Raw genomic sequence first — 56480 nt, forward strand, 5'->3', positions numbered from 1 at the left:
GGCATAGGGCGCGCGGACTTCGCGAACCAGCGTATCCGCATCGGGTCGCAGGTACTGGCCCGACAGGCGCAGCGGCGTCTTCAGCAGTTTCGATCCGCGTACTTCCACGAACGGCGTGCTCGCCGGCACCGGCCGCGCAATGGCCTTGAGGATCCAGGCCGGATCGACCGCCGTGACGGTTTCAACCAGGTTCGCCCCAGCCGGGGCCGCGCACAGTGTCGCGCTTACCAGCATCCACATCGGCGCCAGGCGCCGCGCCCACGCGCCCAGCTTGTTGCGCTTGCCTGTCGTCCGCCGCGTCATCGCCATCCCAGAAATCGTAGAAGTTGAACCAGTTGTAAGGGGCGCCGAGCACCTGTTCCTGCAATCGCGCCGCGTATCGCCGCACCACCGTCGCCACGGCCTCGCGCCGGTCGCGGCGCGACACCTGCTGGCGCAGCGTATCCGGCCCGTTGCTGAACTCCTCGAAACGCAGGTCGTAGCGGTTGCCACCACGGTACAGGCCGAAGGCGAGCACGACCGGCACCTGCAGCGTCGCCGCGATCAGCCAGGGCGCATTCGGGAAGGCGGCATCGTTGCCGAGGAACGGCACGCGGGTCACGGCCTCGCCTGGCGCCGCGCGGTCGACCAGCAGCGCCACCAGTTCGCCGCCGGCCAGCGCCTGCTGGATCGCCAGCACGATGGCGACGCCATCCTGCCCGGCATCGATGACATCGGCGGCCAGGCGCGGATTGAGCGCATCAAGCAGTTGCGTCAGCGCGGGATTGTGCGAGATGTCGAGGACGATCCGCACGCGCAGCGCGGGCCGCGTCGTCACCAGCACGCGCAGTGCGTCGAAACTGCCCAGGTGCGAGCCGAAGACGAGCACGCCTTCGCCGCGATCGACGCGCTGCGCCAGCGCTTCCAGGCCCTCGACACGGATGTCGAAGCGAGAAAGCTGGCCACTGAGCAGGAACACGCGATCGAGGATCGTGGCGGCGAAGGTATGGATGTGGCGTGCGACGTCCAGCCACCCCGGCGACCGTCCGAGCACGCGCGCCAGGTACTCGCGCGAGGCGCGCCGTTCCGGCCCGCGCACGAGCAGGAAGTACGCGGTGATCGGATACAGGCACAGCCGCGCCACGGAACGACCGCCATGGCGGGCGATGCTGCGGATCAACCAGATCGCGAACCGGCCGCCGCCTTCGGGACGCTGCTTCCAGTGCGCGTTCAAGGCCTGCTCGCGTCGGGCGTGCGCGCTTCGGCGGCGGCCACGTCGCCGCTGGCCAGCAGCGTGTCGCCGCGCAGCACCCGGAAGCGCCAACGCGGCGCGGCGCCTTCCAGCTCGATGTGCGCCTCCTCGCCCGGCAGCAGCGGCTGCACGAACTTGACCTGCGGCAGACGCAGCGGCGGCAATGGCCCGTATACCGCCTCGATCGCCTCGACCACGCGGTCCAGCAGCACCACGCCAGGCACCAGCGGTCGACCCGGGAAGTGCCCGGGCAGGCTGGGATGGTCGGCGGGGATAACGAAACGCATGCTGTGGCGTTGGCTGGACCGGGCGAGACAGACAGGATAAGGCACCGGCGGGGCGCGACCCGCATCGCGTCACCGGTCTGATTGCATCGCCGCTTGGCGCCTGCCGGCTATGCCTCCCCGGTCGCCACCACGCCGTAGCCCAGACCGTGGAAGGTCCGGATCATCGGCATCTTGAAGGGGCGGTCGATGGCGTTGCGCAGCTGGCACACGTGGGTCCGCAACAAGGTTTCCTGGGAATGGTCCAGCTCCCGACCCCACAGGTCACGGACCAGCTCGCGATAGCCGGCCGGCTCCGGCGCGACTTCCAGCAACGCCCGCAGCAGCCGCCTGGACGACGGCCGCAAGCGCAGCGTCCTGCCCTGCCGACGCACCTCCTCGTTCTTCAGGTCGTACTCCAGGTCGCCGGCGCGAAGCACCGGGCCCGCCTGACGTCGTCGATAACGGCGATGCATGCCGACGAGCCGCGCGTTGACCTCCGCGAACGCGAGCGGTGCGTACAGATAATCGTCTGCGCCGCTTTGCAACGCCGCCAGGCACGGCGCCAGCGTCGCGCACTGTGCCAGCACCAGTAGTGGCGTAGTCAGCCGCAGGACCTCGCGCAGGCTGCGACATACATCCGCACCGTCGCGGCCCGGCGATCTGGCCAGCACGATCGCGTCGAAGCGACAGTCGGCGGCAAGGTTCAGGCCGTGGCGATGGCTGCCGGCGCAGTCCACCTCGTGACCGCACTGCTCGAGATAGTGGCAAAGCTCCGCGGCGTGAAGTGCGTCATGGTCGATCAGCAGGATCCGCATGACCGGTTGAGGGCTGAAGACTGATCCGCCACCGGTGGATGATGGCGTCATCGACCGACGTGATCCCGTGGCCCGACTTCGCTGCCAGACCGCTGGTTGGTATGCATGATGTTGAACGCGCGACTGCAGGGAGGCGGCAGACTACGTGCCGAGTGGTTGCCTCTGAATAGGATTTGGCCCAATTTGCACGCGAGGCGGCTCGAAGCACGCCCCGCCCCCGTGAGGGCCTTGACGGATACTTAACCTGAAATCTGGCTCGCCACCCGCCCCCGCATCCGCTGGACCGGTCCCATCACCTGTCGTTTCCGAATGAGGAACGAGGCCGTCACAACCATTTCGACTAAAATGCTCCCGCACTCCCGCCGCACACTCGCAGCCCGCAAGGAGCAAGCCGTCATGCCAGCACGAGTCATTCTGGCCGATGACCACCCCATCGTTGCCGCCGGTGTCCGCCAGCTGCTGGAGCAAGACAGCACCACGAGCGTCGTCCACGTCGCGTCCTCGACGGAGGACTTGATGCGCACTCTGGCAAGCACACCGTGCGACCTGCTGATCACCGACTTCAGCATGCCCGGCAACGCAGTGCCTGACGGCCTGTCGATGCTCGGCACGATCCGGCGCAAATGGCCCGATCTGGCCGTCGTCGTGCTCACCCGCATCTCCAATCCTGCGGTGCTTCGCAGCATTCGCGACACGGGCGTGCGCGGTTTGATCAACAAGTCCGACGCCCTTTCCGAGCTGCCGCAAGCGGTACTGTCGGTGCTCAACGGGCGCACCTACATCGCCAAGGCCGCGATGAGCCTGCTCGAGAGCGCCGAGACCACGCTCGCCACGTCTGCCGAGGCAGCGCTGTCGCCGAAGGAGACCGAGGTGCTGCGGATGTTCGCCTCGGGCATGAGCGTCAAGGACATTTCGCAGCAGCTCAACCGCAGCTCCAAGACCATCAGCAACCAGAAGCTGTCGGCCATGGAGAAGCTCGGCATCAAGTCGGATGTGGAGATCTTCGCCTACGCCTCCAGCCACGGGATGCTCTCCTGAGCCAGGCCGCGGATCGACCGGAAGTATCCGCTAGCTGTTTTTGCAAGGCACCCCGACTCAGCTCGCAAATGCATGTAGCAGCTGCTGCTATGACGTGTCGTATGCCGCGTCAGACCGCGTAACCTAGGCTCGAAACTCGCCCGAAGCTGACCTGCTGGATCCACATGCATCGCCTGTGTTGCGCCAGCTCACGCCCTCACTGGCAACGGCTGAGGGCCTTGCTGCTGCTCGCCCTGCTGCCGTTCGCGGCATTCCAGGCCGCGCTGGGCCAATCACGCCCGCTCCCTCCGCTCGATCCGGAGGAGGAGGCATGGCGACGCGCGAACAGTGTGGTTCAGGTGGGAGTTTTCGCCGGCGACCACATGCCGGCCGAAGCCTGGGTCGGAGGACAACCACAAGGGCTCGGCATCGATTACGTAAGCCTGTTGGCGGCGCGTGCCGGCTTGCGTCTGGAGTTCCACCCCTACACCGATTGGGGTGCGGTCGCGTTCGATGGTTCCGCGGGCAAGGCATTCGACCTGCTGCCTGCACAGGGCGTAACACCAGCACGGCGCGACCATTTCGATTTCCTCAAGTCCTATGCGACGGTCGGTCCGGTGTTGGTCGTTCGCAAGGGCGACGCGCGCATCCGCGGCGATGCCGACCTGGTGCGAGCGCGCATCGTCATCGAGCGGCGTTTCCGCACGGCCGCGCATGATGTCGCCCAACGCTATCCGCAAGCCACCGTGTTGTATTGCAACGACGGCCGCGAAGCATTGGACATGCTCGCCCGCGGCGAGGCCGACGCCTACGTCGGCACGGGCGCCGCGCGGACGCGGGCGCTGCTGGACCGGCGGCCGACCGACGACCTGGTCCTGCTGGCAGCGCTGCCGTTGCCCACCTTCGATATCGCCCCGGTGGTTCGCCGCGGCAATACGGCGCTGCTGCGGATCCTTCGCAAGGCCGAGACCACCGTCACCGAGCGGGAACTGACGCAGTTGCGCCTGCGCTGGGGCATGGTCGAGGACGCGGCGGTGCAGGCGCGAAGCGCACGCGAACCCAGCGCCGACGAGCGCGCGTGGTTGCTGGGGCTGCCGACCTTGCGCGTCGGCTACGAAATGGATCGCCATCCCTATTCCTTCGTCGACGGCGAAGGCGAGTTCACCGGACTGTCGGCCGACTACCTGCGCATCGTCCAGCGTGAGCTTGGACTGCGGCTGGAGATGGTGCCGGCGGAAGACTGGGACAGCTTGCAGCGCATGGTCCGCTCTCACGAGATAGACCTCATCGCGGCCGGCACGGCGCGCGATTTCGACCCGCTGGAGATGTCGTTCGCGCAGCCTTACGAGTACTTCCCGCAGGTGATCGTGGCGCGTAATGGCGGGCCGCCCATTACCCGCCTGCAGGACCTGATTGGTAAGCAGGTGGCGTTTCGCAAGGAGACGGCGCTGCTCTCGCTGCTCCGTGCCAATCTGCCGGGAACGCAGCTTCTGCCGATGGCCAGCAACGAGGCCGGGCTGTCCAGGGTGGCCAGGGGGCAGGCCGATGCCTTCATCGGCACGCTGCCGGCCATCGACAGCCTGATCCGCAGCCGCTACGCCGCGCAGCTTCGGGTGGTCGGTCCGGCCGGGATGGACCAGGAACTGGCGATCGGCGCGCGCCCGGAGTTCAGCGCGCTGCTGCAGCTGATCGACCGCAGGCTCTCGCATCTGGACGAGGGCACCAGGGCCGGCATTCGCAGCCGCTGGATATCCAGCGAATACAACTATGGCGTGCCATGGAAATGGGTGATTGGCACCGCACTCGCCGGGCTGCTCGTGCTGGGCCTGGTCCTGGCGGCGTACGCGAGGTTGCGGCGCGCAGCCAATGCGCAACGCGCTGCCGAACAGCAACTGGCGGCACAGTTGGGATTCCGGGAGGCACTGCTGGAGATCATCCCCTACCCGGTATTCGTCAAGGACGCCGAAGGGCGCTACCTCGGCGTCAATCGCGCCTACGAAGAGCAGATGAACTGCCAGCGCCAGGAGCTGCTGGGCAGGGCGTTGCCGCAGACCCGCCATCTTTCCGGAATCGATGCCGAACAGCTGCAGGCGGAGGACCTCGCCGTGGTCGCTTCCGGTCGAGGTTCGCGGCGCGAGTTGCAACAACGGGGAGCGGACGGGTCGGTCCAGAGCACGATCGTCTGGCGGTTGCCCTTCAGCGATCCGAGCAACGGGCGGACCATCCTCCTTGGCACGTTCGTCGACATCAGCGAAGCGCGCGCGGCCGAAGCGAGGGCGCGCAGTTCGGAACAGCGGCTTTCCGAGTTTGCGCAGGCCATACCGGGTGTCGTGTTCCGGCTGTGCATCGGCCCGGACGGTAGCCGGCGCTTCACCTACGTCGCCGGCGATTCGGCCAGCCTGCTGGGCATGACGGCCGAGCAGCTGACCTCGGATGAGCCGGCACTGTTCGCCCGCGTCCATCCCGACGACCAGGGCATCGTCGCGGCCAACGTTGGCGAGGCGGCGGCGACGCTGCGGCCGATGCGGGCGTTCGACTTCCGCGTGCGAGTGATTGGCCAGTGGCGCTGGCTGCGCACGGAAGGCGGTCAGCCGCGGCGGCTGCCCGATGGCGGCGTCGAATGGAGCGGCTACTGGATCGAAACGACGCTGCTGCACGAGCAGGCGGCCGACCTGATCGCTGCCAAGTCGCAGGCCGAGGCGGCCACCGCGGCCAAGAGTGCGTTCCTGGCGGCGATGAGCCACGAGATCCGCACGCCGATGGCCGACGTGCTGGGCCTGGTCGAGCTGATCGAGCGCACGCCGCTGGATCGCGACCAGGCCGCGATGACCGGCATGGTGCAGGACTCAGCGCGTTCGCTGCTGCAGATCCTCGACGACATCCTCGATTTCTCGCGCATCGAATCGGGCCATCTGCGCATCGAGAGCGCGCCGTTCGACCTGCGTGAACTGCTGGACGGCGTCGTCGGCCTGTTTCGTGCACGCGCGCATGGCAAGGGCCTTGGCCTTCATTGCATCGTCGACTGGCGCCTGTCGGGCACCTACGAGGGCGATTGCGTCCGCATCCGCCAGATCGTCACCAACCTGCTGAGCAATGCAATCAAGTTCACCGCGCGCGGCACGGTCACCGTGCATGCCGAACTGGCTGCAGTCGGTGCCGGCGCGCAGGACGTCAGGTTCAGCATCATCGACACCGGCATCGGCATCGAACCCGGTAATCTGGCGCGGCTGTTCCAGCCCTTCACCCAGGCGGAGGACTCCACCGCGCGGCGCTACGGCGGCACCGGCCTGGGCTTGAGCATCAGCCGCCGGCTGGCGCGAATGATGGACGGCGACGTCACCTTGCACAGCATCGCCGGCGAGGGCACCCGCGCGGTGCTGGAGCTGCCGCTGCGCGCGATCGCCCCGGTGGCGGTGCGGCAGGAACTGGTGGGCAAGGTCGCGGTACTGGTCGGCCAGCAAGCGCTGTGCGTGCGCGAACTGGCCAACAGTCTGTCCGCGCTCGGATTGCAGGTAGTGGAGATCGATCACTCGGAGTGGGCGCAGGTGTCCGGTGTCGACATCGACCTGCTGGTGACGGCAGCCGGTGATGCGGACCATGCGGATTTCCCGACCGACGTGCCACGCCTGCTGGTCGTCTCCGGCGAACACGGCAGCTGGCGACCGATTCCGAACGGCATACGCATGCCCGGCAGTCCGCTGCTGTGGCGCAACGTCGTCGATGCGTGCTGCCGGATCTTCGGTGCGCCCGCACCGCAGGCGCTGCCGCCGCTCACCATCGCGACTGCGCCGTCCTGCGCCAGGATCCTGGTCGCCGACGACCATCCCACTAACCGCGCCCTCGTGGCGCGCCAGCTCGACATGCTGGGCCACCACGCCACCGTCGTCGCCGACGGCAACCTCGCGCTGGAAGCCCTGGCGAAAGACCATTACGACCTGTTGATCAGCGACTGCCACATGCCGAACCTGGACGGTTACGCGTTGGCTCGGCGGATACGCGCGACCGCGCGCAAGGGCGAACACCTGGTGATCGTCGGCATCTCCGCCAGCGCATTGCCCGAGCAGATCCAGCGCTGCCGCGATGCCGGCATGGACGATTTCCTGACCAAGCCCATCCAGTTGCAGGCACTGGCGACCATGCTCGCCAGCCACCTTGGTGGTTCGCCCTATGCGGTGCCACCGCCGGCCGGACTGCCGGCAGAACAGCCGGCCGAACCGCGAGTCGACGTGCGCGGGGAGATGCAATGGCTGGCCACGCTGATCCAGGCCTTCGGCAGCCGCGAACGCGTTCGCGAGTTCATGCTCGAGCTGCTGGCCACGTGCCGGGCCGACGAGGCCGAGTACGACGGCCTGGACACGCAGGACGACCGGGTGCGCTAGGAGCTGCTGCATCGCATGGAAGGCGGTCTGGACATCATCGAGCCGCTGCGCACGACCGCCGCCGAGGATTCAACCGGACCTGGACTGATGGCGCGACGCGCCGCCGTGCACGAGCAACTGCGGCGACTGGAAGGATTGATCGCAGGACTTGGTACGAAAGGACCGGACTCGTCGCCGTGATTCAGGCGAACAGATCGCGCCAGAACTTCGGGCCGAGCGCGGCCATCTGCCGCAGGAAATCCAGCAGGTTGCGGTACGGGCGGTGCGGGAACAGGCGTCGCCGCAGTGCGTACTCGCCCAGGAAGAAGCCGCCGACGATGCCGTAGTTGGCCAGGTTGGCGAACAACGACCACTGCGATTGCGTGATCGATACCGCCGGGATGTGGCCCAGCCGCGCCAGCACTCCACCGGGCACCGCGATCGTGGCCAGCACGCCATTGGCCAGCGCAAGCAGCGCCAGCACGGCAGCCCAGGCGGCGGTGAGCCGGCGCGAATAGCGGTAAAGATCCGGTGCCAGCGCGGCCGGCACGGTGCGTTCCATCGCTGCAACTATCTTCGTGATCAGCGCCTCGCGCGGCGCGACCAGGCTGCGGCCGAACAGCCATGCGACCAGCCCGACGAACAGCATCGGTGGCGCCAGCAGCAATAGTTGCGGGTATGGCGTGCCGGCCAGCCAGACCAGTCCGGCGCCCAGCAGCAGCGCCAGCGCCCAGGCCCAGGCGCGGCGTTCGAGCATCGGCACGGCCAGCACCAGCACCACCAGGTCGGCCAGTGCGATCGCCGCCGACGCGCCGCCACCGTCTTCGCTGGCCCAGTGGGCGAGCAACGGGTAGGCGACCGCCAGGATCAGCGGCAGCAGTGCGGCGGGGTTCAAAGGATGGGGCTCAGGCGGTCTTGTGCTGCTCGATGTGCGCGGCCAGCGCGCGCAGCGAAGCGAAGATGCGCCGGTTCTCGTCGCTGTCCGAGCGCAGCTGGAAGCCGTAGCGCTTGGAGATCGCCAGCGCCAGTTCCAGGGCATCGATCGAATCCAGGCCCAGGCCTTCGCCGAACAGCGCCGCTTCCGGCTCGATCTGCTCCGGTGCCACGTCCTCGAGGTTCAGGCTTTCGACCAGCAGCTGCGCCAGCTCGCGTTCGACGGGGCTTTGTTCAGACATCGGGTAGTTCCAAAGGGCGATGGGGCAAAGGACGATCAAGGGGCGCAACGATCCGGCATCGCGGCGCTGTGCGCAACCGGCCCCCCTCTCCCGGCCGCCCATGGCGCCCGGGAGAGGGGGGCCGGCCATCCCGTATCATTCGCACATGACCGAAACCGCACCTGCCCCCGCACCGGCCGACGCCACCGCGGCCGCGGACCTGAATGCGCAGCGCCCCCATCCGGATCCGATCGACACCGACGTACTGGTGATCGGCGGCGGCCCGGCCGGCACCACCGCCGCCACCCTGCTGGCCCGTCGCGGCTGTCGCGTGCTGCTGCTGGAGAAGGACCGCCACCCGCGCTTCCACATCGGCGAGTCGCTGCTGCCGATGAACCTGCCAATCCTCGAGCGCCTGGGCGTGCTCGACCAGGTCAAGGCGATCGGCACCTTCAAGCCGGGCGCCGAGTTCCCGATCGACGCCGACAACTACAACACCTTCCGCTTCGAGCGTGCGCTGAACCCGCAGTTCGGCTACGCCTACCAGGTCAAGCGCGAGGAGTTCGACGAGGTGCTGTTCCGGCACTCGCAGGCCAATGGCGTGGATGCGCGCGAGCGGCACCGCGTCGAGCGCGTCGAGTTCGCCGCCGATGGCCGCCCGCAGCTGGTGCACGCGCGCGATGCCGATGGCAACGCGATCACGATCAAGCCGCGCTACATCGTTGACGGCAGCGGCCGCGATGCCTTCTTCGGCAGCCAGCTCAAACTCAAGAGGAAGAACCTGCTGCACCAGTCGGCGGCGATCTTCAGCCATTTCAGCGATGTCGAGCGCCGCCCCGGCGATGACGCCGGCAACATCACCGTGCAGCGCTTCGCCCACGGCTGGATGTGGCTGATCCCGCTGCGCGAGGGCGTGATGAGCGTCGGCGCGGTCTGCTTCCCCGAGTTCCTCAAGCAGCGCCGCGGCGAGACCGAAGCGTTCCTGATGAAGGCGCTGGAGTCCGAACCGTCGGTGTGGAAGCGCATGCGCAATGCAAAGCGCATCGCGCCGGTGCACGTCACCGGCAACTACTCCTACACCTGCACGCAGATGCACGGCCCGGGCTGGGTCATGGTCGGCGATGCCTACGCCTTCGTCGATCCGGTGTTCTCCTCCGGCGTCTACCTGGGCATGAACAGCGCCGAGCAGGCCGCTCAGGTGGTCGATGGCGCCCTGCGCGATCCGTCCCGCGAGGCGTCGCTGCAGCGCGCGATGAGCAAGCGACTCAAGCGCGGTCTCAAGCATTTCCAGTGGTTCATCTATCGCTTCACCACGCCGGTGATGCGCCACCTGTTCAACCACCCGCGCAATCACTGGCAGGTCGAACAGGCGGTGATCTCGATGCTGGCCGGCGACGTGTTCGACAACCCGGCGGTGCTGCGCCGGTTGCGCGTGTTCCGCTTCATCTATGCGATGACGGCACTGAGCATGGCGCCCGAAGCGCTGCGCGGCTGGCTGCGACGACGTCGCCAGGTCGGCGTCGACGTCGGCCTCGGCGGCGGTCGCGACACGCTGCAGCCCGGTAGCGGAGACCTGCAGCCGTGAGCGCCGTACGCCCCATGTTGCAGCCGCCGCACCTGGCGGTGGACTACGTCGACGCATCCGACCCGCAGGCGTTGCTGGACGACAACAACACCCTGGCGGTGATCGGCTTCGGCACCCATGCCGCGCACCATGACGACCCGCGCTACCTGCGCGTCGCGCTGCAGCCGCACGGTCCGGCACCTTTTGAAGTCTGGCGCGGCAGTGGCCCGGTCATCCGCGGCCGCGACGGCGATGTCGCCTGGGCCGAGGACGGCGCGCTGCAGTTCGGCGCGATCGAGCTGGACGAAGCGGCCGGTCCCGATGGCATGAGCGACATCGAGGCGACGTCCGACCGACTGTACGCGCGACTGTCCGAGTTCCTGCTGCAACGCGGCTACCCGCACCTGCTGCGGGTGTGGAACTACCTTGACGGCATCACCCACGGCGAGGGCGACGAAGAGCGCTACCGCCAGTTCTGCGTCGGTCGCGCCCGGGGCCTTGGCCCGGTCGACCCTGCGTCGCTGCCGGCGGCAACCGCCATCGGACGCGTCGACAGCGAGCGTCGCCTGCAGGTGTACTGGCTGGCCGCGCGCGTGCCGGGCACGCCGCTGGAGAACCCGCGCCAGATCAGTGCCTACCGCTACCCGCGTCAATACGGCCCGCAGCCGCCGAGTTTCGCCCGCGCGATGCTGCCGCCGGCCGACGGCGCGATGCCGCTGCTGCTGTCGGGCACCGCTGCCATCGTCGGCCACGAGTCGCGCCACATCGATTCGGTGGTGACCCAGCTCGACGAAACCCTGGCCAACTTCGACAGCCTGCTGAGCGCCGCACGCGCGCAACGATCGACGCTGCCGGCGCAGTTCGGCCCGCACTCGCGGCTGAAGGTGTACGTGCGCCAGCTCGACGAGATGGACGCCGTGGCAGCCGAGCTGGACGCGCGCCTGGGTCCGGATGTTCCGCGCATCCTGCTGCACGCGGCGGTGTGCCGGCGCGAACTGCGCGTGGAGATCGACGGCGTACACGCCTGACGGGACTACGTCCGTCACTTGCGTTGTGCCCCGGCCCGGCTATCGTGCGAGCAAGACAGTCACTACCTGACTGGGGAGACACCGCAATGGGTTTGATCAGCGTGATCTGGGGCATCGTCGCCATGATCTGGATGGTGATCGCCCTCATTCCGTTCCTTGGATGGGGCAACTGGTTCTCGATTCCCTTCGCCGCGGTCGGCGCGATCATTGCCGCGATCGGCATCCTGTTCACCAGCCCCGGCAATCGCGGTCGCGCCAAGACCGGCCTGGTCCTCAACGGCATCGTGATCATCGTCGGCATCGTCCGCCTCGGCATGGGCGGCGGAATCATCTGAAGTTGAAGCAGGCAAGGGCCGCGCACAGGCGCGGCCCTTGTTCTTTTTCAGTCTTGCCGATCGCTTACAGGTCGATGCCGAAGCCAATGCCTGCCGACTGGTCGCCGCTGCTGAAGGCACCGCCGATGCTGATCGAGGCGCGGTCGTTGATCTCCTTGGAGTAACCGAGCGACAGCGCGCTCTCACCGTTCTGCCAGCCGGCGCCGACGCCGATGCGTCCACGCGGGCTGCGGCTGTGGGCGGCGTTGATCGCCATGTTCATCATCGCCGAGTTCATTGCGCCCTGGCGGTCGATGCGATCGTCGAGCTTGCCCAGGCGATAGCCCACGTCGTCACGCAGCCCGGAGAACTCGTCGCTCAACCCCTGGAAGCGACTGTCGGTGTAGGCATTGGCCGACGACAGCGTCTGCGCGTTGCCGGCCTTCAGCTGCTGAACGTTGACGGCATCGGTTGCATTCACGCCGGCGGCGACGTTGGTCACCTGGCGCTCATGGCCGGCCGAACCCACCGACACGGCGTTGGCGCGATCGGCCACCGAGTTGTTGCCCAGTGCCACCGAATTGCTGGCCGCGGCGCTGGCCTTGTTGCCGATCGCCACGGCATCGCTGCCGGCGGCCTTGGCGCTGTCGCCGATGGCCGAAGCACCTGCTCCGCTGGCGTCGGTGTTGTAACCCAGGGCCACGCCCGGCGTGCTGCCGGCGTTGGCCGGGACCGCCGCTGGCGTCGGCGTGCCGTTGGCGGCAACGAAGTCCGGTGCACCCTTGCCACCGCCATTGGCTTCGATCGTGGTGACACGGTTGTCGATGTTGCTGATGGCGCCGTTGAGGCTGTCGCGCAGCGCCGCGATCTGGCCACCGTTGACCGCATCGCGGCTGCCGCTGGCGATCGCGCCGTCGCGGACGTTGGTCACCAGCGTGCCGGCGACCCCGCCGCCCAGCGTGACCTGGCCCTTGGCGGAACCGGCGTCGTACACCACCGCGTCGAGACTCGTGCCGGTGCCATCGACCAGTCCCGCCTGCTTGAGTTGGGCGACGTTGACCGCGTCGGTGTCTTCGCTGCCGGCGGCGACGTTGGTGATCTGGCGCTCGGCGCCAGCCGCGCCTACCGAGACCGTGTTGGCGCGATCGGCCACGGACTGCAGACCCAAGGCCACGCTGTTGTCGGCCAGCGCATGGCTGTCGGCACCGACTGCAACGCTGCCTTCGGTGGCAGCCTCGCTATAGGAACCAACGGCCACGCTGCTTTCGCCCGCGGCCAAGCTGGCTGCACCGGCGGCCACGCTTGCCTGGCTGCTCATCGAACCGGCGCCGACTGCGACCGCGAGATTGTCCGCACCGATGGCATTGGCACCGATCGCCACGGACTGCACACCGCTTACCGCTGCGTCATCGGAACCATCGTTCACGCCGCCGGCCTTGAAGTAGCGCGAGTTGTCGTCGACGCTGGCCTGCAAGTCGTTGAGCTGGGAGAGGTTGACCGCATCGGTGGCCTGCGTGCCGGCGGCGACGTTGGTGATCTGGCGCTCGGCGCCAGCCGCGCCCACCGAGACCGAGTTGGCGCGGTCGGCGATGGAATGGTCGCCCAATGCCACGCTCGAATCTGCCGTCGCCTGGCTGTACATGCCGATGGCAATGCTGGCTTCGCCACTGGCCGTGCTCACAGGTCCCAGTGCAATGCTGAAATCGCCTGTAGCCTCGCTGCTGACTCCCAAGGCCATGCTGGAATCGTTCGAAGCTTCGGCCAGAGTGCCGATGGCAATGGTGTCGGTACCGAGCGATTTCGAATCGTAGCCAATCGCGATGGCGGCGTCGATCGGCGCTTGGCTACCGGTGCCTATCGCAATGCTGTCTGCCGCGAACGCCGCCGGCGACAGCAGCGCCAGCCCCACCGACAGTGCAATCGAATTGAGCGCCGGCCAGTTGTTCCGACGGCTGTTGATCTTGCTCATGTACACAACTCCCAGGTGAGGTCACGAATGAGGCGAAGCCTAGGGTTGTGCCTGCAGCATCGTCACGCTCAGGCAATCACGAGTTCTCACCAATACTCACTGCACGTCGATGAAGACGTAGCCCTGCCCGTGCACTGCGTTGAGCGGCATCGACTGGCCACAGGCCCTCGCCACCTTGCGGCGCAGGCGATAGATCAGCGAATCCAGTCGATGCGTATCGAAGTCGTACACGTTGCTGGTCAGTACCGAGATAAGTTCCTCGCGTGTGACCACCTGCCCCGGCGTCGCCGCCAACCGGACCACCACGCGTCGCTCCGCCTCGGTCAGTGCCACGACCTCGCCCGACGGCGATACCAGGCAACATGCGTCCTCGTTGACGAGCCATCGCTTCGACTCCAGTGGCGATGCAGGGATGAGCCTGCGCGCGAGGCTGCGCAGGCTGGCCGCAAGCAGTTCGATCTCGACCGGCTCGGCAAGGCAGGCATCGGCACCATGGTGCAGGCCCCGCAGTTTTTCCGCGCTTCCACGAGCAACGAGAAGCACGATGCCCATGCGCGGAAAACCATTGCGAATCTCGCCGACGAGCCGCGGTCCATCGCCGTCGACGGCCTGGCTGCCGATCAGCGCAATCTGAAATGTTTCCAGCTGCAACTGCGCGCGTAGCGATGCCGCCGTTGCGAATGTGCTCACGGCGAAGCCGAAGGCCGCCAGGCCCGGTCGCAGGACACGTTCCCGCGACACGGAGTCGCCTTCGAGCAAAGCAATGCGCAACGCACTTGCGGTATCGGCCGTTCCCTTCATTGATCCTGCTTCCCCATCCGGCCGCGAAAGCCGCGGGCGATGCTAGGAAGCGCCCCCGGTCACCGTCTATGGGAACAATCTGACGCCCGGATGCCGGCAAGGAATCGGTACAGCCAGCGGGCGCCCGGACACGGAACCGGGTCCGCCCATATGCCTCTTCGGCATGAGCAGGTGACGCAAAACCTTTTCCCTCTCTGCTGCGGCCCGGCGACAGTCGCCCCATGGGTGCCTGCCGGACGCGGCATCCTTAAGCTGCCCCTTCCCCATACCTGAATAGGAGCCGGCGATGCCGACCCCGCACCGAACGTCGTCCCCCGTGGCCTGGCTGAGCGGCGCGCTGGCCTGCGCGCTGGTCGCGCCCGCGCAGGCGCAGAGCGCGCCGCCGACCGTCGAAGAACTCGCCCGCCGTCTGCAGGCCATCGAGCAGCGCCTGGGTACCGCCCCGGCCGCGACGGCGACCGCCGACAATGCCGCCGGACTGAGCGACCTCGACCAGCGCCTGCGCGTGATCGAACGCAAGCTCGAGCTGCAGTCGGAAGAGGCCGCCACCCGCGCCGCCAGCACCCCGACTGTCAGCCTCAGTGCCAGCAAGGGCCTGTCGGTGAAATCGCCGCCGCCGGGCGATATCGAAGTGAAGTTCAAGGGCCTGGTGCAGGGCGATGGCCGCTTCTACTTCGACGACGACCAGTACCCGCAGAACGACACCTTCCTGATGCGCCGGATCGAACCGACCATCGAGGGCACGTGGGGCTCGCTGATCGGATTCCGCGTCACCGCGCAGCTGGCCGGTGACAGCGCGACCACCAGCGATGTCTACCTCGACCTCAAGTTCGATCCGCGCGCGACGGTGCGCATCGGCAAGACCAAGGCCCCGGTCGGGCTCGAGCGCTTGCAGTCCAGTGGTTCCACCGCGCAAGTCGAGCTTGGCCTGCCCGGCGAGCTGGCACCCGGCCGCGATATCGGCGTGCAACTGCAGGGCGAGCTGGCGAAGTCCACGGTCAGCTACGCACTGGGTGTCTACAACGGCGCGGTGGATGGCCGCGACGGCTCCACCACCAACCCGGACAACGACTTCGAAGTGGCCGCACGCGTGTTCGTCGAGCCGTGGAAGAACGATGGCAATGCACTGGCTGGCCTTGGCTTCGGCATCGCCGGCAGCACCGGCGACAAGGAAGGTGTCGGCAGCAACTTCCTGCCGCGCTACCGCTCCTCGGGGCAGGTGCAGTTCTTCAACTACCGTGCCGCCGTTGCCGCCGATGGCGAGAACACCCGCTGGTCGCCGCAGGCCTACTACTACCGCAACGCCTTCGGCCTGCTCGGTGAGTACATCAACTCGAGCCAGGACATTCGACTGCCGGCCACCGGCGCGCGCGAGACGATCGACAACAGCGCCTGGCAGCTCAGCGCCGGCTATGTCCTCACCGGAGAGGACGCCGGATACAAGGGCGTAACACGGCCTAACCATCCTTTTACAGTCGGCAGTGCAGGCTGGGGTGCCTGGGAGCTGGTGGCGCGTTACGGCGAACTGGACATCGACGACGATGCGTTCCCGGTGTTCGCCGACCCCGCCGTCGCCGCGCGCAACGCCAAGGCGTGGGGCGTGGGCGTCAACTGGTACCTCAACAGCAACTTCAAGCTGGTAGCCAACTACACGCAGACCAACTTCGAGGGTGGTGCGCCTGCCGGCGCCGACCGCGAAGACGAAAAAGCCTTCTTCACTCGCGCGCAGTTCTCGTTCTGACCTTCCCCAGGAAAGTGCCATGACCCGTACTCCACGCAGCACACTTCTTCGCAGCCTCGCCCTTGGTTTCGCACTCGCACTGGCCGGCGGAACCGCCGCGGCGAAGGACGTGGAACTGCTCAACGTCTCCTACGATCCGACCCGCGAGTTCTACGCCGAGGTCAACCAGAGCTTCGCCGCGCAGTGGAAGCAGCAGACCGGCGAGACGCTGAAGATCCGCGCCTCGCACGGCGGTTCCGGCAAGCAGGCGCGCTCGGTGATCGACGGACTGGAGGCCGACGTGGTCACCCTCGCGCTGGCCGCCGACATCGATGCGATCGCCACCAATGGCAAGCTGCTGCCGGCGAACTGGCAGACGCGCCTGCCGCACAACAGCGCGCCGTACACCTCGACGATCGTGTTCCTGGTGCGCAAGGGCAACCCCAAGCAGATCCGCGACTGGAGCGACCTGGTCAAGCCGGGCGTGGCCGTGATCACGCCCAACCCGAAGACTTCCGGCGGTGCGCGCTGGAACTACCTGGCGGCGTGGGCCTGGGCATCGCAGGAGTATCGCGACGGCGGCAAGGTGGTCGATTTCCTGACGCGCCTGTTCAAGAACGTGCCGGTGCTGGACACCGGTGCGCGCGGCGCGACCACCACCTTCGTCGAGCGCGGCATCGGCGATGTGCTGCTGGCGTGGGAGAACGAGGCCCTGCTGACGCTGTCTGAGGCCGACACCCGCGACAAGTTCGAGGTCGTCATCCCGAGCCTGAGCATCAAGGCCGAACCGCCGGTGGCATGGGTCGACAAGAACATCGACCGCCACGGCACGCGCAAGCAGGCCGAAGCGTACCTGCGCTATTTGTACACGCCGGAAGGGCAGCGCCTGGCGGCCAAGCACGGCTATCGCCCGGCCGAGCCGGACAAGGTGCCGGCGGCCGAGCTGGCGCGGTTCCCGCAGGTGAAGCAGGTCACGATCGACGGTGCGTTCGGCGGCTGGAAGAAGGCGCAGGCGGAGCATTTCGCCGACGGTGGCTTCTTCGACAAGATCTATCAGCCGAAGTGATGCGGTGAATGTCTAGTCACGCCCTCTCGCTGCCACGCCTGAAGATCCCGCGCTTTCGCCAGCCGTTGCCCGGCTTTGGCCTGAGCCTGGGACTGGGGCTGGCGTGGCTGAGCGTGGTGGTGCTGCTGCCGCTGGCGGCGCTGGCGATCCGCGCGGCCGGGCTCGGTCTCGACGGCTGGCTGCGCGCGATCCAGGACCCGCGCGTGCAGGCCTCGCTGAAGCTGAGCTTCGGCGCGGCATTCGTCGCCGCGGTGGCGGCTTCGTTCGCCGGCGCGCTGGTGGCCTGGGTGATCGTGCGCTACCGCTTCCCCGGCCGGCGCCTGCTCGATGCGCTGGTCGATCTGCCGTTCGCGCTGCCGACCGCCGTGGCCGGCATCTCGCTGACGGCGATCTACTCGGCCAACGGCTGGGTCGGCCGCTGGCTCGAACCGCTGGGCGTGAAGATCGCCTACACCCCGATCGGCATCGTGATCGCGCTGGTGTTCATCGGCCTGCCGTTCGCAGTGCGCACGGTGCAGCCGGTGCTCGAAGCCCTCGGGCACGAGCAGGAAGAAGCAGCCGCATCGCTGGGCGCCTCACGCGTGACCACGCTGCGCCGCGTGGTGCTGCCGGAGTTGCTGCCGGCACTGCTGACCGGCTTCTCGCTGGCGTTCGCGCGCGCACTGGGCGAGTACGGCTCGGTGATCTTCATCGCCGGCAACCTGCCCTACAAGACCGAGATCGCACCGCTGCTGATCACCATCCGTCTGGAGGAGTACGACTATCCGGGCGCGGTTGCGATCGCAGCGCTGCTGCTGGCGGCGTCGTTCGTGTGCCTGCTGGCGATCAATGCGATCCCGTCGTTGTTCGCACATGAGAAGAGGAGCCGGCGTCGTGAGTAGCAGCCGCCCCCGCAACGATCTCCAGGAACCGGCATGGCTGCGCTGGACGCTGATCGTCCTGGCCGTGCTGGTGATGGCCGCGCTGGTGGTGATGCCGCTGCTGATGGTGCTGGGCGCCGCGTTCGCCAAGGGCATCGGCGTCTGGTTCGCTTCATTGACCGAACCCGATGCGTTGTCCGCGTTGAAGCTGACCTTGTTCACCGTCGCAATAGTCGTTCCGGTCAACGCGGTGTTCGGCATGCTCACCGCGTGGGCCGTCACGCGCTTCGAGTTTCGCGGCAAGCAGTTGCTGCTGTCGCTGATCGACCTGCCGTTCGCGGTGTCGCCGGTGGTGGCCGGCCTGTGCCTGGTGCTGCTGTTCGGTTCGCAGGGCTGGTTTGCCGAGCTGTTGCAGCAACACGACATCAAGATCCTGTTCGCGCGCCCGGGCATCGTCCTGGCGACGTTGTTCATCACCTTCCCGTTCGTCGTGCGCGAGCTGATCCCGCTGATGCAGCAGCAGGGCGCGGACGAGGAACTGGCCGCACGCTCGCTCGGTGCCGGCAGTTGGACCATGTTCCGCCGGGTCACGCTGCCCAACATCAAGTGGGGCCTGCTGTACGGCGTGCTGCTGTGCGCGGCGCGGGCGATGGGCGAGTTCGGCGCGGTGTCGGTGGTGTCGGGCCACATCCGCGGCCTGACCAACACGCTGCCGCTGCATATCGAGATCCTCTACAACGAGTTCGACAGCACCGCGGCGTTCGCCGCCGCGTCGCTGCTGGCCGGACTGGCCCTGATCACCCTTGTCCTGAAGTTCTGGCTGGAGGCACGCCATGGCGACGCCCTTGCGCAATCCCATCGTCGACATTGACCGCGTCCACGCGACCGAGGCCCCCGTGTCCGTACCCCCTATCGATGCCGTCGACATCGGCGCAGCAGGCATCGGTGGCGCCGAGATCGGCGCCCCGGGCACCGGCTGGCGGCGCGGTCCCGCGCCGGCTGCGGAGGTGACCGCGGCCGCGGACTCTGCCACGCTCGTGTCCGCCCCACCCAACCGCCGGCCCCACCCGGCACGGAGCGGCATGGATCTGCACATCCGCCAGCTTGGAAAACGCTATTCCGGCGTTGCCGCGCTCGATCGGGTCGACCTCGACGTGGCCGCGGGCGAGCTGGTCGCGCTGCTGGGTCCGTCGGGTTCGGGCAAGACCACGCTGTTGCGCGTGATCGCCGGCCTGCTGCATCCGGACGAAGGCCGCGTGCTGTTCGGCGCGGACGATGCCACGCGGCTGAGCCTGCGCGAGCGGAATGTCGGCTTCGTGTTCCAGCACTACGCGTTGTTCAAGCACATGACTGTGGCCGAGAACATCGCCTTCGGCCTGCGCAGCCGTCCACGCAAGCGCCGGCCGGACAAGGCGACGATTGCGCGCCGGGTCGAGGAACTGCTGGGCCTGATCCAGCTGCCGGAGTTCGGCGGGCGTTACCCGGAGCAGTTGTCGGGTGGCCAGAAGCAGCGCGTGGCATTGGCGCGTGCGCTGGCGATCGATCCGACCGTGCTGCTGCTCGATGAACCGTTCGGCGCCCTCGATGCCAAGGTCCGCGTCGAGCTGCGGCGCTGGCTGCGGCAACTGCACGAGCGCACCGGCCAGACCACGCTGTTCGTCACCCACGACCAGGAGGAAGCGCTGGAGCTGGCCGACCGGATCGTCGTGCTTCGCGATGGCCGCATCGAACAGGTCGGCACACCCGACGAGATCTACTCCTCCCCGGCATCGGACTACGTGTTCGATTTCATCGGTCGGGCCAACGTGCTCGAGGGACGCGTCGAGCAGGGCCAGTTCCGCATCGCCGGCCATGCCATCGCGCTGGCGGCGCCCGACGTGGCCGACGGCCCGGCACGGTTGTACGCGCGGCCGCACGACATCGCCCCGGCCACGCCGGAAGCCGGCATCGCCGCGCTCGTCATCGCCGCCCACCGCCTGGCCGACCGGATCACCCTGGAGCTGGCCGTAGAGGGGCAATCGCGGCCGCTGGAACTGGATTTCGTCGCCTCGCCGGGCGTGACCACGCCGGCGCCGGGCAGCACGATCGGGCTGGAGCCGTTGCGGTACCGGGTGTTTGCGGCGTAACCACCATCAGGACCGGCCATCCCGACATATCCCGCACCGGACGCCCCTTTCCCGGGGCGTACAATGCCGCGCCATGAGCAGCTACCCCTACGTACGCCCGCGGCGGATGCGCCGCGATGAGTTCTCGCGCCGCCTGATGCGCGAGTCGGTCCTGACGACCAACGACCTGATCTACCCCGTGTTCGTGCACGAACGCGACGGCCGCGAGCCGGTCGCCTCGATGCCCGGCGTGTCGCGGTTGTCGATCGACGAACTGCTGCGCGAAGCCGAGCAGGCCGTCGAACTGCGCGTCCCCGCGATCACGCTGTTCGGCGTGCCCTCCGACGGCAAGACCGCCGACGGCGCGATCGCCTGGAGCGATGACGGCATCGTCCAGCGCGCCGTGCGTGCGCTCAAGCAGCGCTTCCCGGAACTGGGCGTGATCACCGACGTCGCCCTCGACCCTTACACCACCCACGGCCAGGACGGCCTGATCGACGACAGCGGCTACATCCTCAACGACCAGACCGTCGATGCACTGGTGAAGCAGGCGCTGTCGCACGCTCACGCCGGCGCCGACGTGGTCGCGCCGAGCGACATGATGGACGGCCGCATCGGCGCGGTGCGCGGTGCGCTGGAAGAGGCTGGCCTGGTCAACACCCGCATCCTGGCTTACAGCGCCAAGTACGCGAGCGCGTTCTACGGCCCGTTCCGCAGCGCGGTCGGTTCGGCCGCGGCGCTGGGCAAGGGCAACAAGTACACCTACCAGATGGACCCGGCCAACGCCGACGAGGCGCTGCAGGAAGTCGCGCTCGACCTGGCCGAAGGCGCCGACATGGTCATGGTCAAGCCGGGCATGCCGTACCTGGACATCGTGCGCCGTGTGAAGGACGAGTTCCGCGTCCCGACCTACGTCTACCAGGTCAGCGGCGAGTACGCGATGTTGAAGGCGGCCGCGCAGAACGGCTGGCTCGATGAGCGCGCCACCGCGCTGGAAGCGCTGCTCGCGTTCAAGCGCGCCGGTGCCGATGGCGTGCTGACGTACTACGCACTGGATGCGGCACGCTGGTTGCGCGAGATGGGCTGAGCAATTGGCTCCTAGAAGCAGCCCGTTTTCCCCGTAACCGCCGGGGCCTTCATCCGGTAGATGTCGTACTTGCCCGCCTTCGGCGACTTCGCCGTGCCGGTCACCAGCAGCTCGCCCGGTTTGTTCCAGTCCAGCGCCGGGCCGAAGGTGATGCCGTCTTCGGTATTGAACGAGAGCTTGAGCGGCTCCGCGTCGTCGTAACGCTTGCCATCGCACTGGGCGACGAACAGCCGCACCGGCTGGTCGTTCACGTTCTTCGAGCGTGTGAAGACGATCGCCTCGCCATCGCCGAGCCAGGCCGGATCGAGTTCATCGCCGGAGGTATTCACGCCCGGCAACGGCTTCGCATCGCTGAACGCATTGCCGTCCCAGCGCGCCACGAACAGGTCCTGGCGGCCGGCACCGCCGCGGCCGTCACTGGCGAACAGCAGGTGGCGACCGTCGCGGCTGGGGGTCGGCGCCCATTCGTTGCCGCGCGTGTTGACGCCGGGGCCAAGATTCTCCGGCTTGCCGAAGCCGCCACCGGCCAGCACCGCCGCCCGGTACAGGTCATCCCCGCCCACGCCACCGGGACGGTCGGAGAAGAAGTACAGCCAGCGGCCGTCGGCACTGAACAGCGGGTCGTAGTCCTTCGAGGCTGAATTGATCGGCAGCGGCGTGGCGTCCTGCCAGCGGCCGTCCTTCAGCGTGGCCTGCCACAGATCGCGGCCGCCGGGGCCGCCTTCACGGTCCGTGCTGCCCCAGACGATACGCTTGCCATCCGGGCTGACGCTTGCACGCACTTCGCTGGCTTTGGTCGATACCACGCCCATGCCTTCGATACCGAATTCGGACAGGAAGGCCGCCGCCGGACCGGACATGAACCAGGCGCCCAGCGCCAAGGCGGGGAGTAGACTCAAGCCCTGCAAGGCCGCTGCACGTCGCATGGAACGTTCTCCTGTGTCTGTGGCCGCAAGTCTAAGCGAGGGTGCCCGTGTCCAATTTCGCCTCTGTCGCAAATCCCGCCATCGTCAAGCGCTTCGCAGTCATCGGCCATCCGGTGGCGCACTCGCTGTCGCCGAAGATCCATGCGGCGTTCGGCAAGCAGACCGGCATCGCGCTGGAATACATCGCGCTCGACGCCGCGCCGGAGCACTTCGACGCGCTGTTGGCGGAATTCGCGGCCGAGGGCGGCCTGGGCGCCAACGTCACCCTGCCACACAAGACCCGCGCGGCATCCAGTTGCACCACGCTGACCGAGCGCGCGCGCCGCGCCGGCGCGGTCAACACGCTGATCCGCTCCGCCACCGGCTGGGAAGGTGACAACACCGACGGCGTCGGCCTGGTCCGCGACCTCACCGAGCGCCACGGTCTCGACCTGCGTTCGCGCCGCACCCTGCTGCTGGGCGCCGGTGGCGCCGCGCGTGGCGTGGCACCGGCGCTGCTCGACGCCGGCATCGGCGACCTCTTCATCATCAACCGCACGCCCGAACGCGCCGACGCGCTGGCCGACGTGCTGGCCCAGCCCGGCCGCGTGCACCCGCGCTACTTCAGCGACGTCAGTTCGCTGGGCATGTTCGACCTGATCATCAATGCCACCTCGGCCGCGCGCGATGCCGCCCTGCCGACGCTGCCCGTTGCACTGGCCGGCCCGCGCACCGCGGCGGTGGACCTGAGCTACGGCGAAGTGGCGATTCCTTTCCTGGCGTGGGCGCATGCGGCCGGTGCGCACGACCGCATCGATGGCCTGGGCATGCTGGTCGAGCAGGCCGCCGAAAGCTTCCAGCGCTGGCACGGCGTGCGGCCCGATACCGACCCGTGCTTCGAATTCCTGCGCGAACATCGCGCAGTGCTGGTCACCGCGGACTGATCGCGACGACATACGGTTCAACAGATGGATTGCCGCGCCCACTGCGGCGCGTGCTGCATCGCGCCTTCAATCACCTCGCCGATTCCCGGCATGCCGCACGGCAAGCCGGCCGGGATGCCGTGCGTGCAACTCGATGACGACCTGCGCTGCCGGTTGTTTGGTCGTCCCGAGCGTCCGGCGTTCTGCGCATCGTTGCGGCCGACGCAGGACATGTGCGGGAACGATCGCGACGAGGCGATGGCGGAGTTGTCCGAACTGGAGCGATTGACCCGTCCGTGACCTCGCAGCGGGCATCGCAACGGCTACGCTATGACTCCCTCGTCGCCCTGTGCCCCATGAAGCTTCTCGCCGCGCTTCTGCTCTCGCTTCTCCCCCTCACGACCCAGGCCGGCAACGGCGACGAACTCATCCGCGATGTCGGCGCCATCGATCGCGGCGCCTTCGCTGCGGCCAATGTCGCGGACTTCGAGCACGGCGAGTTCGTCGCCGGCGATGGCACGCGCATGCGCTACCGGCTGCTGGCTCCGCTCGATCCCAGGCCGGGTCAGCGTTATCCGCTGGTGCTGCAACTGCACTCGTCAGGCGGCATCGGCAGCGACAACGCCGCGCAGATCGAGCGCCTGCCGTTGAGCTGGGCGATGCCCGACGTGCGCCGCCGCTATCGCGCCTACGTGCTGGTGCCGCAGTTCGAACAGCGCAGCGCCAACTACGATTCGCCGACGCATCCGCAATCGGCGGTCGCGTCGCCGTCGCTGTCGACGGCACTCGACCTGGTCGAGGACTTTGCCTCGCATCATCCGGTCGACCGCCAGCGCATCTACGCGGTTGGTTTCTCGATGGGTGGCTCGGCCACGTGGCTTGCCGCGGCCGCACGACCGAAGCTGTTCGCCGCGATCGTGCCGGTGTCCGGTATCGCTCCGGCCGACGACTCGGCAGCGGCGCTGCTCGGCATGCCGGCCTGGGTGATCCATGGCAATGCCGACACGGAGAACCCGATCGACGCCGACCGCCGCTTCGTCGCCGCGATCCGTGCCAAGGGCGGCGACAAGGTCCGCCTGCGCGAGTACGACGGGCTCGACCACCGCTTGCCGGCCGACATCTATCCGGGCGACTGGTGGCGCGACTGGTTGTTCTCCCGCCGCCGACGCTGAATAGGGAGTGCGCCAATCCCGTCCCGCCTCGCGTTTGCCGCATCGCCCGAACTGCCATAGGCTGCTTGCGGGGACCGGGTGGGGAAACATCGGACCAGCCGGGCTTTGGGTAGTGGGGACTATCTCAGGGGGAAGGCATGGCAAGTCACGTCAAGGCAGCACACGCACACCGGATGATCGCGGGCATCTACTGCGTCGTCATGGTGATCGCGGCGATCTTCATCTACGCAGCAGTCAGCAACAATCCGGCCATGGTGATCGCGATGATCGCCGCGCCGTTGGCCATTCTTGCGGCCGCACACTTCGTGGTCGCAGGAAGTGTCGATGCGTGCAGGGGACGTACCGCATCGCTGGTACTGGGCGCGGTGACGATGCTGGTGATTCCGATCGGCACCGTCATGGGCATCTACATCATCAAGTATTCGCTTGGCGAGTGGGTGCCGGAAAAGCGTCTGTCGGAATCGCTGGGCGATGGTTGGCCGCAGAGCCAGCACGAAGCCGCGTAAGTCTGAAACAGCAGGTCACGAGGGAGCAGGTCGGGTCATCGCCTGCTCCCTGACCGGGCCACGCGCGACGGCGCTACAACAACCCGTCGCGCTTGACCGACAGGTACTTCTCCACCAGTGACGCGGCGAGCTTGTCGCAGGCCACGTCCAGCACCATCACGCCGTGATTGCGCAGCGCCTCGTGCGCGGCATTGCGCTGCTCGAGGTACTGCGCGGTGGCACCGGCGCGGATCGCCTGCGACAGGTCCTGCACGGTTTCGCCCAGGGCGCTGTCGAGCGACCCTTCGCGCAGGCTCGCCACGCAAACCAGATGCCGCTTGCGCAGCATCTGCACGGCGGCGAGCACGTCGTCCATGTCCTCGTCGCGCAGGTTGGTCACCATCATCACCAGCGAACGCCGGCGCTGGCGCAGCGACAACTCGGTGGCCGCGGCGAGGAAGTCGGTGGCCACCGGCTGCGGCTGCAGCGCGTAGCTGGCGCGCAGCAGCTCGTCGATGGCGCCGACACCGCGGCGCGGTGGCACCCAGCAGCTGGCGCCGCCGCTGGCGAGCAGGCCGACCGCATCGCCCTGGCGCAGCGCCAGGTAAGCGACCACCAGCGAGGCATCGAGCACGTGGTCGAAATGGGCCATCTCGCCGTCGCGCGCCAGCAGGCGGCGGCCGGTGTCGAGCAGCAGCACCAGCTGCTGGTTCTTCTCGTCCTGGTATTCGCGCGAGATCAGGCGGCGGGCACGCGCGGTCGCCTTCCAGTCGATCTGGCGCATGCTGTCGCCGATGCGGTACTCGCGCATCTGATGGAAGTCGGTGCCTTCGCCGCGACGCCGGCGCAGGTGCGCGCCAACCAGGCGCGATGCCTGGTCGGCACTGAACATCGCAAAGCGCGCGAGCGGCGCGAAGTTGGGGAACACGCGTACCGCCTGTTCCACTCCTGCCACGCGCGAGTGCCACCACAGCCGCAACGGCGAGTGCAGGCGAAGCTGCACGCCCTCGAAGCGGAAATCGCCACGCGCGCTGGCGCTCAGGTGGTAGTCGAACGAGGCCGCCTCGCCGGGACGCAACTGCAGGCGACGCGGCAGCCCGTGCATGCGCCAGCCGCCCGGGTGCAGATCGAACACGTCCAGGCGCTGGCGATGCGCATCGCTTTCCAGGTCCCAGGGTGACCGGACGCTCGATGCCGATCGGCCACAGGTGTCGGGAATCCTGCGCTGCACGCGCGGCGTGGGGCGTTGCAGCACCCGGGCGGCATCGAACAGGACCAGCAGCAGCAACCCCAGCCCGGCCGCGGACCACGCCTGCAGCGGCGCAAGCTTGAACGCGACCGCGACGCCAAGCGCGGCCCACAGCACCAGCAGCCACAGCATCGCCGGTGCGGGGCGTGGCAGCGAGCGGCGCACGGCGACGTCGTCAGCCATGTCGCTCCCGCCTCGTCGTGCGTGTCATCACTTGCGCGGTGCCTCCACCTTCGACAGCAGCGCGTGCAGCACGTCGTCGGGCGTCTGGCCTTCGATCTGCAGTTCCGGTGCCAGTGCGATGCGATGGCGCAGCGCGGGCTTGGCGATTTCGCGAATGTCATCCGGGGTGACGAAATCGCGACCGGCGAGCACCGCCTGTGCACGTGCTGCGCGCACCAGTGCCAGGCTGCCGCGCGGACCGGCACCGAGCGCGATGCCGGCCCAGTCGCGGGTGGCGGCCACGATCCGCACCGCGTAATCGATCACCGCGTCGTCGACGGTCGTCAGCGCCGTGCCCGCCTGCATCGCCGCGATGTCCTGCGGTCCGAGCACGCGCTGCACCTGCGACAGGTCGAAGTCGGACGCGCTGCGGCCCTCGCTGACCGCGGCGACCATGCGCTTCTCGTCGGCACGCGAGGGGTAGCCGATCAGGATCTTCAGCAGGAAGCGGTCGAGCTGCGCTTCCGGCAATGGATAGGTGCCTTCCTGTTCGACCGGGTTCTGCGTGGCCAGGGTCAGGAACGGCGGCGACAACTGGAAGCTGTGGCCTTCGATGGTCACCTGCAGTTCGGCCATGGCCTCCAGCAGCGCCGACTGGGTCTTGGCCGGAGCGCGGTTGATCTCGTCGGCCAGCAGCAGGTTGGTGAACACCGGGCCGCGACGGATGTTGAAGGTCTCGCTCTTGGGGTTCCACACCGCATGGCCGCTGATGTCGCTGGGCATCAGGTCGGGAGTGAACTGCACGCGCGCGTAGGTGCAGTCCAGCGCCCGCGACAGCGCGCGCACCAGCAGCGTCTTGCCCAGGCCGGGCACGCCCTCGATCAGCACGTGGCCGCCGGCAAGCAGGGCGATCAGGATCTGGTCGAGCACGTCGGCCTGGCCGATGAAGGCCTTGCCGACCTGCTCGCGCACGGCGGCGGCGCGTTCGGCCAGCGCGGCGCCGGTGATCGGGACTAGTGGCTGGATGGTGTCGGCGTTCATGGCGTGGACTCGTGTGAGTGTTCTAACTGGGCGGTCACAGCAGGTTCCTCAGGCGCACCAGGGTGGCGATGCGGCTGCGGAACGCGGCGTGGTCGCGTGCGGTGGGCGTGGACAGGGCGTCGCGGATCTCGGCAGCCGGGACGCTGAAGCGTTCCGAGAGCATCACCACCTGCGCTTCGCCGCCGAGCGCGGCGGCCTGCGGGTCGCGGCGACGCAAGCGCGCAAGGAAGGCGTTGCGCACGGCCTCGTGCAGCAGGTGGGCGTAGCCATAGCGGTAGACATGCTCGCCGCTGGCGACGACGTGCTCGAGCAGCGAGCGGCGTTCGCTGGCCGGCGCCGGCAACTGCGGACCGAAACGCTGCGCGCGCAGCCACAGCCACGCAAGCAGTGCCAGCAGCAGCGGCAGCCAGGCCATCCAGCTGTCGAGCACCAGCGTCCACCAGAAAGACGGCATGTCGGCGGCGTAGATCAGGTGCACGGTGCCGGCGCGATAGTTCGGTGCCAGCAGCTGGCGCGTCAGCGCGATATGCGGGCCGTCCTTGAGCGAATCGTTGCCGAGGAAGTCGAAGTCGGAGAGGACATCGACGTAGCCGCGACCATGCACGAGCCGCATGTAGACATTGCCGCTGCTGTCGGCCCAGCCCAGGGCGAGCTCGCCGGCGGTGCCCAGCAACTCCGCGCGTCGGCTTCGGCAGAATTCCACGTGCGGGTTTTCGCCGCGCACGTCCCAACCGATGCACTTGCTCGGCGTGGTCGCCGGGACGACATCGAGCTGGGTCAACACGGGCACGACGGTGCCGGCAGCGAACGGACCGGGCGGTGGCGTGCGCACCAGCAGGTGCCCGCCGCGTGCCACCCATTCGAGCAGCGCGCGGCCTTCCTCACGACTCAGTGTTCGCGGGTCGCGGTAAAGCAAGACGGTGTCGCGATCGCCAAGAGGGTACTTGCTGCGCTGCAGGTTCGGCCTGGCCTGCGCCTTCACCCCGTCTGCGATCAACGCAAGCTTCAGCACGTACAGCGGATTGCTGCGGGCTTCGCCGGTGCGCGGCAGCGGCACCGTTTCTTCGACACGCTCGTAGTTGCGCAACCACCAGGTCACCGCGAGTGCGAGCAGGCCCAGCACCACGACGACGACGATGGCGACCCGCGCGTTGTGGCGGCTCATGCCGCCACTCCCGTCGGGCCCGTGACCGGTGCCCAGGCGAAGCGACGCGCCAGCTCATCGATCAGGCCGTCGAGCTCGTCGCCTGCGGGGAACCGCTGGGCATAGGCGGCGTACTGCCAGGTGCGAACCGCCTGCGCGAAGGCGTCACGTTCTTCGGTACGCGCGAGCTTGCGCGATGCGCGCAGGCATTCGGCCTCGGTCGCGCCCGGCACCAGCGTGGCTCCAGTGCGCGCCACCATCGCTTCGACACTGGCCCGGTACAGCAGCGCCAACGCCTCGCGCTGGCGGCCTTCGCGCCAGAGCCTGCGCACCACCGCCGGGACGTCGTCGGGCAGCGGCAGTTCGGGTTCGGCGAGGTCGGACAGGCGCAGCCCACCAGCCTCGCGTTCCTCGCGCGCGACGCCATCGCGGAACCAGACCAGCCAACGCGGCGCGGTGACCAGCAGGACGATCACCAGCACGCCCAGCACGACCCACAGCCCGAACTCGCTGATCAGTGCGACGATCGAACCCAGCCATGGCCATTGCAGCCGCTCGCGCTCATCTTCCGGCTTCTTCTTCGCATCGCGCGGCTTCCAAGTGGCGACCGTGCGCTTGGGGCTCACGGTCGGGTCTGCGTACGCCTTGGCGACGGCCTTGCGCAGGCTGGCGTCGTCGACCAGGGAGCGGCCGAAAATCTGTTGCGGCGTTACTCGCGTGATCTTCCGGTTGCCGGCCGGTGTGCCGGGTACGACGTACTCGCCGTCGGTCTGCGGCAGTGACTGCGATTCGCCGTCCTGCGCATGCGACACCGCCGGCATCGTCGCGAACGCGAACGCCAGCAGCAACAGCAGCGGCGCACCGGCGCTGGCCAGGCGCGCGCCGAGGCGACGCAGGGCCAGCTCGATATCCCAGGCCTCGATCTCCGTGCGGCGGTTGAGGTACAGGCCCAGTCCCGCGCCGACGAAGAACGGTTCAATAAGGCTGGTCGCAGCCCAGGCCAGCAGGTTGCTGACCAGCTGCAGCCAGGCGGGCATGTTCTGCACCACCTTCCACACGGAGCTGCCGAACTGCGCCATGTACTCGCCGGGCACGAACAACATGGTGGCGGCAAAGAAGCCCATCAGCAGGGCGACCTCGAAGTGGACACAGATGATCGTCAGCGCGGAGCCGACACCGTACGCGGGCGCGCCCAGCGTTTTCCGACGCTCCGCCGCCTCCTGGCCACGTCCGCCTTCGAGCAGGTCGACTGGCAGGTACAACGAACGGACCGGGCCCAGGCGGCGCCAGGTCAGGTACGGCAAGGCCCAGCGCAGGCCCCAGCTGCGCTGCGCCTGCAGGGTCTGGCGCGGCGTCGGTACGTCGCCGAACACGGCGCGCGAGAGGACGTACAGCGGAATGCGATCGAACACCGGCTTCAGCCACCACATCGCCAGGCCGGCCAGCCACAACGCATCCGTCGCCCAGGCCAGGGCATTGAGCACCAGCAGGACAGGCACTGTCAGCGCCAGCCACGGCTTCCAGATGGCCGCGGCGTGGCGACGGGTGAGCGCGGTGCCGAGCTCGACGGCTTCCCACGCGGTGCGCGGTCGCAACGCCACCGTCAGCGATTCGATCCTCATGCGGTTTCGCCGACCTCGGCCAAGTCGTGATTGCGTCCGCCCCGCCACAGCCACAGCAGCGTCAGCGTCCACAACGCGGCGCCGACGCTGTACTTGATCCACGCCGGCATCCACGCAATCGACGACCAGAACGCTTCGACGAACGCGGCGAACACCAGCATCGCCAGCACGCCCAGGCACAGCAGTGCACCGCGCCGCCCGCCGTCGACGAGCGCATCGATGCGGCGGCGCTGCCCCGGCGCGACCAGGTTCAGACCCAGGCGCAGCCCCGCGCCGCCGGCAATGACAATCGCGGTGAGTTCCGGCGCGGAGTGGGCGGCGACGAAGCGCCAGAACGGATCGCCGTGGCCCACCGCCTGAAGGTGGCCGGCGACTCCGCCGATCATGATGCCGTTGACGATCAGCACCACCACCGCACCGATTCCCGCGAGCAGGCCGCTGGCGAAGGTGCGGAAGCCGATGCTGACGTTGTTCCAGACGTAATGGCCGAACATCGCCACGTCGGTGCCGTTGTCGCGGCCAAGCTTGCGCAACGGGTCGTCCGGGTCGTACATCGACTCGAACTGCATCAACTGGGCCGGATCGAACAGCGACGACGACAGCTCCGGCGTCAGCTGGATGGCGACGAACACCACCAGCAGCGGCAACCAGAACAGCAGCGCCGAGGCCGCCATGCAGCCACGCTCGGCGCGCACCAGGCGCGGGAAGCCGGCCAGCAGGAACTCCACCACCCGGCGCCAGCGCGGCGGCGGCGTGCGATAGAGCAGGCCGTGGCCGCGCTGCATCAGCTGCTGCAGGCGATCGGTCACCAGCGGGCTGTAACCGCGGCGGCGCGCCAGCGCCAGCTGCTGGCACAGGCGCCGGTAGCGTGCCGGCATTTCGTGGTCGGCCAGGCCATGCCACTGGCGGCGCGACATGCGCGCGCGCTTTACCTGCTGGCCGCGCGCATCGAGCCATTGCTCGAACGCGTTCCACTCGGGCTGGTGACGCTTGACGAAGTGTTCCTGCCGCATCTCAGCGCCGCCCCAACAGCCAGTTGGCCATGCCGTAAAGGCGCGTCACCGCAAGCGTGCCGCGCGCGCCGGTGAGCGGCGTGGCGAACTCTGCGAGTTCTTCCTGGCGGGCCTGGGTCAGCCGCGGACCACGTTCAGCGAACGACACCAGTGCCGCCTGCTCGTAGGGTTGCAGTGCGACCGGCGGCGCCATCACATGGTCGACCGGCGTCGGCGAGGGCGTCTGGGCGCGGACGTCATGCACGACCAGCGTGCCGGCGACCATGTCGCCAATGCGCCGGCCCCAGGGATCGAACAGGCTGCTGACCAGGCCGGCCGCATAACCGAACGGCAGCATGTCGACCACGCGCAACAGGTTGCGCGTGAACGCGGCCAACCAGCCCACCGGCGCGCCATTGGCGGCGACCACGCGCAGCCCCAGGGTGCGCTTGCCGGGCGTGCGGCCGTCCCACAACGCCTCGAACAGCACCGGATAGAACCAGTACACCAGGAACAGCACGACCGCGTTGAAGCCCGCGCCGCTGCGCCCCAGCACCCCCAGCACCATCGCCGCGACAAACACGATGCCGAACCGGATCATCAGGTCCAGCAACCAGGCCAGCGCCCGCGGCACCGGACCGGCCGCGGGCAGGTGAAGGGCGACGCCTTCGGGCGTCACCACTTCACGGTAGGTGTCGAGCATCACCTGTCGACTACCAGTGTTGGCGATGGGTATTGAAGATCAGGCGTTGACGACCATCGTGTCGGCAATGTGGTCGTGCAGGCAGCGGCGCTGCTCGCCGAAGATCCACAGGATGTTGGCGAGGCTGAAGATCCAGCCCAGGTACGGGACGGCACCGATCAGGCCCGGCACGAAATAACGCAGCCAGAACAGGCGGCCCAGGGTCGCGCGCTCGCCGTCGGTACGGACGATGCGGATGCCGATCGTGCGCTTGCCGATGGTCTGGCCTTCGCGGCTGAGCAGCATCAGCGTGTAGATGAACAACGCGATGTAGCCGACCACGCTCAGCAGGATCAGCGATCCGCCGAGCTCGCCGATGCCACGGGTCGGGTTGTAGCGGAACACGCCGATCAGGGCCGGGATGGCGATGACCATCGATACGCCGGCATCGACCAGCGCGGCCAGCAGCCGCGGCAATCGCCCGGCGGTGACCATTTCGTCGTCAAAGCGCTCGGCGGCGGTGGGCTGCACCTGCGCCGTCGGCGCCGCATACGGGTTGCGGTATTCGAAACCTTCCATGTATCCCCCATTCCCTTGCGGGAAGTCCTTGTGGATGCGGTGCCCGCGACCCCCTGCCGCGGCCTGCCGCGCGCTACCCCATCATCCCGAGGTAGCGGTCCTTCAATCGTACATAGTGCTGGGCGCTGTAGTGCAGTTGCTCGATCTCGCGCTCGCTCAGCCGGCGCACCAGCCGGGCCGGGTTACCCAGCCACAGCTCGCCCTCGCCGACCTGCTTGCCCGGTGCGATCACTGCCCCGGCTCCCACGAAACCATAGCGGTGCACGCGGGCGCCGTCGAGCACCCGGGCACCCATGCCGATCAGGCAGAAGTCGTCGAGGGTGCAGGCGTGCAGGATGGCGCCATGGCCGACCGTCACGTCGTTGCCGATCACCGTCGGCACGCCGCCCGGTTGCGTGAACGGTCCTTCGTGCGTGACATGGACGATGGTGCCGTCCTGGATATTGGTGCGCGCGCCGATGTGGATGCTGTTGACGTCGCCGCGGATCACGCACATCGGCCAGATCGAGACGTCGTCGCCGAGGGTGACCGCGCCGATGACTACGGCCGAAGGATCGATGTAGACCCGGTCGCCGTGGCTGGGAAACGTGTCGAGGTAGGGGCGCATGGTCATGGCCCGATTCTATCCGGAGGGGGGTTTAAGCGGCGGCATCGATGTCCGCGCATGCCCTGCTCCGCCCACCCCGGCGCGGTCTACACTCACCCGTATGGACATCACCGCCGACACTCCCCTGGACGAACTTGCCGCCACCCGCGAGCGCCTGAGCCAGGCCTGGCTGAAGAACAAGCCGGACCATGCCCAGCGACGCGCCGACCTGGTTCGCCTGCGTGACGCGTTTCGTGCCCGCATCGCCTCCATGGACGCGGCCATTCGTGCCGATTTCGGCCATCGCAGCCAGCACGAGAACCTGCTGTCGGAAGCGATGATCGTGCTGGCCGAGATCGACCACGCCCTGGGCCACCTGCGTCGCTGGATGCGTCCGCGTCGCGCCGCGGTCGGCTGGCGCTTCTGGCCGGCAAGTGCGCAGATCCGTCCGGAACCGGTCGGCGTGGTCGGCATCCTGTCGCCATGGAATTACCCGGTGAACCTCGCCCTGGTGCCGCTGGTGTCGGCGATCGCCGCCGGCAACCACGTTTACCTCAAGCCGTCCGAGCACGCGCCCCGCACCAGCATGTGGATGCGCGAACTGTTGTCGGAGGTGTTCCCGGCCGACCGCGTCGCGGTCGCGCTCGGCGGCCCGGAAGTCGGCTCCGCCTTTGCCGGGCTGCCGTTCGACCACCTGTTGTTCACCGGCTCGACCGCGGTCGGGCGCAAGGTGATGGCTGCCGCCGCGCCGAACCTCACGCCGGTCACGCTGGAGCTGGGCGGCAAGGCGCCGGCGATCGTCTGCGCCGACTATCCGCTCGACCGCGCCGCCGCGCGCATCGCCACCGGCAAGTGGTTCAATGCCGGGCAGACCTGCATCGGCGTCGACTATGTGCTGATCGATGCGGCACGGCGGGATGCATTCGTCGAAGCAATGCAGGCCGAGCTGCGTTCGCGCTATGGCGACTTCAATGCGCCGACCGACTACACCCGCATCATCAACGACGGCCAGTTCGCGCGACTGCGCGGTTACGTCGACGATGCACGCGCACGCGGCCTGACCGTGCTCGAACCGGTGACGCAGAACCTCGACGACGCAGCACGCGTGCGCAATGCGCAGGACCGCCTGTTCCCGCCGACCCTGGTGCTGGATCCGCCGCGCGATGCGGAAGTGATGCGCCACGAGATCTTCGGGCCGATCCTGCCGGTGCTGAGCTATCGCACGCTCGACGAGGCAATCGCGCAGGTGCAGTCGCTGGAGCGCCCGCTGGCGCTGTATCCGTTCAGTGGCGACAACGCCAACATCGAAAAGATCCTCGCCAACACACTGTCGGGCGGCGTCACCGTCAACGACACGCTGCTGCATTTCGGCGCGCACGACCTGCCTTTCGGCGGCATCGGTCCCAGCGGCATCGGCGCGATCCACGGCCGCACCGGCTTCGACACCTTCAGCAAGCTGCTGCCGGTGTTCCGCCAGCGCCGCATGGCTGCCAGCGACTTGTTGAAGCCGCCGTACAGCGGTGCGATCGACAAGATGGTGCGCTGGCTGGCGAAGTAGTCGGCGGGCGCTACGCTTCCTTCGACTTCGGCGCTACGCGCCTACGCTCAGGACGAACGGTGACGGTGGGATGTCCCCAAACCGTTCGTCCTGAGCGTAGCGCAGCGAAGTCGAAGGACCGGCACTCAAGCCGCCGCGAACCCGCGCAGCACCTCGACCACCCGCTCCACTCCCGCATCGTCCACACCCAGATGCGTCACCAGCCGTATCGCCGGCGTATAGCCGATCGACACCCGCACGCGCGCCTGCTCCAGCACGCCGCGCAACGCATCGTGCCGCTCCACCGGCACGTCGATGAACACCATGTTGGTGTGCTGCGCGACCACGCGCAGCCCCGATAGCCCGGCCAGCCCATCGCCCAGCCGCTTCGCGCGGGCATGGTCATCGGCCAGCCGCGCGACGTTGTTGTTCAGCGCGTACGTTCCGGCGGCCGCCAGGATGCCCGCCTGCCGCATGCCACCGCCGACCACCTTGCGCCAGCGCCTGGCGGTGTTGATCAGTTCCTGGGTGCCCAACAGCACCGAGCCGACCGGCGCACCCAGTCCCTTTGACAAACACACCGACACGCTGTCGAAGTGCTTCGTGATCTCGCGCGCCGGAACTCCGAGCGCCACCGCCGCGTTGAACATGCGCGCCCCGTCGAGGTGCAACGCCAGTCCGCGCCGGTCGCACAGCGCGCGCGCCTGCGCCAGGTACGCCAACGGCAGGGGCCGCCCGTGCCAGGTGTTCTCCAGGCACAGCAGTCGCGTGCGGGCGAAGTGCGGGTCGATCGGCTTGATCACGCGCTCGACCACGTCCAGCGGCAGGCTGCCATCGTCGGCCTGCACCACCGGCTGCGGCTGGATGGACCCCAATACCGCGGCACCGCCGCCCTCGTACTTGTAGGTGTGCGCATCCATGCCGACGATGTACTCGTCGCCGCGCTGGCAGTGCGCCATCAACCCGATCAGGTTCGACTGCGTGCCGCTGGGCACGAACAGACCGGCCGCGAAGCCCAGCTCATCGGCCAGCCGCTGTTGCAACGCGTTGACCGTCGGGTCCTCGCCGTAGACGTCGTCCCCGACCGGGGCGCGCATCATCGCCTCGCGCATGGCATCGGTGGGCTCGGTGACGGTGTCGCTGCGGAGGTCGATCCAGTTCATGGCGGGTCGTGGCGGGTGATCGGGGTTTCGGCGCCGAGTATGCCGCTAAACTTCCCGCCATGAAGATCGCCAGCTGGAACGTCAACTCCCTCAACGTCCGCCTGCCCCACCTGCAGCAGTGGCTGGCGCAGTCCAACCCCGACATCGTCGCGCTGCAGGAAACCAAGCTCGAGGACGAGCGCTTCCCCGACGACGACCTGCTCGCCGCCGGTTACCGCAGCGTGTTCGCCGGGCAGAAGACCTACAACGGCGTGGCCGTGCTCTCGCGCGAGTCCGCCAGGGACGTGCAGATCGGAATCCCCGGCTTCGAGGACGAGCAGAAGCGCGTGCTGGCGGCGACCGTCGGCGACCTGCGCATCGTCAACCTCTACGTGGTCAACGGTCAGGACGTCGGCACCGACAAGTACGCCTACAAGCTGCGCTGGCTGGAGGCCGTGCACGACTGGCTGGCAACGGAGCTGGTGACGCATCCGCGAATGATCGTCCTGGGTGATTTCAACATCGCCCCCGATGACCGCGACGTCCACGACGCCACCGTCTGGAACGACAGCCACATCCTCACCTCGCGTGCCGAACGCGATGCGCTTTTGAAGATCAACGCACTCGGCCTGCATGACGCATGGCGCGCGATGAATCCGGAGGAACGCCAGTTCAGCTGGTGGGATTACCGCCAGGGCGGCTTCCGCCGCAACCTCGGCCTGCGCATCGACATGACCCTGGTGTCGGAGGCGTTGCGACCGCATTGCGTCGACTCGGGCATCGACCGCGAGACGCGTACCTGGGACCGCCCGAGTGACCATGCCCCGGCGTGGGTGCAACTGGGCGGCTGACGCCCGCGGCTTCGCTCAACGCAAAAGGCCCGGCAATGCCGGGCCTTTTGCATGACGTCTCCATGCAACGACCAGCGCGCAACCGTCAGCGCACGCGACCGCGCCGGAACAGGTTGACGATGGCCAGCAGCACGATCGCGCCGACCAGCGACATCAGCAAACCGCTCATGCTGAAGTTGCCGTCATTGATGTCGCCACCCAGACCGAACATGCCACCCAGCCAACCGCCGATGAAGGCACCGATGATGCCGACGACGATATTGAGGAACATGCCCTGTTGCGCGTCGGTCTTCATGATCAGGCTGGCGACCCAGCCGATGATGCCGCCGACGATCAGCCAGACGAGGATACCCATCATGCTCGTGTCTCCTTGACCCGCATCCAATGAGCGGCCATGCGCCCCGAGGGTGGGGCGAGGCGAGTCTGTCTGGGTCGGCGTGATGGCGATGTCAGAAAAAGCAGCGAACAAGCGCCGTCGAGCGCCTGTTTCGCCTGTTTACCGGCTCGAACTGAAGCGCTCAGCCGTGCAGCAATGCGGTCAGCGCGCCCCGCGGCAGCTTGCCGGTCTCGTTGCGTGGCAGTGCGGCGATACGGCGCAATGGCCGCGGCAGGAACACCGGATCGATCTGCTGGCGCAACGCGGCCAGGATCGTGGCTTCGTCGAGTCCCGGTGCGACCGCGAGCGCGGCGATGCGGCGCACGCCCATCGCATCGGCGTCGTCGAGCTGGAACACGACGCCGTCCTCGACGCCGGGCACGGCCAGCAGCTTGCGGGTGAGGTCGCCCAGCGACGCGCGCTTGCCGGCGATCTCGAGCATGTCGGCGTTGCGGCCGCGCAGCACGAAACGCCCGTCGAGCGGGTCGACTTCGATCAGGTCGGCCAGCACCACCGGCTCGGGCAGGTGCGGCGCGTGCACGGCGGTGCCGTCGGGTTGCGGTGCAAGGCGTACGCCGGGCAGCGGCGTCCACGCCGTTTCACGCGCGGTGCGGCGGCGCGCGATCACACAGGTTTCGGTGGAGCCGAATACTTCGCGCACTTCGCAGCCGAATCGCTCTTCCGCGGCCAGTGCGAGCTCGGCCGGCAACGGCGCGGTCGCCGAGACGATGCCGGCCAGCGGCGGCAATGCCAGTCCTTCGGCGACCAGTGCACGCAGATGCACCGGCGTGGTCACCAGCAGCGGCGGTGTGGGTGCGTCGTGCAGCGCGCGGGCGACATCGGCCGGAAACAGCGGTCGCGCCGAATGCACGGCGATCGGGCCGAGCATCGGCAGCAGCACCGACATCTCCATGCCATACATATGCTGCGGCGGCACGGTGGCGACGACATGCGTTACGCCGGCAACGTCGAGCAGGCCGGCAAGCGCCGCCAGGTTCTGCCCGGTGCTGGCGCGGAAACTCGCCCAGGTCTTGGCGTAGGGGCGCGGCTGGCCGGTGCTGCCGGAAGTGAAGCCGATCGCGACCACCGCATCGGCGTCGACCAGCAACGGCGCACCATCGAGCTGCGGCAGCGGCTGCGGCAGGTGGAAGCAATCCGGTGGCGCGACCGCCAGGGCGTCGTCGCCGAGGCAATAGCTGTCGGGATACTGGCCGCGCACCTGGTCGATGACCGCCGGCGCGCGCGACGGCGGCAGCAACGTGGTCTGCCCGCGCACCGCGGCGGCGCAGAACGCCACCAGGAAGTGGTAGCGGTCCTCGCACAGATTGATCGCGTGGGCAGCGGCCGGAAGCTTCGCCGCCACGGCGCGCACCTGGCGCGAGAACGTATCCAGGTCGATGGCGCCGGTGGCATCGAAGGCAATGGCGCGCGCAGCGTCGCCGTGCGTCAGGGGCACGGGCGAGGCTGCGGTGCTGGCGTCGATGACGGCGGACATTACGTTCTGATTCCTGCGGCTGGCGCCGACTTTCCCCGCATTAGCTTACGCTGGAGGCCGCCTGCGAACCCAAACGCAAGTTCATGACCCTGTCTGTCCCCACAACGCCGCCCACCGGCACCGTGCGCTGGGCCTGGCGCCCGCACTTGCCGCGGCAGCCGGCCGAGCCACTGGCGCGGGAGTGGCTGGCGGCCGAGCTGGGTGTCACCGCCGCCGTCCTGCCGCTGGCCCGCGATCCGCGTGGGCGTCCCCGGCTGGGCGGTGAACTGGTCGGCTGGGACTGCAACTGGAGCCACAGCGGCGATGGCCTGCTGATCGCGCTGGGCCGGGACGTCCAGGTCGGCATCGACCTGGAACGGCTGCGCCCGCGCGCCCGCGCGCTGGAGCTGGCCCAGCGCTTCTTCACCGCGACCGAAGTGGCCTGGCTGCACGCGGCGCCCTCGGCGGCGGTGCGCGACCACGCCTTCCTGCGTCTGTGGTGCGCCAAGGAGGCGGTGCTGAAGGCGCACGGCCACGGCATTTCCTTCGGCCTGGACCGCCTGCGCTTCGAGGACGGGGACGATGGCCTGCGCCTGGTGGCCTGCGATCCGGCGCTGGGCCAGCCGCAGGAATGGCAACTCCAGGAGCTGCAACCGGCGCAGGACTACCTCGGCGCCCTGGCATGGCGCCAGCTCGCTCCTACATAAAGCAGGTTCGCATCGGCGATACTGCGCGCCGGATGAATACCCCCGCTCCCTTCGATCCGTCGCTGCGCAAGTCGCTCGACGATGGCCTGCGCACCCTCGCCCTCGATCCGGCGTTGTCGGCGCCGCTGCTCGACTACCTGGCCCTGCTGCTGCGCTGGAACAAGACCTACAACCTCACCGCGGTGCGCGATCCGCAGGAGATGGTCAGCAAGCACCTGCTCGATTCGCTGGCGATGCACCCCTTCGTCGACGACATCGCTGCACGTGGCGGCAGCCTGGCCGATCTGGGCACCGGCGCCGGCCTGCCCGGCATCCCGCTGTCGATCGTCAAGCCGGGCCTGCGCGTGACCCTGGTCGAAAGCGCCGGCAAGAAGGCGCGCTTCATGCGCGAGGCGATCCGCCAGCTCGGTCTGCGCGATGCCCGCGTTGCCGAATCGCGGATCGAGGCCGTGGCCGAACCGGGCGCGTACGACGCGATCACCGCGCGCGCCCTGGCCACGCTGCCGCTGATCATCGAACTGGGTGGCCACCTGCTCAAACCCGACGGCTGCCTGCTGGCAATGAAGGGTGTCTACCCCGCCGACGAGATCGCGGCGCTGCCGGCGGGATGGGCGGTGCGGGATGTGCACCCGCTCACGGTTCCGGGGCTGGATGCCGAGCGGCATCTGGTCGTGGTGGGGCGCACGGGCTAGCCCGCAGCTCACCCGGATCCGCGCAAGTGCTTGATCCGGCGTCGCCGTCCGTCGCCACGCCGTCCAGCGACCACCTCTGATATCCCCAGACAGCAAGGCGGGGACGCGCACGGGTTCCCATCCGGGCATAATCCACGGTCCGGCCCCACGCCGGTCCACTTCCGCACACAGCCCAGGACGAGCCGCATGGCCCGCATCATCGCCGTCGCCAACCAGAAAGGCGGGGTCGGCAAGACCACCACCGCAGTCAACCTCGCCGCCGCGCTCGCGCGCACGCCCAAGCGGGTGCTGTTGGTGGATCTCGATCCGCAGGGCAACGCGACGATGGGCAGCGGCGTCAACAAGCGCGAGCTGGAGAACTCGATCTGCGAAGTGCTGCTGGGCGAAACCCAGGTGCGCAGCGCGATCGTTCGCACCGCCGAGGAGTTCGACCTGCTGCCGGGCAATATCGACCTGACCGCGGTCGAAGTGCAGCTGATGGCCGAACCCGGCCGCGAGCAGCGCCTGCGCCTGGCACTGCAGGAGCTGCGCCCGGACTACGACTTCATCCTGATCGACTGCCCGCCGGCGCTGTCGCTGCTCACGCTCAACGCGCTGACCGCCGCCGATTCGATCATCGTGCCGATGCAGTGCGAGTACTACGCACTGGAAGGCCTGAGCGCGCTGGTCGACACCATCGAAGCGCTCAAGGGCAACCTCAATCCCAAGCTCGAGATCGAAGGCGTGCTGCGCACCATGTTCGACGTGCGCAACAACCTCGCCAATGCCGTCTCGGCCGAGCTGATCACCCACTTCGGTGACCGCGTCTTCCGCACCATCGTGCCGCGCAACGTGCGCCTGGCCGAGGCGCCCAGCCACGGTCAGAGCATCGTCGGCTATGACCGCGCCAGCCGCGGCGGCATCGCCTACATGGGCCTGGCCGGCGAAGTGCTGCGCCGCCAGCGCGAACGCGACCAGGCCGCCAAGGCAGCGGCCCGCCCGCCTGAAGCCAAGGAGACCACGGCATGAGCGTAGCCAAGAAGCGCGGTCTCGGCCGCGGTCTGGAAGCCCTTCTCGGACCCAAGGCCGCCGCCGAGGCGCCGGTACTGGAGGCGACCGAGGGCGATGTGCTGCGCAGCCTGCCGGTGGATTCGCTGACGCCGGGCAAGTACCAGCCGCGCAAGCACTGGGACCAGGACAAGCTGTCCGAGCTGGCCGAGTCGATCAAGGCACAAGGCGTGATCCAGCCGATCGTCGTGCGCGACATCGGCGGCAAGCGCTACGAGATCATCGCCGGCGAACGCCGCTGGCGCGCCTCGCAGCTGGCCGGGTTGAACGAGATCCCGGTGGTGATCCGCGAAGTCGACGACCGCACCGTGGTCGCGATGGCGCTGATCGAGAACATCCAGCGCGAAGACCTCAATCCGCTCGAAGAAGCCACCGCGCTGCAGCGCCTGATCGACGAGTTCGACCTGACCCACGCCCAGGCCGCCGAAGCGGTCGGCCGTTCGCGCGCGTCGGTGTCGAACATGCTGCGCCTGCTCGAGCTGCCCAACGAAATCCGCGTGTTGCTGGAGACCCATGCGCTGGAGATGGGCCACGCCCGTGCCCTGCTGGCGCTGACGCCGCAGGCCGCGATCGCGCTGGCCCGCCAGGCCGCCGAGCATGGCTGGTCGGTGCGCGAGGTCGAGCATCGCGTGCAGCAGCTGTCGGCTGGCGTGATCCCGACTTCGGGCAGCAAGCCCAAGGCCGCCAAGGCCAAGCCGCAGGCCGACATCGCCGCGCTCGAGCGCGAGCTGTCGGAATCGCTCAACACCAAGGTCAACGTGATGCACGGCCGGGCCGGCAAGGGCCGCCTGGTCATCCACTACAACGACCTGGACTCCCTCGATGGCGTCCTGGAAAAGCTGCGCGGTAGCGTCACCGAGTAACAACGCAGTCAAGCCGTCACCGTACAAAGCCAGGATGGCTTGATGAACCCCTACAGTTACCGCGTTTCGCTGCGCGCCACCCACCCCAGCGCCGACCTGGCGCCGCTGTTCGAACAGCTGGGGTTCGCGCCCCGGCGCAGCTGGCGTGCCGGCCAGGCCAAGCCGCTCGATGGCGGCCAGGGCGTCTACCGCGACAGCTACGGCTATGCCGAACTGACGCCCGATGGCCAGCCGCGCGAATGGAGCCGCGAGCAGATCGAGGATTTCCTGCGCGCCGTGCACCAGCGCCTGTCGATCCACCGCGATTGCCTGCACGCCTTTGCCGCCCAGGGCGGCCGCTGCGGATTGTTCGTCGGCCTGTTCGGCGAGCAGGCCTTCGGCTTCGAACTTCAGCCCGAACTCAGCGCCGGCCTGGCCGAACTGAAGCTGACCCTGAGCTTCGACTTCCATCCCGGCGACGACGGCTGATCCGCGTTCCGACGGCTTTCCGACCTCTTCGGAGGCAAATTCACCGCCGGTTATTGCCCTGATCGGGCATCATTGGCGCCGGTCGGACAGGCCGCCGGCTCGCGTGACTGGCGATCGGCACCTATATATCGGCCCACCGTTGCTTCCAGGAGCAGTGGACATTGGACGAAGTCACCCCCGGACCCCACCCATGACCATCCTCGTTACCGGCGCTGCCGGCTTCATCGGCGCGTACACCTGCCGCGCCCTGCGCGCGCGCGGTGCGGATGTCGTCGGCCTGGACAACTACAACGACTACTACGATCCGCAGATCAAGCGCGACCGCGTGGCCGCGCTGTGCCCGGACGTGGACATCCGCACCCTCGACCTGGGTGACCGCGATGGCCTGGCGGCGCTGTTCGACGAAGTGCAGCCGACGCAGGTGATCCACCTTGCCGCGCAGGCTGGCGTGCGCTATTCGCTGACGCACCCGCACGCCTACGTCGACAGCAACCTGGCCGGCTTCGTCAACCTGCTCGAACTGTGCCGCCATCGCGGCGTGCAGCATCTGGTCTATGCCAGTTCGTCGTCGGTGTACGGCGACTCGGCGACGCCTCCGTTCTCCGAGGACCAGCGCATCGACCAGCCGCGTTCGCTGTACGCGGCGACCAAGGCCGCCAACGAGCTGATGGCGCATACCTACGCGCACCTGTACGACCTGCGTTCGACCGGCCTGCGTTTTTTCACCGTCTACGGTCCGTGGGGCCGGCCGGACATGGCGCCGCTGCTGTTCTCGCGCGCGGTGCTGGCCGGACGTCCGATCGACGTGTTCAACCACGGCAAGATGCGCCGCGACTTCACCTTCGTCGACGACATCGTCAACGGCGTGCTTGGCGCGCTCGATCATCCGCCGGCCACCGACGTGGCACCGCCGGCGGCGCCGCACCGGGTCTTCAACCTGGGCAACCACACTCCTGTGGAACTCGAGCGTTTCATCCAGGTCATAGAGGCCGCTGCCGGCAAGCAGGCCACCAAGGTCTACAAGCCGATGCAGCCTGGCGACATGGTCGAGACCATGGCGGACACCGCGCGCGCGCAGGCGGCGTTCGGTTTCGAGCCGGCCACGCCGATCGAAACCGGGCTGCCACAGGTCGTCGACTGGTGCCGCACCTACTTCGGCGACAAGGCCTGACATGAGCGCCCCACGCATCGATACTGCCCCGCAACTCTCCGTCGTCGTCCCGGTATTCAACGAGCGCGACAACGTCGCCCCGCTGGTGCACGAGATCACGGCCGCGCTGCGCGGCAGGACCGACTTCGAGATCGTCTACGTCGACGACCATTCGCGCGACGACACGCTGCAGGTGCTGCAGGCCCTCAAGGCCGAAGTGCCCGAGCTGCGCGTGATCCACCACGTCACCCAGAGCGGGCAGAGCACCGCCGTGCGCAACGGCGTCAAGGCCGCGCGCGGCACGTGGATCGCCACGCTCGATGGCGATGGCCAGAACGACCCGGCCGACATCCCCAAGCTGCTCGACAAGCGCGACAGTGCCGGCGCCGACGAGGGCCTGAAGCTCTTTGCCGGCTGGCGCGTCAACCGCCAGGACAGCGGCAGCAAGCGCTGGGCCTCGCGCTGGGCCAACGCGATCCGCTCGCGCATGCTGCGCGACGACACGCCCGACACCGGCTGCGGCATCAAGCTGTTCGAACGCGCCGCGTTCCTCGAACTGCCCTACTTCGACCACATGCACCGCTACCTGCCGGCGCTGATGCAGCGCGCGGGCTGGAAGACGGTGAGCGTGCCGGTGAACCACCGCTCGCGATCGACCGGCGTGTCGAAGTACAACAACCTCAACCGCGCCCTGGTCGGCATCAGCGACCTGCGCGGCGTGGCATGGCTGATCAAGCGTGGCAAGGTCACCGCGGTGCGCGAACTGAGCTGAGGTCCGGAGCGATGGAATTCGACTTCATGAACCACTCCATTCCCTGGCTGGAATGGACCGGTTTGCACATGTCGCCGTGGAAGATCATCGGCCTGACCGGCGCGCTGATGTTCGGCGGCCGCTGGCTGGTGCAGTTCATCGCCTCGCGCAAGCACGGCAAGCCGGTGATCCCGCGGCTGTTCTGGTACATGAGCCTGGTCGGCAGCGTGATGACGCTGAGCTACTTCGTGTTCTCGCAGAAGCAGGACTCGGTCGGCGTGATCCAGAACCTGTTCCCGGCCTTTACCGCGGCCTACAGCCTGTACCTGGACATCAAGCACCGCGGCTGGCACCGGGACCGGGCGAGCCACTGAGTCCCAACCGCCGTCCCGGCGAAAGCCGGGACCATTTCGACTTTTCGCGGTTCGAACCGGCCACATACGCCAACGCATCGCCCCCCGGGAATGCGAAGATCGGCGCTTCGTGCCACCACCGGTCCTTCCCGTGAAACCACTGCTTGCGGCCCTGCTCTCCGGCCACCTTGCCCTCGCCTCCTTCGCCGCGCATGCCAGCGCGGCGGACACCCGGTTCGAAGCCATCTACAGCCAGGAATGGCAGTGGCGCCAGGAACAGACCGGCGCTGCCGACGAGGACAACGACGGCTCGTCCGACCGCCACCAGCTGCCGTCGGTCGACGCCGCCAGCCAGGCCGCCCGCCTCAAGGTCTGGGAAGACGTGCTCAAGCGACTGGACGGCATCGACCCGGCCAAGCTGAGCCCGCAGAACCGCATCAACTTCTCCGTCTACAAGTCGCAGGTCGAGAACCTTGCGGCCGAAGTGCGCCTGCGCGGCTACGAGATGCCGTTCAACTCCGACTCCTCGTTCTGGTCGAACCTGGGCTTCATGACCCGGCGTCCGCTGCGCACGGCGCAGGATTACCGCGCCTACATCGACCGCCTCAGCGACGTGCCGCGCTACTTCGACCAGCAGACCGCGAACATGCGCGCCGGCCTGGCGCGCGGCTTCAGCGTGCCGCGCGCGGTGCTCGACGGCCGCGACGTGTCGATTGCCGCGGTCGCCGACCTCAAGGATCCGCTGCAGTCCAACTTCTACGAGCCGTTCAAGCGCATGCCGGCGTCGATCCCGGCCGACGAGCAGGCGCGGCTGCGTGCCGACGGCGTGGCGGCAATCCGCGATCGCATGATCCCGGCCTACGCCAAGCTGCTGACCTTCTTCCGCGAGGAGTACGTGCCGCAGGCGCGCACCACGCTGGGCGCCTCGCAGATGCCCGATGGCGACGCCTACTACCGCCAGCAGATCCGCGAGTACACGACCCTGGACCTCGACCCGGAGCAGATCCACCAGATCGGCCTGGATGAAGTCGCGCGGATCCAGGCGGAGATGGAGACCATCATCAAGCAGGTGGGCTTCAAGGGAGACTTCGCAGCGTTCCTGCGCTTCCTGCGCACCGACAAGCAGTTCTACGCGACCACGCCGCAGGCGCTGCTCGATCGCGCCGCATGGATCTCCAAGCGCGTCGACGGCGAGATCGGCAAGTTCATCGGCACCCTGCCGCGCGGCCGCTTCACCATCGTGCCGGTCCCGGCCGACATCGCCCCGTTCTGGACCAGCGGCCGCGGTGGCGCCGGCACCTACTGGCTCAACACCTACGACCTGCCGTCGCGCCCGCTCTACAACCTGCCGGCGCTGACCCTGCACGAGTCCGCCCCGGGCCATGCCCTGCAGGGCTCGCTGGCCAAGGAACAGGGTGACCTGCCGGCCTTCCGCCGCGAGACCTACATCTCCGCCTACGGCGAGGGCTGGGGCCTGTACAGCGAGAAGCTGGGCAAGGAAATGGGCATCTACGAGACGCCCTACGAAGACTTCGGCCGCCTGACCTACGAGATGTGGCGCGCCTGCCGCCTGGTCATCGACACCGGCGTGCACGCCAAGGGCTGGACCCGCGACCAGGCCCTGGCCTACCTGCGTGACCGTACCGCCCTGAGCGAGCACGAGGTCACCACCGAAGTCGACCGTTACATCTCCTGGCCGGCCCAGGCGCTGAGCTACAAGCTCGGCGAGATCACGATCCTGCGCCTGCGCGCGGAAGCCGAGAAGGCGCTGGGCAACCGCTTCGACATCAAGGCCTTCCACGACGCCCTGCTCAGCCAGGGCTCGGTGCCGCTGCCGGTGCTGGAGGAGCAGGTCCGCGCGTTCATCGCCAAATCGGCGGAGAAGACGGCAAAAGCGGGCTGATTGCCCAGCTCCCTCCCCTGCGCGCAGGGGAGGGTTGGGGAGGGGTGAAGCCCCGCAGCGGACACGCTCCGCTTGTGGATAACTACTTGCCCGCCCTGCTTTTCGCGTGCATAATGCGCGGCTCGCTGCGTCCGGCTTGCCTTTAGGGGTAAGACCGGGCGGACCCCGGAAGCGCGATTCCGGCCCGCCTCGTGCCGCGAGAATTTCCTACCCGTATCGCGCACCGCCCACACCCCGGTGTGACAGCGGAGGGGCCGCCGCCTCCCTGGCCAAGGGAAGCACCATTACCTTTCGAGGTGCGTATGGCCCGTGTATGCCAAGTAACCGGTAAGCGAACGACGACTGGCAACAACGTCTCGCATGCCATGAACAAGACCCGCCGCCGCTTTCTCCCCAACCTCCATGAGCGCCGCTTCTGGGTCGCTTCCGAGAACCGTTGGGTGAAGCTGCGTGTTTCCAGTGCCGCCCTGCGCACCATCGACAAGAATGGCATCGACGCCATTCTCGCCGACCTGCGCGCCCGCGGCGAAAAGATCTGAGGAGGATCGAACCATGGCTTCCAAGCGCGACAAGATCCGCCTGATCTCTTCTGCCGGCACCGGTCATTTCTATACGACCGACAAGAACAAGAAGAACACCCCGAACAAGATGGAGGTCAAGAAGTACGACCCCGTCGTTCGGAAGCACGTGAACTACAAGGAAGGCAAGATCAAGTGATCTCCTGACCCACGCGCTGCGCGCGTGGCTTTGTCAGAAGGTCATTCCCGCGCAGGCGGGGATCTAACCTCCAAGCTTCAGGAAAGCCCGGCCGCAAGGTCGGGCTTTTTTTGTGCATCCGAATCTTCCGGACACAAAAAAACGGCCCCTTGCGGGGCCGTAAGGTGCATTCACACCGAGGAGAATCAGAACTTCTGCGAGTAGCGCATGTAGAAGAAGCGGCCCGGGACTTCGTACTGCGGATCGAATGAGTTGTTCGCCGTGCTCAGCGAAATCGGCGGGTTCTTGTCAAACAGGTTGTTCATGCCGAGCGTGATCGTGGCGTTCCACGGTGCGTTCCAGAAGACGCTGGCGTCGTGGTAGGTCGTGGCGCCTATGTGGTGGCGCGACTCCTTTCTCGGGTCGATCGTGTCGCCGCCGGCAACTCCGCTCCAGACGCCATCGCCATTGGAATCGGTCGGAATGCCGATGTAGCGGCTCGTCTCGGTACACAGGTAGCCGTAGCCATCGGCTTCGTATCTCGGGTCGCACACTTCTTCCAGCGGGGAGTAGTAGCGGACGTTCCAGGTAGCTCCGACATTGCCTTTCTGCCAGCGGGTGCCCAGGTTGGAACGGATCCGCCAGTTGGTACCGGAGCCGACCAGATTTCCGCCTTCGTCATGATTGATCTGGCTGCCGATCGAAGGCTGCAACTGCTGGTCTTCGCCGTAACGTCCATCGCCATCCAGATCCTGCACATAGTCGGCCATGTACGTGCTGTCCCAGGTGAGGTTGAACCTGCCCAGTGATGTCTCCGGCAAACGATAGGTCAGCGTCAGGTCGTAACCTTCGACCCTGGCTCCGCCAATGTTGATGTTCGTGTTGACGAGCGTCCCGATGTTTCCACCAGGCTGGCGGGTGTACAGGCCACACGTGGGGCCCGCACCGCCCGAGTTGATGCACTGCTGGATGATCGCTTCGGCGCCGATGGTGGTGATGGCATCCTCGATCTTGATCTTCCACCAGTCCAATGCGATGTCCAGGCCCTCGACGTAGCCGGGGCTGTAGACGAACCCGAATGTCGTCGACTCTGAGGTCTCTGGCTGCAGGCGCGTGTTTCCGCCGACCGTGGTGCGAATCTGGTCGCCGTCCTGGATGTAGCCGCCGTTGGGCACACCCTGGGAAATGCAGGTCTGCTTTGCGATCGTACTCTGCACCGGGAAGCTGGTCGTGTTACATGGATCGCTCAGACTCGGGAAGGAATCACCGCGACCGGAGAACAACTCATCAATCGATGGCGCGCGGAAGCCTTGCGACCAGTTTCCGCGGACAAGCAAGTCATCGATCGGCTTCCATCGGAAACCGAACTTGCTGTTGAGCGTATCGCCGAAGTTGCTGTAGTCCGAATAGCGAGTTGCGATGGAGAAATCGAGCAGCTTTGCGAACGTGACATCGGCCAGCACCGGCACCGCGAGCTCGAGATAGGCTTCGTTGAGGTCGTAGCCGCCGCTGGTAGCCCTGCGGGAGTTGCCGGTGGTGTTGCCCGAGTTGATCAGTGCATCGGGTGAGTCGTAACCAGATTCTTCGCGATGCTCCACGCCTAAGGAGAATCCAAGCGGACCACCGGGGAGTTCGAAGAGTTCGCCTCCGATGTTGGCGTAGTAGTTCTTCAGGGTGTACTTGTATTCATCGTGCGCCGTGAAGCTCGTGAACTCGATCATCTCCGGTGTGATGCTGCCGGCACCGCCGAGGAAATTGAGTGGCACGCAGCCCGGCAATGGCTGGGCGGCAGTACCGCAGCGCGCGACACCATTGGCATCGCGGAATGACGGCCCCAGGGCCTGGCCCAGTGCGATCAGGTTGAACAGGCCTTGAGTCGTGTTGTTGGCCTTGTTCTCGCCATAGAGATAGCCCGCCTCCCAGTCGAACGTCTTCTCGCCGGCGTGGAGCACTCCATCAAACGCGGCATCCATCGCGAACGTGCGCACATCCTGGTTGAACTTGCGCCCGCCCGTTTCGTTGATGCGGCGGTTGATGCGCGAGACATCCCTTCCGAACGGGTTGTAGATGCTGTCCTTGCTGATGAAGACCTGTCTGGCAAGGTCAGGAATGTTTGGCGTCGTGCCGAGGGTCACCGGCATGGCTGCCAGCAGCTGCTGGGACTCGCGCTGGTTGTAGGTCACCGTGGTCTTGAAGCTGATGTCGTCGGTGATGTCGACGGACGCGTTGCCGAAAATGGAGCGGCGCTCCTGCGGCGTCACCAGATAATTGTCTGGCGCGAAGTTGTAGGCATCTTTGCCAACGACGTAAGGACGGGGGGCGGAGCCTGCGCCGTCGTAGGTGAAGGTGCCCGCCCTGCCATTGAAGTTGGTCTGGCCGCCGTTGCACACGCCCTTGGCGGGGTTGTAGCCGCCTGGACACAGGGCGAAGCGTCCGTCCGGGCTGGTGCCGCTGCCGTAGAAGTTGCCGGTGGTGTACGTCGGTTCCTTGGAGATGTAGCGATCACCAGCGAGTACCGGCTCTTCCTTGACATAACCGAACCCAAGCATCGCCGAGAAGCGATCGCTGCGGGTACCGATGGTGAAGTCGTAAGCCTGTCTGTTTCCGTCGCCCTTGTCGTACTGTCCGATGTAGGCATTGGCTTCGGCGCCGTCGAAGTTCTGGCGCAGGATCACGTTGACGACGCCGGCGATCGCATCCGATCCGTAGATGGTGGAGGCGCCGTCCTTCAGCACCTCGATTCGTTCGACCGCTGCCGTCGGAATGGTATTGAGATCGACCGCTCCACCGAGACCGGTACCGCCAACCCATCGCTTGCCGTTAACCAGAACCAGAGTCCGCTGATCGCCGAGATTGCGCAGATTGACGCGGGTCTCGCCGTTGCCGCCATTGTTGACCGTGGTGTTCAATGCCGAACCGCCGGCGGTGAGGTTCTGGATCACATCGCCAATCGATGTCAGCCCCTGTGCACTGATGTCCTCCCGGCTCAGCGAGAAGATCGGCTGCGAAGTTTCGATGTCCGCGCGCTTGATGCGCGATCCGGTGACTTCGATCTTGTCGAGCGTTGTGGTGCCCTTGTCGCTGGTTTCCTGGGCGCCGGCGAGGGCCGGCGCCAGGGCGATCGCGATGCCTGCCGGCAGCATGCCGACGCGCACCGCGGTGCGCAGGTTGCGGTGTTCCATGTATGACTTCTCCGGATGTTGTTATCGACGCGTTAAGCGCCTACCAACCTTATTCCGGAGTTCTTGATCACGTTTTCCCGCATGGACCTGACCGATCCGCTGCTTGCGCCAACGTCTTTTGCATTAGCAATGCGCCGCCTTTGCAGCATCAGGTCAGCGTCGCGTCGTGCTGCCCGGTACTCCGATGCGGTCATGCCGAAACGCGCACGGAAACTTCTGGCGAAGCTGCAACTGTTGTCGAATCCACTTGCGGCGCCGACCTCGCCAATGGTCATCAAGGTGGAGGCAAGCAGGCTTGCTGCATGATCCAGTCGCATGCGTGCCGATGCGGCCAGCGGACTTTCTCCATAGAGCTTGTGGAACAGCTTGGAGAAGTACCAGGTAGAGAAGCGCGTGCGTTCGGCCAGTTCACTGATGCGGACGATGCGATGGCAGTGACCTTCCAGGTACAGGCTGGCACGCTGCATGCGCTCGAACACCTGGCGCTTGCGTCCGAGCGATGCGCCCGGGCACAGGCCCAACCGCTGGCCGTACTCGGCCTGGATCTCCTGGAGAAACAAAAGCATCGAGCGCAATGGCGCCTGGATGCGGCCGCTGCGGCTGTCGTTGTCGATGTTGCGCGAGGCCCGGTACCACATCCGGGCGACCGTCCTGGCCTGCTCCGGCTTGAGACGGCCGCGCCCGACGTAAAGGCCGAAGTCGGAGAAGCGGCTCATCGCGCGCAGCGCATCTTCGGCGATGGTTAGGCCGATGCAGATGCCGTTCTGGTCGGGCTGGATCTGCGGCAGCGAATCCTTCGCGAATGCGATCCAGTCGCCGGTGCGCAGGTAGAAGCGGCCTTCCTTGGCTTCCACCCAGGAGCCTGCCCGCATCTGCACCCAGATCGAGAGATCCTGGCTCGTCAGCTCCACGCTTCCCATGCGCGAGGCACCGACGCACCTTGCCCATTGCCCTTCAGCCGGACCAATCCGCAACAACTGACCACGATCCGCCCACTTTGCTCGTTCCATAAGACCTGACTGACGTGTGAGGGCGTTCAGGCTCACTTGGCGTGGCTGGTGAGTACATAAGAACCTTCTTAAAGTGGCGGCCGGCGTGTGCCAGCTGGCACAAGCAGATGCTGCCGCGGCGGCGATGCCGCCATCACGCGCCCATGCTCCAATGCCGCCATGCCCTTTGACCTGCACGCCGGCTACTGGCTGTTCTTCCTGGACTGGCTGATCCGGCTGGCGGCGCTGGCGTGGATTCCGGTGCGCAGCCCGCCGGCGGCCGCGCGCAGCTGGCTGCTGCTGGTCGGCTTCGTGCCATTGCTCGGGTTGCCGCTGTATCTGGTACTCGGCCATCCGTGGCTGGCGCGGCAACGGCGCGAGCGCCAGGCGCTGGCATCGGCGGTGATCCGCGAGCGCCAGGACAGCCTGCGCGAATGGCGCTGGCTGCCACCGGGCGGCGAAGGCGACGCCAGCGCGGACATTCCGCGTCTTGCCGAGCGTCTGGGCGACTTCATGCCCACCCATGGCAACGGCATCGAGTTGCTCGACGACTACGACGCGTCGCTGGCCACGTTGCTCGCGGATATCGATGGCGCCCGCGAGGAAGTGCACCTGTTGTACTACCTGATGTTTGACGACCGCGTCGGCGCCGCGATCGCCGATGCGCTCAAGCGTGCGGCTTCGCGCGGCGTCCGCTGCCGGCTGCTGCTCGACGCGGTGGGTGCCAAGCCTGGCTTGCGTGCGTTCGCCCGACCGCTACGTGAGGCCGGCGTCGATGTCCGCGCGATGCTGGCCGGGGGCCTGGCCTGGCGCAGCCTGTCGCGCATGGACCTGCGCAACCATCGCAAGCTGGCGGTCATCGATCGCCGCGTGGGTTATGTCGGTTCGCAGAACCTCGCCGAGCCGGAGTTCGTCCCGGGCTACCCCAATCGCGAACTGGTCGCGCGTGTGATGGGGCCGGCGGTGCGGCAGATGGCGGCGCTGTTCGCCAGCGACTGGCTGATCGAGACCGGCGAGCGCCTGACTGCCGATGGCGCCTACACCGGCAATGGCGCGGCACCGGCGCAGCTGCTGCCAGGCGGGCCGGCGTATCCGTTCCAGAATGCGCGCAACGTCGTGGTCGCCCTGATCCAGCACGCGCGTCGACGGGTGGTGCTGACCACGCCCTACTTCGTGCCTGACGACGTGACGCTCGGCGCGCTGCACCTGGCCGCGTTGTCGGGAGTGCAGGTGCAACTGGTGCTGTCGCAGAGCAACAACCAGAACCTCACCCGCTGGGCGCAGCGGTCCTACTACGAAGAACTGCTGGAGGCCGGCGTCCGCATCGCGCTGTACCGGCCCCACTTCCTGCATGCCAAGCACCTGAGCGTCGACGAGGACATCGCCCTGATCGGCTCGATCAACCTCGACATCCGCTCCTTCGCGCTCAATGCCGAGGTCGGGCTGCTGTGCTACGACCGCGCCGTGGTCGAACGCCTTCGCGACATCGAGGCCGGATACCTGGCCGATTCGGAGATTCTCGAGCTGGCGTCGTGGCGGGCGCGACCGCGCTGGCGGCGCAGCGTGGAGGGGATTTCGCGACTGGCCGACTCGCTGATCTAGGCGCCGTCGCCGCTCATCAGGATGCGCACCTGATCGCAGCCGCGATCGATGACCGCCACTTCAATATCGCCTTCGTCGCCCTGAACGAACCACCGGTAGATCGGGTAGGCCGCGCCGAAGCTGACCAGCGGCGGTCGCCCGAATTCGCCGACGAAGCTGCCCAGCGTCCGGCGCGTCACCCCAATTTGCCGGACGGCAGCGCTGCGACTTCCGACGGCCAGGGCAACGGCGGACATCATGGTGGCGTCCATGGGCGAAAGAACGTCCAGGGCTGAAGCGTGCATTAGAGATCTCGGACTGTGGGGGTGGCCGCTTGCCACCTGGTCGCCACGATACGGGCATGAATGCTCCCGGGATCTGGGACTCGTCCCAAATCGACTGCGATTCCAGCCTCATGCCGCCAGCAAGGGGACAGGACGACAGCGCCTTGCCTGGCGTTCTACACTCGTCCCGTTCGAAAACGCGAGGCGCGCCGTGATCCCAGGCTGGATTCTGCTGCTGGTGTCGGCCGGTTACGTCGGCGTGCTGTTCGTGGTCGCCTATTACGGCGACCAGCGCGACTTCACGCCCAAGGCGCGCTGGATGCGCCCGGCCGTGTACTCGCTGGCACTGGCGGTGTACTGCTCATCGTGGACGTTCTACGGCGCGGTCGGCACGGCCGCACGCACCGGCCTGGGCTTCCTGCCGATCTACCTGGGGCCGCTGCTGATGCTGGCCTTCGGCTGGCGCATCCTCGAGCGGCTGGTGCTGATTTCCGGGCAGAACCGCATCGTTTCCATCGCCGACTTCCTGTCCTCGCGCTACGGTCGTGCGCCAGGGCTGGCGGCACTGGTGGCCTCGGTGGCGCTGACTGCGGCCGTTCCCTACGTCGCCCTGCAGTTCAAGGCGGTGGCGATGAGCGTGGAAGTGCTGGCCGGCGTGCCCAGCGACGCCGGCCTGCTGCACGACCCGGCGTTCTATGTCGCCCTGCTGCTGGCGGTGTTCGCGATCCTGTTCGGCACGCGCCAGATCGACGCGACCGAGCACCACCGCGGCATGGTGTTGGCGGTGGCGCTGGAATCGCTGGTGAAGCTGCTCGCGTTCCTGGCCATCGGCCTGTTCGCGCTGTTCCACCTGCCCGGCTTCGGCTCGCTGCCCGAACGCATGGTGCAGGCGGCCAGCATCGTCACCGCGCCCGGCGTGCCGGCCGGCTTCGTCGCCCAGACCCTGCTCGCCTTCGCCGCGATCGTCTGCCTGCCGCGCCAGTTCCACGTCGCAGTGGTCGAATGCCAGGATCCGTCCGACCTGCGCTCGGCGCGCTGGATGTTCGGCGGCTACCTGGTGCTGATCTCGCTGCTGGTGGTGCCGATCACGCTCACAGGCCAGGCGTTGCTTGCCGGCACCGGCGCATCGCCTGATACCTACGTGCTGGCGCTGCCGCTGGCGCTGAAACAGGATTCGCTGGCGCTGATCGTCTACATCGGCGGTTTCTCGGCCGCCACCGGCATGGTCATCGTGGCCAGCGTCGCGCTCGCGACGATGGTCAGCAACGACCTGATCGTGCCGCTGCTGCTGCGCAGCGGCGCGCTGCACGAAGGCCAGGGCATCGGCCGCCAGGTGCTGTGGGTGCGGCGCATCACCATCGTCGCGCTGGCGATGATGGCGTACGCCTATCACCGCGGCTCGGCCTATTACGGGCGCGGCGGCGAGGACACGCTGGCCCAGCACGGCCTGCTCGCGTTCGCAGCGGTCGCGCAGTTCGCGCCGGCGCTGATCGGCGGCCTGTACTGGCGCGGCGCCAGTCGCTCCGGTGCCTTCGCCGGCCTGTTCGCCGGCACCGTGCTGTGGCTGTACACGCTGCTGCTGCCGGCGCTGGCACGCGGTGGCTGGTTCGGCTCGGGCTGGCTCGAGCATGGCCCGCTCGGCGTGGACTGGCTGCAACCGGAGCAGCTGTTCGGCCTGCACGGCTGGGACCCGCTGACCCATGGCACGTTCTGGTCGCTGCTGTTCAACGTCGGCGTGTTCCTGTTCGTGTCGGTGCGGCAGCGCCCGCGCCTGCAGGAACAACTGCTGGCATCGCCGTACCTCGACCCCTACGTGCAGCGCCCCGCGCTCGGCCCGGGCGGCTGGGCCGGCAGCGTGCGCGGCAGCGAACTGCTGGCGCTGGCCGAGCGCATCGTCGGTGAGCGCCATGCCCGCCGCGCCTTCGAGGAGTACGCGCAGCAGCAGGGCCACCCGTGGCAACCCGCGCAGCCGGCCGACCGTGCGCTGGCACAGTTCACCGAACGCCTGCTGGCCTCGGCCATTGGCGCGGCCTCTGCGCGACTGACCCTGACCACGGCCTTGCGCGGTTCGGGCATGGAGCTGGGCGAGGTGGTCGCGCTGCTGGACGAGGCCAACCAGGAACTTCGATTCAACCGCCAGATCCTGTCGACAACGCTGGAGAACATCAGCCAAGGCGTCAGCGTGGTCGATGCGGAGATGCGGCTGGTGGCGTGGAATCGCCGCTACCAGGAGCTGTTCGAGTATCCCGACGGCATGCTCTACGTCGGCCGCCCGGTCAGCGACCTGATCCGCTGGAACGCCGAGCGCGGCGAGATGGGTCCGGGTCCGACCGAGGCCCAGGTGCAGCGCCGGCTCGCGCACCTGCGCGCGGGCGCACCACACGTGTTCGAGCGCGTGCGCGCCAACGGCCAGGTCATCGAGATGCGCGGGCGTCCGCTGCCCGGCGGCTACGTCACGACCTACAGCGACGTGACCGATTACAAGCGCGCCGAACAGGGACTGCGCGAAGTCAACGAGACGCTCGAGCAGCGCGTCGAACTGCGTACCCGCGAAGCCGAATCGGCGCAGCAGTCGAAGACGCGGTTCCTTGCCGCGATCAGCCACGACGTGCTGCAACCGCTCAATGCGGCGCGGCTGTTTGCCAGCGCGCTGCGCGAGACACCGGAGCCGGCCGAGCAGGCACGCCTGGCCGAGCGCGTCGATGCATCGTTGCGCGCCGCCGAGGATCTTCTCGACGGCCTGCTGGACATTTCGCGACTGGATGCCGGCGCCCTGCGCGTGGAAATCGTCGACTTCGATGTCAACGAGCTGCTGCGCGAGCTGGTCGCGCAGTACGCACCGGTCGCGTCCGGCCGCGGGCTGCAGTTGCGTGTACGCGCGCCGGACCGGCCGCGACCGGTGCGCAGCGACCGCCGCCTGCTGCGCCGCGCCCTGCAGAACTTCCTGGCCAATGCGCTGCGTTACACGCGCGAAGGTGGCGTGCTGATCGCCGCACGCGTGCGCGAAGGTGCGGTCGAGCTGCAGGTATGGGACACCGGACCCGGCATTTCCGAGTTCCACCTGGCGCAGATCTTCGACGAGTTCCGTCGCTTCGATACGCCGGGCGTCGGCGGTGAGCGCGGCCTCGGGCTGGGCCTGTCGATCTGCCAGCGCATCGCGCGCACGCTGGAGCATCCGCTGCGCGTGCGCTCGCGGATCGGGATCGGCAGCGTGTTCTCGATCACCGTGCCGTTCGGGCGGGCAATGTACGCCGCACCCCTGCCCGAGCCGCACCTGATGGTCGGCGGCGACTCACTCGCCGGCCTGCGCGTGCTGTGCGTGGACAACGACCGCGAGATCCTCGACGGCATGCGCAGCCTGTTGCAGCGCTGGGGTGTGACGGCGCTGACCGCGGCCAATGCCGATGAGGCGCTGGCGCTGCTGGTCGAATGCCCGGACGTGGCCCTGGTCGACTATCACCTGCACGACCGCCTCGACGGCCTGGGCGTCATCGATGAACTGCGCGTGCAGTGCGGCCGCAACCTGCCGGCGGCACT

Annotated in this window: 54 protein-coding genes (2 of these 54 running past the window's edge); 31 read left to right on the plus strand and 23 right to left on the minus strand. The window is 67.7% G+C overall.

The window, feature by feature from the left end:
• The 4 genes from HIV01_RS12835 to HIV01_RS12850 form a co-directional block, all read right to left on the minus strand.
• Positions 1–240: the 5' end (the start) of a LolA-related protein gene (locus HIV01_RS12835; RefSeq protein ID WP_342367048.1), read on the minus strand. It extends 405 nt beyond the left edge of the window; the window shows 240 of its 645 coding nt (coding positions 1–240); the start codon lies at positions 238–240; the stop codon falls past the left edge of the window.
• A complete protein-coding gene (locus tag HIV01_RS12840; RefSeq protein ID WP_200607684.1) occupies positions 182–1213 on the minus strand; it encodes a lysophospholipid acyltransferase family protein in 1032 nt (343 codons plus the stop codon). Before HIV01_RS12840 ends, HIV01_RS12835 begins: the two co-directional genes overlap by 59 nt.
• Entirely contained in the window at positions 1210–1563 is a 354-nt protein-coding gene (locus HIV01_RS12845; RefSeq protein WP_486624452.1) for an ApeI family dehydratase, read from the minus strand. The genes HIV01_RS12840 and HIV01_RS12845 overlap by 4 nt, the downstream gene beginning before the upstream one ends.
• A 62-nt stretch (positions 1564–1625) precedes the next feature.
• Positions 1626–2312 (minus strand): response regulator transcription factor, encoded by a 687-nt coding sequence (locus HIV01_RS12850; RefSeq protein WP_200607688.1) that lies wholly within the window; start codon positions 2310–2312, stop codon positions 1626–1628.
• 396 nt (positions 2313–2708) lie between these two features.
• Between HIV01_RS12850 and HIV01_RS12855 the strand changes: the two genes are divergently transcribed.
• The 3 genes from HIV01_RS12855 to HIV01_RS12865 all read left to right on the plus strand — a co-directional run bounded on the left by HIV01_RS12855 (position 2709) and on the right by HIV01_RS12865 (position 7888).
• Entirely contained in the window at positions 2709–3350 is a 642-nt protein-coding gene (locus HIV01_RS12855; RefSeq protein WP_200607690.1) for a response regulator, read from the plus strand.
• 218 nt (positions 3351–3568) lie between these two features.
• On the plus strand, positions 3569–7708 hold the full coding sequence (locus tag HIV01_RS12860; RefSeq protein WP_200607692.1) for a transporter substrate-binding domain-containing protein: 4140 nt from the start codon (positions 3569–3571) through the stop codon (positions 7706–7708).
• Positions 7709–7723: 15 nt separating this feature from the next.
• Positions 7724–7888, plus strand: a complete 165-nt coding sequence (locus HIV01_RS12865) for a hypothetical protein (protein WP_200607693.1) — start codon at positions 7724–7726, stop codon at positions 7886–7888.
• Position 7889: 1 nt separating this feature from the next.
• Here HIV01_RS12865 and HIV01_RS12870 read toward each other — a convergent pair whose 3' ends face one another.
• A complete protein-coding gene (locus HIV01_RS12870) occupies positions 7890–8582 on the minus strand; it encodes a COG4648 family protein (protein WP_200607695.1) in 693 nt (230 codons plus the stop codon).
• 10 nt (positions 8583–8592) lie between these two features.
• A complete protein-coding gene (locus tag HIV01_RS12875) occupies positions 8593–8862 on the minus strand; it encodes a phosphopantetheine-binding protein (protein ID WP_200607697.1) in 270 nt (89 codons plus the stop codon).
• 199 nt (positions 8863–9061) lie between these two features.
• On the opposite strand from HIV01_RS12875, the gene HIV01_RS12880 reads away from it, so the two are divergent.
• The 3 genes from HIV01_RS12880 (at position 9062) to HIV01_RS12890 (ending at position 11768) form a co-directional block, all read left to right on the plus strand.
• On the plus strand, positions 9062–10426 hold the full coding sequence (locus HIV01_RS12880) for an NAD(P)/FAD-dependent oxidoreductase (protein ID WP_425600281.1): 1365 nt from the start codon (positions 9062–9064) through the stop codon (positions 10424–10426).
• Between the two features lie 14 nt (positions 10427–10440).
• Positions 10441–11433 carry a chorismate transformation FkbO/Hyg5 family protein gene (locus tag HIV01_RS12885; RefSeq protein WP_200608532.1) on the plus strand — a complete coding sequence of 331 codons (993 nt, stop codon included), beginning with the start codon at positions 10441–10443 and terminating at the stop codon, positions 11431–11433.
• 86 nt (positions 11434–11519) lie between these two features.
• Positions 11520–11768 (plus strand): hypothetical protein, encoded by a 249-nt coding sequence (locus HIV01_RS12890; RefSeq protein ID WP_200607701.1) that lies wholly within the window; start codon positions 11520–11522, stop codon positions 11766–11768.
• A 64-nt stretch (positions 11769–11832) separates the two neighbouring features.
• Here HIV01_RS12890 and HIV01_RS12895 read toward each other — a convergent pair whose 3' ends face one another.
• The gene (locus HIV01_RS12895; RefSeq protein ID WP_200607702.1) at positions 11833–13716 is read right to left on the minus strand and encodes a YadA family autotransporter adhesin; all 1884 of its coding nucleotides are present in this window, start codon (positions 13714–13716) and stop codon (positions 11833–11835) included.
• A gap of 96 nt (positions 13717–13812) precedes the next feature.
• Positions 13813–14517: a response regulator transcription factor gene (locus HIV01_RS12900; RefSeq protein WP_200607704.1), complete on the minus strand. Its 705-nt coding sequence runs from the start codon at positions 14515–14517 to the stop codon at positions 13813–13815.
• Between the two features lie 286 nt (positions 14518–14803).
• Here HIV01_RS12900 and HIV01_RS12905 point away from each other — a divergent pair, with 286 nt between their 5' ends.
• The 6 genes from HIV01_RS12905 to hemB all read left to right on the plus strand — a co-directional run bounded on the left by HIV01_RS12905 (position 14804) and on the right by hemB (position 21355).
• A complete protein-coding gene (locus tag HIV01_RS12905; RefSeq protein ID WP_200607706.1) occupies positions 14804–16258 on the plus strand; it encodes an OprO/OprP family phosphate-selective porin in 1455 nt (484 codons plus the stop codon).
• A 19-nt stretch (positions 16259–16277) separates the two neighbouring features.
• The gene (locus tag HIV01_RS12910) at positions 16278–17303 is read left to right on the plus strand and encodes a sulfate ABC transporter substrate-binding protein (protein ID WP_200607707.1); all 1026 of its coding nucleotides are present in this window, start codon (positions 16278–16280) and stop codon (positions 17301–17303) included.
• Positions 17304–17311: 8 nt separating this feature from the next.
• The gene (gene cysT, locus HIV01_RS12915) at positions 17312–18184 is read left to right on the plus strand and encodes a sulfate ABC transporter permease subunit CysT (protein WP_200607709.1); all 873 of its coding nucleotides are present in this window, start codon (positions 17312–17314) and stop codon (positions 18182–18184) included.
• Positions 18156–19034, plus strand: coding sequence for a sulfate ABC transporter permease subunit CysW (gene cysW / locus HIV01_RS12920; RefSeq protein ID WP_245156800.1), 879 nt, complete (start codon positions 18156–18158; stop codon positions 19032–19034). The genes cysT and cysW overlap by 29 nt, the downstream gene beginning before the upstream one ends.
• 211 nt (positions 19035–19245) lie before the next feature.
• Positions 19246–20289, plus strand: coding sequence for a sulfate/molybdate ABC transporter ATP-binding protein (locus tag HIV01_RS12925; protein ID WP_200608534.1), 1044 nt, complete (start codon positions 19246–19248; stop codon positions 20287–20289).
• 73 nt (positions 20290–20362) lie between these two features.
• Positions 20363–21355 carry a porphobilinogen synthase gene (hemB, locus tag HIV01_RS12930; protein WP_200607712.1) on the plus strand — a complete coding sequence of 331 codons (993 nt, stop codon included), beginning with the start codon at positions 20363–20365 and terminating at the stop codon, positions 21353–21355.
• A gap of 11 nt (positions 21356–21366) precedes the next feature.
• On the opposite strand, the gene HIV01_RS12935 is transcribed toward hemB, so the two are convergent.
• Positions 21367–22281: a TolB family protein gene (locus tag HIV01_RS12935; RefSeq protein ID WP_425600232.1), complete on the minus strand. Its 915-nt coding sequence runs from the start codon at positions 22279–22281 to the stop codon at positions 21367–21369.
• A gap of 80 nt (positions 22282–22361) precedes the next feature.
• Between HIV01_RS12935 and aroE the strand changes: the two genes are divergently transcribed.
• From aroE to HIV01_RS12955, 4 genes are all read left to right on the plus strand, one after another.
• A complete protein-coding gene (gene aroE, locus HIV01_RS12940) occupies positions 22362–23204 on the plus strand; it encodes a shikimate dehydrogenase (protein ID WP_200608537.1) in 843 nt (280 codons plus the stop codon).
• Positions 23205–23228: 24 nt separating this feature from the next.
• Positions 23229–23483, plus strand: coding sequence for a YkgJ family cysteine cluster protein (locus HIV01_RS12945; RefSeq protein ID WP_200607714.1), 255 nt, complete (start codon positions 23229–23231; stop codon positions 23481–23483).
• A gap of 56 nt (positions 23484–23539) precedes the next feature.
• Entirely contained in the window at positions 23540–24355 is an 816-nt protein-coding gene (locus tag HIV01_RS12950) for a carboxylesterase family protein (protein ID WP_200607716.1), read from the plus strand.
• A gap of 137 nt (positions 24356–24492) precedes the next feature.
• A complete protein-coding gene (locus HIV01_RS12955) occupies positions 24493–24861 on the plus strand; it encodes a hypothetical protein (RefSeq protein ID WP_200607718.1) in 369 nt (122 codons plus the stop codon).
• Between the two features lie 73 nt (positions 24862–24934).
• Here the strand turns inward: HIV01_RS12955 and HIV01_RS12960 are convergent, their stop codons facing one another.
• The 8 genes from HIV01_RS12960 to HIV01_RS12995 form a co-directional block, all read right to left on the minus strand.
• Positions 24935–26272, minus strand: coding sequence for a DUF58 domain-containing protein (locus tag HIV01_RS12960; RefSeq protein WP_207526957.1), 1338 nt, complete (start codon positions 26270–26272; stop codon positions 24935–24937).
• Between the two features lie 27 nt (positions 26273–26299).
• Positions 26300–27292: an AAA family ATPase gene (locus tag HIV01_RS12965; protein ID WP_207526958.1), complete on the minus strand. Its 993-nt coding sequence runs from the start codon at positions 27290–27292 to the stop codon at positions 26300–26302.
• Between the two features lie 34 nt (positions 27293–27326).
• Complete coding sequence (locus tag HIV01_RS12970) at positions 27327–28457, minus strand: DUF4350 domain-containing protein (protein ID WP_200607723.1); 1131 nt, start codon at positions 28455–28457, stop codon at positions 27327–27329.
• The gene (locus HIV01_RS12975; protein ID WP_200607724.1) at positions 28454–30058 is read right to left on the minus strand and encodes a DUF4129 domain-containing protein; all 1605 of its coding nucleotides are present in this window, start codon (positions 30056–30058) and stop codon (positions 28454–28456) included. Before HIV01_RS12975 ends, HIV01_RS12970 begins: the two co-directional genes overlap by 4 nt.
• On the minus strand, positions 30055–31071 hold the full coding sequence (locus HIV01_RS12980; RefSeq protein ID WP_200607726.1) for a stage II sporulation protein M: 1017 nt from the start codon (positions 31069–31071) through the stop codon (positions 30055–30057). The genes HIV01_RS12975 and HIV01_RS12980 overlap by 4 nt, the downstream gene beginning before the upstream one ends.
• Position 31072: 1 nt before the next feature.
• Positions 31073–31753, minus strand: coding sequence for an RDD family protein (locus tag HIV01_RS12985; protein WP_200607728.1), 681 nt, complete (start codon positions 31751–31753; stop codon positions 31073–31075).
• Between the two features lie 39 nt (positions 31754–31792).
• Positions 31793–32311, minus strand: coding sequence for an RDD family protein (locus tag HIV01_RS12990; protein WP_200607730.1), 519 nt, complete (start codon positions 32309–32311; stop codon positions 31793–31795).
• A gap of 73 nt (positions 32312–32384) precedes the next feature.
• Positions 32385–32924, minus strand: a complete 540-nt coding sequence (locus HIV01_RS12995; protein ID WP_200607731.1) for a gamma carbonic anhydrase family protein — start codon at positions 32922–32924, stop codon at positions 32385–32387.
• Positions 32925–33024: 100 nt separating this feature from the next.
• Here HIV01_RS12995 and HIV01_RS13000 point away from each other — a divergent pair, with 100 nt between their 5' ends.
• Positions 33025–34455, plus strand: a complete 1431-nt coding sequence (locus HIV01_RS13000; protein WP_425600282.1) for a coniferyl aldehyde dehydrogenase — start codon at positions 33025–33027, stop codon at positions 34453–34455.
• Positions 34456–34580: 125 nt separating this feature from the next.
• Here HIV01_RS13000 and ltaE read toward each other — a convergent pair whose 3' ends face one another.
• Entirely contained in the window at positions 34581–35597 is a 1017-nt protein-coding gene (gene ltaE, locus HIV01_RS13005; protein ID WP_200607736.1) for a low-specificity L-threonine aldolase, read from the minus strand.
• 59 nt (positions 35598–35656) lie between these two features.
• On the opposite strand from ltaE, the gene xth reads away from it, so the two are divergent.
• Complete coding sequence (gene xth / locus HIV01_RS13010; RefSeq protein ID WP_200607737.1) at positions 35657–36427, plus strand: exodeoxyribonuclease III; 771 nt, start codon at positions 35657–35659, stop codon at positions 36425–36427.
• A gap of 85 nt (positions 36428–36512) precedes the next feature.
• On the opposite strand, the gene HIV01_RS13015 is transcribed toward xth, so the two are convergent.
• Both HIV01_RS13015 and HIV01_RS13020 read right to left on the minus strand, forming a co-directional pair.
• Entirely contained in the window at positions 36513–36782 is a 270-nt protein-coding gene (locus HIV01_RS13015) for a GlsB/YeaQ/YmgE family stress response membrane protein (RefSeq protein WP_200608539.1), read from the minus strand.
• Positions 36783–36945: 163 nt separating this feature from the next.
• Positions 36946–38253, minus strand: a complete 1308-nt coding sequence (locus HIV01_RS13020; protein ID WP_425600283.1) for an AMP-binding protein — start codon at positions 38251–38253, stop codon at positions 36946–36948.
• Between the two features lie 128 nt (positions 38254–38381).
• Here HIV01_RS13020 and HIV01_RS13025 point away from each other — a divergent pair, with 128 nt between their 5' ends.
• The 11 genes from HIV01_RS13025 to rpmG all read left to right on the plus strand — a co-directional run bounded on the left by HIV01_RS13025 (position 38382) and on the right by rpmG (position 46928).
• The gene (locus HIV01_RS13025) at positions 38382–38984 is read left to right on the plus strand and encodes a 4'-phosphopantetheinyl transferase family protein (protein WP_200607741.1); all 603 of its coding nucleotides are present in this window, start codon (positions 38382–38384) and stop codon (positions 38982–38984) included.
• Between the two features lie 32 nt (positions 38985–39016).
• The gene (gene rsmG, locus HIV01_RS13030; protein ID WP_200607743.1) at positions 39017–39676 is read left to right on the plus strand and encodes a 16S rRNA (guanine(527)-N(7))-methyltransferase RsmG; all 660 of its coding nucleotides are present in this window, start codon (positions 39017–39019) and stop codon (positions 39674–39676) included.
• A gap of 186 nt (positions 39677–39862) precedes the next feature.
• Complete coding sequence (locus tag HIV01_RS13035) at positions 39863–40684, plus strand: ParA family protein (RefSeq protein ID WP_200607745.1); 822 nt, start codon at positions 39863–39865, stop codon at positions 40682–40684.
• Complete coding sequence (locus HIV01_RS13040; RefSeq protein ID WP_200607747.1) at positions 40681–41586, plus strand: ParB/RepB/Spo0J family partition protein; 906 nt, start codon at positions 40681–40683, stop codon at positions 41584–41586. Before HIV01_RS13035 ends, HIV01_RS13040 begins: the two co-directional genes overlap by 4 nt.
• 42 nt (positions 41587–41628) lie before the next feature.
• Positions 41629–42054, plus strand: a complete 426-nt coding sequence (locus HIV01_RS13045; RefSeq protein ID WP_200607749.1) for a hypothetical protein — start codon at positions 41629–41631, stop codon at positions 42052–42054.
• Positions 42055–42244: 190 nt separating this feature from the next.
• Entirely contained in the window at positions 42245–43225 is a 981-nt protein-coding gene (locus HIV01_RS13050) for an NAD-dependent epimerase/dehydratase family protein (RefSeq protein ID WP_200607751.1), read from the plus strand.
• Position 43226: 1 nt separating this feature from the next.
• Complete coding sequence (locus HIV01_RS13055; RefSeq protein WP_200607753.1) at positions 43227–43976, plus strand: glycosyltransferase family 2 protein; 750 nt, start codon at positions 43227–43229, stop codon at positions 43974–43976.
• Positions 43977–43987: 11 nt separating this feature from the next.
• Positions 43988–44329: a lipid-A-disaccharide synthase N-terminal domain-containing protein gene (locus HIV01_RS13060; RefSeq protein WP_200607755.1), complete on the plus strand. Its 342-nt coding sequence runs from the start codon at positions 43988–43990 to the stop codon at positions 44327–44329.
• A gap of 130 nt (positions 44330–44459) precedes the next feature.
• A complete protein-coding gene (locus HIV01_RS13065) occupies positions 44460–46211 on the plus strand; it encodes a DUF885 domain-containing protein (RefSeq protein ID WP_200607757.1) in 1752 nt (583 codons plus the stop codon).
• A gap of 302 nt (positions 46212–46513) precedes the next feature.
• Positions 46514–46750 carry a 50S ribosomal protein L28 gene (gene rpmB, locus HIV01_RS13070; RefSeq protein WP_158731856.1) on the plus strand — a complete coding sequence of 79 codons (237 nt, stop codon included), beginning with the start codon at positions 46514–46516 and terminating at the stop codon, positions 46748–46750.
• A 13-nt stretch (positions 46751–46763) separates the two neighbouring features.
• Positions 46764–46928 (plus strand): 50S ribosomal protein L33, encoded by a 165-nt coding sequence (gene rpmG, locus HIV01_RS13075; protein WP_200607758.1) that lies wholly within the window; start codon positions 46764–46766, stop codon positions 46926–46928.
• 185 nt (positions 46929–47113) lie between these two features.
• On the opposite strand, the gene HIV01_RS13080 is transcribed toward rpmG, so the two are convergent.
• Positions 47114–50050, minus strand: coding sequence for a TonB-dependent receptor domain-containing protein (locus HIV01_RS13080; RefSeq protein WP_200608541.1), 2937 nt, complete (start codon positions 50048–50050; stop codon positions 47114–47116).
• Between the two features lie 71 nt (positions 50051–50121).
• Positions 50122–51135: an AraC family transcriptional regulator gene (locus HIV01_RS13085; RefSeq protein WP_245156801.1), complete on the minus strand. Its 1014-nt coding sequence runs from the start codon at positions 51133–51135 to the stop codon at positions 50122–50124.
• 123 nt (positions 51136–51258) lie between these two features.
• Here HIV01_RS13085 and cls point away from each other — a divergent pair, with 123 nt between their 5' ends.
• Positions 51259–52680, plus strand: coding sequence for a cardiolipin synthase (gene cls / locus HIV01_RS13090; RefSeq protein ID WP_200607760.1), 1422 nt, complete (start codon positions 51259–51261; stop codon positions 52678–52680).
• On the opposite strand, the gene HIV01_RS13095 is transcribed toward cls, so the two are convergent.
• Positions 52677–52931: a hypothetical protein gene (locus HIV01_RS13095; protein ID WP_200607762.1), complete on the minus strand. Its 255-nt coding sequence runs from the start codon at positions 52929–52931 to the stop codon at positions 52677–52679. The genes cls and HIV01_RS13095 overlap by 4 nt on opposite strands.
• A gap of 223 nt (positions 52932–53154) precedes the next feature.
• Between HIV01_RS13095 and HIV01_RS13100 the strand changes: the two genes are divergently transcribed.
• Positions 53155–56480, plus strand: partial view of a PAS domain-containing hybrid sensor histidine kinase/response regulator gene (locus HIV01_RS13100; protein ID WP_200607764.1) — the 5' portion only. The gene runs 133 nt beyond the window's last position; the window shows 3326 of its 3459 coding nt (coding positions 1–3326); its start codon is at positions 53155–53157; its stop codon lies off the right edge, out of view.

Origin of the sequence: Lysobacter arenosi, assembly GCF_016613475.2 — a bacterium.
GTDB classification, from domain to species: Bacteria; Pseudomonadota; Gammaproteobacteria; order Xanthomonadales; family Xanthomonadaceae; genus Lysobacter_J; species Lysobacter_J arenosi.

Excerpts from the sequence above, each read along its gene's own strand:
- cysW (WP_245156800.1), top strand. The coding sequence starts at position 18,156 with ATGAGAAGAGGAGCCGGCGTCGTGAGTAGCAGCCGCCCCCGCAACGAT.
- ltaE (WP_200607736.1), bottom strand. The coding sequence starts at position 35,597 with ATGAACTGGATCGACCTCCGCAGCGACACCGTCACCGAGCCCACCGAT.
- hemB (WP_200607712.1), top strand. The coding sequence starts at position 20,363 with ATGAGCAGCTACCCCTACGTACGCCCGCGGCGGATGCGCCGCGATGAG.
- rpmB (WP_158731856.1), top strand. The coding sequence starts at position 46,514 with ATGGCCCGTGTATGCCAAGTAACCGGTAAGCGAACGACGACTGGCAAC.
- cls (WP_200607760.1), top strand. The coding sequence starts at position 51,259 with ATGCCCTTTGACCTGCACGCCGGCTACTGGCTGTTCTTCCTGGACTGG.
- HIV01_RS12935 (WP_425600232.1), bottom strand. The coding sequence starts at position 22,281 with ATGCGACGTGCAGCGGCCTTGCAGGGCTTGAGTCTACTCCCCGCCTTG.
- HIV01_RS13045 (WP_200607749.1), top strand. The coding sequence starts at position 41,629 with ATGAACCCCTACAGTTACCGCGTTTCGCTGCGCGCCACCCACCCCAGC.
- HIV01_RS13015 (WP_200608539.1), bottom strand. The coding sequence starts at position 36,782 with ATGGGTATCCTCGTCTGGCTGATCGTCGGCGGCATCATCGGCTGGGTC.
- HIV01_RS12965 (WP_207526958.1), bottom strand. The coding sequence starts at position 27,292 with ATGAACGCCGACACCATCCAGCCACTAGTCCCGATCACCGGCGCCGCG.
- HIV01_RS13040 (WP_200607747.1), top strand. The coding sequence starts at position 40,681 with ATGAGCGTAGCCAAGAAGCGCGGTCTCGGCCGCGGTCTGGAAGCCCTT.
- HIV01_RS12970 (WP_200607723.1), bottom strand. The coding sequence starts at position 28,457 with ATGAGCCGCCACAACGCGCGGGTCGCCATCGTCGTCGTCGTGGTGCTG.
- HIV01_RS12980 (WP_200607726.1), bottom strand. The coding sequence starts at position 31,071 with ATGCGGCAGGAACACTTCGTCAAGCGTCACCAGCCCGAGTGGAACGCG.
- HIV01_RS12960 (WP_207526957.1), bottom strand. The coding sequence starts at position 26,272 with ATGGCTGACGACGTCGCCGTGCGCCGCTCGCTGCCACGCCCCGCACCG.
- HIV01_RS12985 (WP_200607728.1), bottom strand. The coding sequence starts at position 31,753 with ATGCTCGACACCTACCGTGAAGTGGTGACGCCCGAAGGCGTCGCCCTT.
- HIV01_RS12890 (WP_200607701.1), top strand. The coding sequence starts at position 11,520 with ATGGGTTTGATCAGCGTGATCTGGGGCATCGTCGCCATGATCTGGATG.
- HIV01_RS12990 (WP_200607730.1), bottom strand. The coding sequence starts at position 32,311 with ATGGAAGGTTTCGAATACCGCAACCCGTATGCGGCGCCGACGGCGCAG.
- HIV01_RS12910 (WP_200607707.1), top strand. The coding sequence starts at position 16,278 with ATGACCCGTACTCCACGCAGCACACTTCTTCGCAGCCTCGCCCTTGGT.
- HIV01_RS12975 (WP_200607724.1), bottom strand. The coding sequence starts at position 30,058 with ATGAGGATCGAATCGCTGACGGTGGCGTTGCGACCGCGCACCGCGTGG.
- HIV01_RS12995 (WP_200607731.1), bottom strand. The coding sequence starts at position 32,924 with ATGACCATGCGCCCCTACCTCGACACGTTTCCCAGCCACGGCGACCGG.
- HIV01_RS12905 (WP_200607706.1), top strand. The coding sequence starts at position 14,804 with ATGCCGACCCCGCACCGAACGTCGTCCCCCGTGGCCTGGCTGAGCGGC.
- HIV01_RS12855 (WP_200607690.1), top strand. The coding sequence starts at position 2,709 with ATGCCAGCACGAGTCATTCTGGCCGATGACCACCCCATCGTTGCCGCC.
- cysT (WP_200607709.1), top strand. The coding sequence starts at position 17,312 with ATGTCTAGTCACGCCCTCTCGCTGCCACGCCTGAAGATCCCGCGCTTT.
- HIV01_RS12895 (WP_200607702.1), bottom strand. The coding sequence starts at position 13,716 with ATGAGCAAGATCAACAGCCGTCGGAACAACTGGCCGGCGCTCAATTCG.
- HIV01_RS12945 (WP_200607714.1), top strand. The coding sequence starts at position 23,229 with ATGGATTGCCGCGCCCACTGCGGCGCGTGCTGCATCGCGCCTTCAATC.
- HIV01_RS12950 (WP_200607716.1), top strand. The coding sequence starts at position 23,540 with ATGAAGCTTCTCGCCGCGCTTCTGCTCTCGCTTCTCCCCCTCACGACC.
- HIV01_RS12925 (WP_200608534.1), top strand. The coding sequence starts at position 19,246 with ATGGATCTGCACATCCGCCAGCTTGGAAAACGCTATTCCGGCGTTGCC.
- HIV01_RS13025 (WP_200607741.1), top strand. The coding sequence starts at position 38,382 with ATGACCCTGTCTGTCCCCACAACGCCGCCCACCGGCACCGTGCGCTGG.
- rpmG (WP_200607758.1), top strand. The coding sequence starts at position 46,764 with ATGGCTTCCAAGCGCGACAAGATCCGCCTGATCTCTTCTGCCGGCACC.
- xth (WP_200607737.1), top strand. The coding sequence starts at position 35,657 with ATGAAGATCGCCAGCTGGAACGTCAACTCCCTCAACGTCCGCCTGCCC.
- HIV01_RS13060 (WP_200607755.1), top strand. The coding sequence starts at position 43,988 with ATGGAATTCGACTTCATGAACCACTCCATTCCCTGGCTGGAATGGACC.
- rsmG (WP_200607743.1), top strand. The coding sequence starts at position 39,017 with ATGAATACCCCCGCTCCCTTCGATCCGTCGCTGCGCAAGTCGCTCGAC.
- HIV01_RS12865 (WP_200607693.1), top strand. The coding sequence starts at position 7,724 with ATGGAAGGCGGTCTGGACATCATCGAGCCGCTGCGCACGACCGCCGCC.
- HIV01_RS12875 (WP_200607697.1), bottom strand. The coding sequence starts at position 8,862 with ATGTCTGAACAAAGCCCCGTCGAACGCGAGCTGGCGCAGCTGCTGGTC.
- HIV01_RS13055 (WP_200607753.1), top strand. The coding sequence starts at position 43,227 with ATGAGCGCCCCACGCATCGATACTGCCCCGCAACTCTCCGTCGTCGTC.
- HIV01_RS13080 (WP_200608541.1), bottom strand. The coding sequence starts at position 50,050 with ATGCTGCCGGCAGGCATCGCGATCGCCCTGGCGCCGGCCCTCGCCGGC.
- HIV01_RS13050 (WP_200607751.1), top strand. The coding sequence starts at position 42,245 with ATGACCATCCTCGTTACCGGCGCTGCCGGCTTCATCGGCGCGTACACC.
- HIV01_RS12850 (WP_200607688.1), bottom strand. The coding sequence starts at position 2,312 with ATGCGGATCCTGCTGATCGACCATGACGCACTTCACGCCGCGGAGCTT.
- HIV01_RS13095 (WP_200607762.1), bottom strand. The coding sequence starts at position 52,931 with ATGGACGCCACCATGATGTCCGCCGTTGCCCTGGCCGTCGGAAGTCGC.
- HIV01_RS12900 (WP_200607704.1), bottom strand. The coding sequence starts at position 14,517 with ATGAAGGGAACGGCCGATACCGCAAGTGCGTTGCGCATTGCTTTGCTC.
- HIV01_RS12885 (WP_200608532.1), top strand. The coding sequence starts at position 10,441 with ATGTTGCAGCCGCCGCACCTGGCGGTGGACTACGTCGACGCATCCGAC.
- HIV01_RS12955 (WP_200607718.1), top strand. The coding sequence starts at position 24,493 with ATGGCAAGTCACGTCAAGGCAGCACACGCACACCGGATGATCGCGGGC.
- HIV01_RS13035 (WP_200607745.1), top strand. The coding sequence starts at position 39,863 with ATGGCCCGCATCATCGCCGTCGCCAACCAGAAAGGCGGGGTCGGCAAG.